Origin of the sequence: Streptomyces sp. NPDC052042 (assembly GCF_044548345.1) — a bacterium.
In the GTDB taxonomy this organism is placed as follows: Bacteria; Actinomycetota; Actinomycetes; order Streptomycetales; family Streptomycetaceae; genus Streptomyces.
Map to the genome: position 1 here is coordinate 114,091 of NZ_JBIUBU010000002.1, position 57,671 is coordinate 171,761.

Sequence of the window (57,671 nt, forward strand, 5' to 3'; positions counted from 1 at the left end):
TGAACCGGCTCGGCGGCTGGCGCAACGAGGTCGTCTTCGTGCTCACCGGGCTCGACATCGAGGCCAAGGCCCGGCTCGTGCGGGAGCAGGTCGCGGACGCGCTGGCCCGTTCCCGTACCGAACCAGGCGAGGTGCGCTGGGAGTTGGCACGCACCGACCACACCGACGCCGCCACCGAGGAGACCGCGAGCGCGCTGCTCCGGCTCGTCGTCCGCGACCGGGACCCGGAGGCCGTCGGGCGCGCGGTCTCCGGGGCCGCGGTCGAACTGGCCCTCGGCAGCTACCCCGGCTTCCATGTCACCGCACCACCCGGGAAGGGCAGCCCGTACGGCGTCTTCGAGGCGCGGTGCGTATCGGCCGACGAGGTCCCGCACATCGCCGTGCTCCCCGACGGTCGGCGCGAGCGTCAGGAACCTCCCGTACGCACCCGGCCCCTCCGGGACGCGGAACCGCCCCCGCTGCCCGAGCCGTTGCCGCCCGGCCCCACCCGCACCGCCCCGCTCGGCCGGATCGCGGGCGCCCGCAGCGGGGACAAGGGCCCGGACGCCAACGTCGGCGTCTGGGCGCGGGACGAGGGCGCCTGGCGGTGGCTGGCGCACGAGCTGACCGTCGAGCGGTTCAAGGAACTGCTCCCGGAATGCGCGGAGTCGACCGTCACACGGCATGTCCTGCCCAACCTCCGTGCGCTGAACTTCGTCGTGCGCGGGCTGCTCGGTGAGGGCGTCGCCGCGCAGCACCGGTTCGACCCGCAGGCCAAGGCGGTGGGGGAGTGGCTGCGCTCCCGGCACCTGCCCGTACCCGCGGCGCTCCTGGACGCCGCCGAAGCACCGGAGGCGAAGGCATGACCGTCCTGTCCACCGGGCTCGACACCGCGAGCCCCGCATACGCCGCCGACCGCGCGGCCATGCTCGCCAAACTCGACGAACTGGCCGCCGAGCAGGCCAGGGCGCGGGCGGGCGGTGGCGAGAAGTACGTCGAACGCCATCGCAGGCGCGGGAAGCTGACCGCCCGCGAGCGGATCGAGCTGCTGATCGACCCGGACACCCCGTTCCTGGAGCTGTCACCGCTCGCCGCCTGGGGAAGCGACTACACGGTCGGCGCCTCCCTCGTCACCGGCATCGGCGTGGTGGCGGGCGTCGAGTGCCTGATCACCGCCAACGACCCGACCGTGCGCGGCGGCGCCTCCAACCCGTGGACGCTGAAGAAGGCGCTGCGGGCCAACGAGATCGCCTTCGCCAACCAGCTGCCCTGCATCAGCCTCGTCGAGTCCGGCGGGGCGGACCTGCCGTCCCAGAAGGAGATCTTCATTCCGGGCGGGGCGCTGTTCCGCGACCTCACCCGGCTGTCGGCGGCCGGCATCCCCACCGTGGCCGTGGTCTTCGGCAACTCGACCGCGGGCGGCGCCTACGTCCCCGGCATGTCCGACCACACCGTCATGATCAAGGAACGGTCCAAGGTGTTCCTCGGCGGTCCGCCCCTGGTCAAGATGGCGACCGGCGAGGAGAGCGACGACGAATCGCTCGGCGGCGCCGAGATGCACGCCCGCGTCTCCGGCCTCGCCGACCACTTCGCCGTCGACGAGCACGACGCGCTGCGCCTGGCACGCCGTGTCGTCGCCCGCCTCAACTGGCGCAAGGCGCACGCCGATCCGGGACCGGCCGAGCCGCCGAAGTACGACGAGGACGAACTGGCAGGCGTCGTGCCCGGCGATCTGAAGGTGCCCTTCGACCCGCACGAGGTCATCGCCCGGATCGTCGACGGCTCCGACTTCGACGCGTTCAAACCGCTGTACGGGACCAGCCTGGTGACCGGATGGGCCACGCTCCACGGCTATCCGATCGGCATCCTCGCCAATGCGCGCGGCGTGCTCTTCAGTGAGGAGTCGCAGAAGGCCGCCCAGTTCATCCAGCTCGCCAACCAGCGTGACATCCCGCTGCTGTTCCTCCACAACACCACCGGCTACATGGTCGGCAAGGAGTACGAACAGGGCGGCATCATCAAGCACGGCGCGATGATGATCAACGCGGTCTCCAACTCGAAGGTCCCGCATCTGTCGGTGCTGATGGGCGCCTCGTACGGGGCCGGGCACTACGGCATGTGCGGGCGCGCGTACGACCCCCGGTTCCTGTTCTCCTGGCCCAGCAGCAAGTCCGCCGTCATGGGGCCGCAGCAGCTCGCCGGGGTGCTGTCGATCGTCGCCCGCGCCTCCGCCGCCGCGAAGGGGCAGCCGTACGACGAGGAGGCCGACGCGGGGCTGCGGGCCATGGTGGAGCAGCAGATCGAGTCCGAGTCACTGCCCCTGTTCCTGTCGGGGCGGCTGTACGACGACGGGGTCATCGACCCGCGCGACACCAGGACCGTCCTCGGGATGTGCCTGTCCGCGATCCACACCGCCCCGGTCGAAGGCGCCCGCGGTGGCTTCGGCGTCTTCCGGATGTGAGGCCAGGAATGACCACGACGCCCTCTGCGACGCCCTCCATGTCGACCTCCGTGTCGATGTCCACGAACCCCTCCGCGCCGATCTCCACGCTGCTCGTGGCCAACCGGGGCGAGATCGCCTGCCGGATCTTCCGCACCTGCCGCGCGCTCGGCATCGCCACCGTCGCCGTGTACTCCGACGCGGACGCCGGCGCGCTGCACGTACGGGAGGCGGACACCGCCGTACGGCTGCCGGGCGCGGCCCCGGCCGACACCTATCTCCGGGGCGACCTGGTCGTACGCGCCGCCCTCGCGGCGGGCGCGGACGCCGTGCACCCCGGGTACGGCTTCCTCTCCGAGAACGCCGGGTTCGCGCGGGCCGTGCGGGACGCGGGACTCGTATGGGTGGGGCCACCGGCCGAGGCCATCGAACTGATGGCGTCCAAGACCCGTGCCAAGGAGCTCATGGCCGGGGCCGGTGTGCCGCTGCTGGCCCCCGTCGACCCGGATCGCGTCACCGCGGCCGACCTGCCGTTGCTGCTGAAGGCGGCGGCGGGAGGTGGTGGTCGCGGAATGCGGATCGTCCGTGAACTCGGCGAGCTTCCCGGTGAGTTGAAGGCGGCTGCCGCCGAGGCCGAGGCCGCGTTCGGGGACGGGGAGGTCTTCGCGGAGCCGTATGTGGAGCGCGGTCGACACGTCGAGGTGCAGATCATGGCCGACGGGCGCGACGGGGTCTGGGCGCTCGGCACCCGGGACTGCTCGCTCCAACGGCGCCACCAGAAGGTCATCGAGGAGGCCCCCGCCCCCGGACTCGACGACGCGCTGCGGACCCGGTTGCACGAGGCCGCCACGGCCGTCGCACGTGCGGTCGGCTACCGGGGCGCGGGCACCGTCGAGTTCCTGCTCGCCCCCGACGGGCGCCCGTACTTCCTGGAGATGAACACCCGCCTCCAGGTCGAACACCCGGTGACCGAGGCCGTGTTCGGGGTCGACCTGGTCGCCCTGCAACTGCGTGTCGCGGAGGGCGAACCCCTGCCCGCCGCCGCGCCTTTGGACCCGCACGGCCACGCCGTCGAGGCCCGGCTCTACGCCGAGGACCCCGCCCGCGACTGGCAGCCGCAGACCGGAGCACTGCACGCGCTGGAGGTGCCGGACGAACCCGGACTCCGCCTCGACACCGGATACACGTCCGGCGACACCATCGGCGTGCACTACGACCCGATGCTCGCCAAGGTCATCGCCCACGCCCCCACCCGAGACCAGGCCGTACGCCTCCTGGCCCGCGCCCTGGAACGCGCCCGGCTGCACGGCCCGGTCACCAACCGCGAGCTGCTCGTAAGGTCCCTGCGCCATCCCGACTTCCGCGCCGCCCGCCTGGACACCGGCTTCTACGACCGCCATCTCGCCGCCCTCACCCCGCCCCCCGACCCGGCGGAGCTCCGCCTCGCCGCCCTGGCCGCTGCCCTCGCCGACGAGGCCGCCCGGCGGCGCGGCCCCGGCCCGGGGCCCGTCCGCTTCGGCGCCTGGCGCAACAACGCCTCGGCGCCCCAGACCAAGCGCTACCGGTCCGAACCCGACGGGACCGAGTACGAGGCCGCGTACCGCACCACCCGCACCGGCCCCGTACCCGAGACGGGCGAACGAGTCGTCGCCGCCCGCCACGACCACGTCACCCTCGAAACCGCCGGGACACCCGGATCCCCTGACACCGTCCTCGTCACACGTCACTTCACCGTCACCGTGCATCGCGACACGGTGTACGTGGACACCGCCACCGGCTCGTACACCCTCACCGCGCTGCCCCGTTTCACCGATCCCGTCGACCGCGCCGAACCCGGCTCCCTGCTCGCCCCCATGCCCGGCACGGTCGTCCGCATCGCGGAGGGACTGGCCGTCGGAGCGGTGGTCGAGGCCGGGCAGCCGCTGATCTGGCTGGAGGCGATGAAGATGGAGCACCGCGTGCTTGCCCCCGCATCCGGCACCCTCACCGCGCTCCACGCCACCCCCGGCCTCCAGGCCGAGGTCGGCACCCTGCTCGCCGTAGTACAGGAAGCGAACGCCGTACCGGGAGCGAACGCCGTACCGGGGGCGAACGCCGTGCCGGAAGCGAACGCCGTACAGAAGACGCCCGCCATACAGAACACCGCCGCCGTACAGGAGGAAGCAACGCCATGAGCACTGCCCTCGAAACCGACGAACACCGGGCTCTGCGCGCCGCCGTCGCCGCCCTCGGCAAGCGATACGGGCGCGACTACCTGACCTCCGTCGTGAGCGGCGGCGGCCATCCCCGCGAACTATGGTCCGAGGCAGCGAAGTTGGGCTACCTCGGCGTGAACCTGCCCGAGGAATACGGTGGCGGAGGCGGCGGCATGGCCGAACTCTCCATTGTCCTCGAAGAGCTGGGGGCGGCGGGCAGTCCGCTGCTGATGATGGTGGTCTCCCCGGCGATCTGCGGGACGGTCATCGCCCGCTTCGGCACCGACGCGCAGAAACGGCAGTGGCTGCCCGGACTCGCCGACGGCAGCCTCACGATGGCCTTCGGTATCACCGAACCCGACGCCGGTTCCAACTCCCACCGGATCACGACCACCGCCCGCAGGGACGGCGCCGGAGCGGGCGCCGACTGGCTGCTCACGGGGCGCAAGGTCTTTGTCTCCGGCGTCGACATCGCCGACGCGACCCTGATCGTCGGCCGCACCGAGGACGCCAGAACGGGCCGGCTCAAGCCCTGCCTGTTCATCGTCCCGCGCGACGCCCCCGGCTTCGGGCGCTCGCCCATCGACATGGAACTCCAGGCCGCGGAGAAGCAGTTCGAACTCGTGCTGGACGACGTGCGGTTGCCGGCCGACGCCCTGGTGGGCGACGAGGACGCCGGACTGCTCCAGCTGTTCGCCGGCCTCAACCCCGAACGCATCATGACCGCCGCGTTCGGCATCGGCATGGGCCGCTACGCGCTCGCCCGCGCCGTCGACTACGCGAAGACCCGGCAGGTGTGGAAGGAACCCATCGGCGCCCACCAGGCCATCGCCCACCCGCTCGCCCAGGCCCACATCGAACTCGAACTGGCCCGGCTGATGATGCAGAAGGCCGCCCGTCTGTACGACGACGGCGACGACACCGGCGCGGGCGAAGCCGCCAACATGGCGAAGTACGCGGCGGGCGAGGCATGCGTGAAGGCCGTCGACCAGGCCGTGCACACCCTCGGCGGCAACGGACTCACCCGCGAATACGGCATCGCGTCCCTGATCACGGCGTCCCGCGTCGCCCGGATCGCGCCCGTCAGCCGGGAGATGATCCTGAACTACGTGTCCCATCAGTCCCTGGGCCTGCCCAAGTCGTACTGACGCGGGGCATCCTGTCCCTCCACCGTTCCGCGACCACGTTCCGCGACCACCTTCCACGGCCATGTGCCGTGGCTCTCCGCACACGCGGCAGCCGAGTCACAGCCGCACTGGAAGCCGTCCTTCGCCGCTCCGGAAGGGACCCGCAGCAATGGCGCACGTGTTCCACAGTGACCTCCCGCCCGTCCAAGCACTCCACGCACCCATCCACGACGCGGTCCTGGGGCAGGCCGCCGCGTACGGCGACACACTCGCGCTGATCGACGGCACGGACGGCGGCTCCGCGCTCACCTACCGGCAACTCGACGACGCCCACCGCAAGATCGCCGCCGCGCTCGCCGGGGCCGGGCTGCGCAAGGGCGACGTGCTGGCCCTGCACAGCCCCAACACCATCGCCTACCCGGCGGTCTTCCACGGCGCCACCCGGGCGGGCGCCACCGTCACCACCGCCCATCCGCTGGCCACGGCGGAGGAGCTCGCGAAACAGTTGCGCGACTCCTCCGCCCGCTGGATCGTCACCGTCTCCCCGCTGCTCGGGACCGCCCGCCGCGCCGCCGAACTCGTCGGCGGTGTGGAGGAGATATTCGTCTGCGACCGGGCGGACGGGCACACCTCCGTCCTCGACATGCTGGCCACCACCGAACCCGAGCCCCAGGTCCAGGTCGTCATCGACCCGGCCGAGGACGTCGCCGCGCTGCCCTACTCCTCCGGCACCACCGGAACCCCCAAGGGCGTCATGCTCACCCACCGCTCCATGGCCACCAACCTGGAGCAGCTGCGCCCCTTCGTCCCCATGGGCCCCGGCGACCGCATCCTGGCGGTCCTCCCGTTCTTCCACATCTACGGCCTCACGGCTCTGATGAACGGCCCGCTGCGCCTCGGTGCCACGGTCGTCGTCCTACCGCGCTTCGACCTCGAACAGTTCCTCGCCGCGATCGAGAAGCACCGGATCAACGGCCTGTACATGGCCCCGCCGATCGTCCTCGCCCTGGCGAAGCACCCCGAGGTGGACCGCTACGACCTGTCCTCGCTGGAGTACGTCGTCAGCGCCGCCGCCCCGCTCGACGCGCAGCTCGCCGCCGCCTACCCGGCACCATCGGCGAATCCTGATCCGTGGACCGCAGGTGATGAAGGGCCACCTCGGCCGCCCCGACGCCACCGCCGAGATGATCGACACCGATGGGTGGCTGCACACCGGAGACATCGGGCACGTCGACGCCGACGGCTGGCTGTTCGTCGTCGACCGCGTGAAGGAACTGATCAAGTACAAGGGCTACCAGGTCGCCCCCGCCGAACTGGAGGCCCTGCTGCTCGGCCACCAGGCCATCGAGGACGCCGCCGTCATCGGCGTGCCGGGCGCCGACGGCAACGAGGTGCCCGGGGCGTACATGGTCGGTCCCAGGGCAACCCGCGCCCCGGGACGACTGGCCTCCGGGACAAGGAGACGAACCGTATGACGCCGCTGGCCGCACCCGTCCACGACCGGGGCATCACCACCCTCACGCTCGACTCACCGGCCAACCGCAACGCGCTCTCCGCCGCGCTGGTCGGTGGGCTGACCGCCGCGCTGGAAGCGTGCGCCGCCGACGACGACGTGCGGGCCGTGGTCCTCACCCACACCGGCAACACGTTCTGCGCCGGCGCCGACCTGACCGCGCCGCCCGACCCGGCGGCGTTCGTCGCCCTGATGCGGGGGATCGTCGCCCTGCCCAAGCCCGTCGTCGCGCGCGTCACCGGGCACGTCCGGGCGGGCGGGCTCGGGCTGCTGGGTGCCTGCGACATCTCCGTCGCCGGTCCCGGCGCCTCGTTCGCCCTCACGGAATCCCGGCTCGGGCTGGCCCCCGCCGTGATCTCGCTGCCGCTGCTGCCCCGTACCGACCCGCGCGCCGCCGCCCGCTACTACCTCACGGGCGAACGCTTCGACGCCGCCGAAGCGGCCCGCATCGGCCTCGTCACCGTCGCCGCCGAGGCGGACGCGGACCAGGCGCTCGCCCCCGTGCTCGACGGGCTGCGCAGGGCCTCCCCGCAGGGGCTGGCCGCGTCGAAGGAACTGGTCACGGCTACTGTGCTGGAGAATTTCGACCGGTACGCCGAAGACCTCATCGCCCGCTCGGCAGCGCTCTTCGCCTCCGCCGAGGCACGGGAGGGGATGACGGCCTTCCTCGAACGACGGGATCCCGCATGGGTGCTTTGACACTCCCCACCGACAGGACGCCCAAGCAGGACCGCAGCCGGGCCACCCGCAGGCGGCTCCTCGAAGCCGCGGTCGCCTGCCTCGCCGAGCACGGCTGGGCGGGCTCCACGGTCTCGGTCGTCGCCGAACGCGCCGGGGTCTCGCGCGGTGCCGCCCAGCACCACTTCCCGACCCGCGAGGATCTGTTCACCGCCGCCGTCGAGTATGTCGCGGAGGAACGCTCGGCCGCGCTGCGCGCCCTGCCCGTGCAGGGGCGTACGGAGGTCGTCGCCGCCCTCGTCGACCTGTACACGGGCCCGCTGTTCCGCGCCGCGCTCCAGCTCTGGGTCGCTGCGTCCAACGAGGAGCAGCTCCGCCCCCGCGTCACCGAACTCGAAGCCCGCGTCGGCCGCGAGACCCACCGGATCGCCGTCGAGCTGCTGGGCGCCGACGAGACCAGACCCGGTGTGCGCGAGACCGTGCAGGGCTTCCTCGACATGGCGCGCGGCCTGGGGCTGGCCAATGTCCTCACCGACGACACCGCCCGCCGCCGCAGGGTCGTGGCGCAGTGGGCGGTGCTGCTGGACGAGGCGCTGGGCTGAACCGGGTACGACCCGGCGTCCCAGTCGACTTGGGCAAGTAGGGCTGGCACCAAGGAGGTTGGGGTGGCAGCCGTAGTGAACCCCGGCTTCCGCGTCTCTAGTGTCGGGGCGTGTGAGAAACGGACAGAGAAACGGACAGAGCAGAGCGAGCGGACGCCATGCCGGAAGGCGCCGCCGGGTGCGCCGCGCCTCGGCCGCCGTCCTCGCCCTCGCCGCGTGCGTCACCATGGCCCCCGCCACCGCCTCGGCCGCCGTGCCCCCCGCGCCGGACCGCGACCGCACGGCCGCCACGGCGGGCCACGGCACCGGCGTGGGGGTCGGCACCGGACTCGACCGCTACCACCGGCAGCGCCTCGACTGGGGAAGCTGTGCCACCGGCCCCGACGACACGGTGGGCCGGGACCTGGACGAGGCCGGTGCCCAGTGCGCGGACGTGACCGTGCCGCTCGACTACGCCGACCCCGGGGGCCGCACGATCACCGTCGCCATGTCCCGGCTGAAGGCCACCGACACCCGCCGCCGCATCGGCGCGATCCTGCTCAACAACGGCGGCCCCGGCGGCACCGCGGTCGATTCCCCGCCGCACATCCGCGAGGCGATGAAGGGCGTCGGCGCGCGCTACGACATCGTCGGCTTCGACCCGCGCTTCGTCGGCCGCAGCACCCCGCTGGACTGCGGCTGGCCCACCGCCATGTTCTTCCGCTCGCCCGGCCCCGACCGGGCGGGCTTCGACCGGCAGGTCGCGTTCCAGAAGGACCTCGCCGACAAGTGCCGGGCCACCAACGCGTCCGTGCTGCCGCACGTCACCACCCGCAACACCGCTCGCGACATGGACGTCATCCGGGGCGCGCTCGGCGAGCGGAGGATCTCCTACCTGGGCTACTCGTACGGGACCTATCTGGGTACCGTCTACAGCCAGATGTTCCCCGGCCGCTACGACCGGATGGTGCTCGACGGGGCGATCGCCCCGGAGGACTACGGCCCCCGGCTGATGCGCACCGCGGTGTCCGAGAACGAGCGGGCGCTCGCGGACTGGGCCGGCTGGGCCGCCGACCACGACGCCACGTACCACCTCGGCCGCACCCGTGCCGAGGTCCTCGCCGCCGTCGACCGTGTCGCCGAGGCCGCCACCCGTCACCCGCTGACCGTCGGGACCGGAAGCGACACGTTCCGGGTCGACGAGACCCACATACCGTTGCTCCTCTTCACGATGCTCTCGGACGACACCGACGAGACGCGGGCGGACCTCGGCGAGGTGGTCTCCGTGCTGTCCGAGGCCGCGAGGGGGAACTCCACCCGGCTGTCAGCGGGGTTCGCCGAGATGCTGAGGTACGTACTGACCGACGCGGGCTCGCCGACCGGCAGCGTGCAGACCGCGATCCTCTGCGGGGACAGGGCCGCGCCCCGCGACCCCGAGCGCTACTGGCGGGACATCGAACGCAGCCGCGCCGCGCACCCGCTGTTCGGCCCCATGACCGAGAACATCCTGCCGTGCGCCTTCTGGGACCGGCCCCGGGAGGAGCCCACTCAGGTGCGCCACGACGTCCCCGCGCTGATCGTGGCCGCCACCGGCGACCCGCGCACCACCTACCGCAGCACCCTGAAGCTGCACGGCCTGCTGCCGAGTTCCAAGCTGATCACCCTTGTGGGCGCCAACCGGCACGCGCTCTACGGCGAGTACGGCAACGCCTGCGTCGACGACCAGGTCAACCGCTACCTCGCCACCGGAGAGCTGCCCGCGACGGACTGGACCTGCGTCAAGCGGACCGGCCGGGGCCGACAGGGCTGACGGGGCGTTCGGCCGGCCGACGGTCCGTCAGTGTCGCCAACCGGCCAACCGGCCAACCGGCCAACCGGCCAACCGGCCAACCGGCCAACCGGCCGACGGGCCGACGGGCTGTCGGCGCCGCCGCACGGACGGCCAATCGGGCGCCGGGACGGGACGGGTTCACCCTCTCCCGTCCCGGCGCCCAAACCTCGCCCCGGTGCCCGGCTCCCCGGACCGAAGCTCAGTTCCCCAGGTCCGAGAGCTGCTCGTACCCCTCGATCGACCGGGGGTCGCGCGGCCCCGGTCCGACGTACCGGGCCGTGGGCCGCACCAGTCGGCCCGTCCGCTTCTGCTCAAGGATGTGCGCCGACCAGCCGGCCGTGCGCGCGCAGGTGAACATCGAGGTGAACATGTGCGCCGGGACCTCCGCGAAGTCCAGCACGATCGCCGCCCAGAACTCCACGTTCGTCGCCAGCACCCGGTCCGGGCGCCGGGCGTGCAACTCCTCCAGCGCGGCCTCCTCCAGCGCCCGCGCCACCTCGAAGCGAGGCGCGCCCAACTCCTCGGCGGTGCGCCGCAGGACGCGTGCCCGCGGGTCCTCCGCCCGGTAGACCCGGTGGCCGAAGCCCATCAGCCGCTCGCCCCGGTCCAGGGCCCCCTTGACATACGCGATGGCGTCGCCGGTCCGCTCGATCTCCTCGATCATGCCGAGGACCCGGGACGGGGCGCCGCCGTGCAGCGGGCCCGACATCGCGCCCACCGCACCCGAGAGCGCGGCGGCCACGTCGGCGCCGGTCGACGCGATGACCCGGGCGGTGAACGTGGAGGCGTTCATGCCGTGCTCGGCGGCCGACGTCCAGTACGCGTCGACGGCCTTCACGTGCTTGGGGTCCGGCTCACCGCGCCAGCGGATCATGAACCGCTCGACCACGGAACCGGCCTTGTCGATCTCGCTCTGCGGGACCATCGGCCGCCCCTGCCCGCGGGCCGACTGGGCGACGTACGACAACGCCATCACCGCCGCCCGCGCCAGGTCGTCGCGCGCCGTCCGCTCGTCGATGTCGAGCAGCGGCTTCAGCCCCCACACCGGGGCGAGCATCGCCAGCGCGGCCTGCACGTCGACCCGGATGTCACCGGAGTGCACCGGGATCGGGAACGGTTCGGCAGGCGGCAGACCGGGGCTGAACGCCCCGTCGACCAGCAGACCCCAGACGTTCCCGAACGAGACGTGGCCGACCAGGTCCTCGATGTCGACCCCGCGGTAGCGCAGCGAACCGCCCGCCTTGTCCGGTTCTGCGATCTCCGTCTCGAAGGCGACGACTCCCTCTAGTCCCGGTACGAAGTCGGACATGGCGGCTCCCTCGGTCGACGGCTGTACGGAGGCCACAGTGGCCTGCCCCAAGATATTGGCCGGTTCCCACGAGGCGGGGAAGCGTGACATCCGGCACTGTTCCCCTCATCACCGGTGACTGACAGACGCCCCTGGCTGCGGGGCGGAGTCGACCGCTGCGGCAGGATGACCCCGTGCCCACCGCAGACTCACCTTCCGATTCCATCACCGATCCGGCCGCGATGCGCGAGCAGTACCGGTCCGAGCCCTTCACCGAGGACTCGCTGGCAGCCGACCCGATGCAGCAATTCGCCCACTGGTTCCGGCAGGTCGCCGTCGGCGGGCTGCTCTACGAGCCGAACGCCATGGTGGTCTCCACGGCCACCCCCGACGGCCGTCCGTCCTCGCGCACGGTGCTGCTGAAGAAGTACGACGAGCGCGGCTTCGTCTTCTTCACCAACTACGAGTCCCGCAAGGGCCGCGAGCTGGCGGCCAACCCGTACGTCTCGCTGCTCTTCCCCTGGCACCCCATGGCCCGCCAGGTCGTGGTCACCGGCACCGCGTCCCGCGTCGGCCGGGAGGAGACCGTGGCCTACTTCCGCACCCGCCCGCACGGCTCCCAGCTCGGCGCCTGGGCCAGCGCCCAGTCCACCGTGGTCGGCACCCGCACCGAGCTGATCGCGCGCTACGACGAACTGGCCGCCCGCTACCCCGAGGGCGAACAGGTCCCCGCGCCCCCGCACTGGGGCGGCTACCGGGTCGTCCCCGCCACGATCGAGTTCTGGCAGGGCCACGAGAACCGGCTGCACGACCGGCTGAGGTACGTGCGCGAGGGTGAGAGCTGGCGCGTCGAGCGCCTGTGCCCGTGAGGGACTGACGGAACGGTTCGCGACCCGTACGCATGGATGGGCGGTCCGTGCGTACGGGGCCGGATCCCGCGCGCCCGGGTGGGTGACGGGCCCGGGGACCACACGTGACGGTCCTCCCTACGCACCGGCCCTTCGCCTGCCCTCCGTACGCACGTATTCCGTACGCACCGGGCCTCCGCACGTTCCCCGTACGCACCGGGCCGCGGACCCCGTCCGGACAAGCAGAAACCCGCAGGCCCTGGTCCTCCTCGCGGAGGAGCCGGCCGGACTTACCGGCGAGCCTGCGGGTCGGTGACTGCTTGGGATTGGCCGATGACCGGCCTGCACTGCGAAGAGCGCGGCGCACGGGCGTCAGCCCGCAGCCACCTCACGAGTCCGAGAAGAAATCACTTTTCGGAACACCTCCTTTCACGTGTGGCTGCAGCCTAGGAGCGTCGGGAAGGGGGCTCAAGCCATTTATTCGAGCGGCGTCCCGTCCGCGCGGCGCGAGAGCCGCCGAGGGGCAGGGGGCGTGAGAGGGGCGGGGGCGTGAGCCCTGGGCGGCACCGACGGCGGAGGAACGGGTCGGCTCCGCCGGTATGAAGATCCTCAGCCCTGGCGGTAGAAGATCCGGTCCCGGTACTCCGTCATGACGCGCCCGTTCCATTCGTGGCCGCCGTCGACGTTGCCGGACCGCAGCAACGGCGGCTCGATGCCGCGCTCCACGAGCCGTTCCGCGGCGGCGGCCATCATGCCCTGCATGATCGCGCTGGTGACCACGGTCGACGCGGGCGCGAACGGCGCCTCGATGCCCTTGTGGGTCAGCTCCGCATCACCGACGGCGATCTTGCTGTCGAGCACGATGTCGCAGTGGTCGCGCAGAAAACCGCCCGAGGAGTGCCGGGACCGCGTGCCCTCCGTGTATGCGACGGAGGTGACGCCGATGACCTTCAGGCCGAGGGCTCGCGCGTTCATCGCCATCTCCACCGGGAGCGCGTTGCGCCCGGAGAGCGAGATGATCACGAGGAGGTCGCCCGCCCTGGTGGGGCCGGAGTCGAGTACCGCGCCCGCCAGGCCGTCGACCCGCTCCAGCGCCGAGCCTAGGGTCGCCGGCATGACGTCGACGCCGACCGTGCCCGGCACCGCCAGCAGGTTCATCAGGGCGAGCCCGCCCGCCCGGTAGACGACGTCCTGCGCGGGCAGCGAGGAATGCCCGGCTCCGAAGGCGAAGAGCCTGCCGCCCGCGGCGACGGTGTCGGCGATCGCGGTGCCCGCGGCCGCGATGTTCTCGGCCTCCTCGTCGCGTACGCGCTCCAGCAGGCCGATCGCTGCGCCGAAGAACTGACCGGCCAGCTTGCTGTCGCTCATCGAGGAGGCCCTTTCCGCCGGGAAGGAGTGTTCACGGGATGTCCATGAGGTGTCGTGTCGCGGATCACGTTGCGGTCTGGACCAGTTGCCTGTCAATACCGCTTCCACCGTTCCGGCGCGGGACGTTCGACCGGCTCGGCACGGTTGTCAGCGGTATGCGTCAGAATTGGTGGAGGGCCAGCGCACGACGTATTCCTGTCACAGCACCGAGGGGCACGAATGTCCGGACTGATCGACACCACGGAGATGTATCTCCGCACCATCCTCGAACTCGAAGAGGAAGGCGTGGTGCCCATGCGCGCCCGGATCGCGGAGCGGCTGGACCAGAGTGGTCCGACCGTCAGCCAGACCGTGGCGCGGATGGAGCGCGACGGTCTGGTCCAGGTGGCGGGCGACCGCCATCTGGAGCTGACCAGCGAGGGACGCCGCCTCGCGACCCGTGTCATGCGCAAGCACCGGCTCGCCGAATGCCTGCTCGTCGACGTCATCGGCCTGGAGTGGGAGCAGGTCCACGCGGAGGCGTGCCGATGGGAGCACGTGATGAGCGAGGCGGTGGAGCGGCGGGTCCTGGAGCTGCTGCGCCACCCCACGGAGTCCCCGTACGGGAACCCGATCCCGGGACTGGAGGAGCTGGGGGAGAAGGCCGAGGTCGATCCCTTCCTCGACGAGGGCATGGTGAGCCTGTCCGAGCTCGACCCCGGTGCCGAGGGCAAGACGGTGGTCGTGCGCCGGATCGGTGAGCCGATCCAGACGGACGCCCAGCTGATGTACACGCTGCGGCGGGCGGGCGTGCAACCCGGTTCGGTGGTCAGCGTGACCCAGTCGCCGGGCGGGGTGCTGGTCGGCAGCGGTGGCGAGGCCGCTGAGCTGGACACCGAGGTCGCCTCGCACGTGTTCGTGGGCAAGCGCTGAGTCGCCTCCGGTACGGCCGGGGGGCGCCCTCGGCCGTACCGGGCCCCGCACCTTGACGCGTCGACGCGACATCGGCGGACGTCGGTAGGACATCCACGGACGCCGGCGGGGGTGCCGAAGCGGAGAGCGGCATTCGCTGTCTGTCCGGCCTTGGTGTTTCGGCGTTCGCTTTTTTGTTTTTCTGCCCGGACCGCAGCGCTTGGACCGATCACGTGCCAGGCTGTGGCTCCAGGCGTGCCTGAGAGCGTCGGCCCGCGGCCGCGCGGTCGGGAGGGAGCAGGTGTATGCGCCCATCGAACTGGCCCATCCACCCCGCCGGCCTCATCCGCCCGCCCGGCCCATCAGGTCTGTCCGCCCCACCTGGGTTGTCCCTATCGCCGGACGCTTACGCCTCGGCCGCCCCATCAACGTCGGCCGCACCGTTGAGCCCGGCAGCCCCGTTGAGCCCGGCAGCCCCGTTGATCCCGGCAGCCCCGGCAGCCCCGGCAGCCCCGGCAGCCCCGGCAGCCCCGGCAGCCCCGGCGGGCCCCTTCACCCCATCCCGCCCGCCTGCCGCCGCGGGCTCGCCCCCCGTCCGCCCCGCCCGGCCGATTCTTCGCCGACCGGCGGGTACTCCGGTCGGCGAAAGGCCCCCGAGCAGCAGAGGGCCCCGGCGCCTGCGGGCGCCGGGGCCTGCCCTCCCCCTGTTTCGACCCGGAGCCCCGAGCTCTCAGGGTCGGTCCCCACGGGCCCTCATCCCCGAGCGGCCCGCCTCCCGGGAAAAGGTCTCCCCTCCGCCAACGCCGCCAACCCTCGGGGCCGGTCACTCATACGAGGGGTGTTGGTCGGCGGAAGCTTGATTCGAATAAAGGTTCGATAGTCTGCGTGGTGTGTGACCGTGCGTTGAACGAATGGGACCGATCGGTGATCGAGGACGAGAAGGGGGTGCCGGAATCCATGGCGCGACGCATCGATGTGACCGGGGCCGAGGGCGTACGTCTCGCGGCCTGGGAGTTCGCCGAACCGCCCAAGGGAGGCGGCCCGGAGGGCGAGCGCGCCCCCGGCGTCCTCCTGCTCCACGGCCTGATGGGCCGGGCCTCCCACTGGGCCTCGACCTGCCGTCGGCTCGCCGGACGGTATCGCGCCGTGGGCCTCGACCAGCGCGGCCACGGCCGCAGCGAGAAGCCGGCCGAGCACGCGTACACCCGGGACGCGTATGTGGCCGATGTCGAGGCGGCGATCGAGCAGCTCGGCCTCGCCCCCGTCACCCTCGTCGGACACGCGATGGGGGCTCTCACCGCGTGGCAGGTCGCCGCGAAGCGCCCGGATCTGGTCCGTGCCCTGGTCATCTGCGACATGCGGGCCTCCGCGCTCGGCGCGGCCTCGCAACGGGAGTGGGAGGAGTGGTTCGGGTCCTGGCCGGTGCCGTTCGCGACGCTCGCCGATGTACGGAAGTGGTTCGGTGAGCACGACCCCCGGGTGGAGCGGCCGAACCCGGCACGCGGCGACTTCTTCGCCGAGGTGATGGCCGAACGGGCGGACGGCTGGCGCCCCGTCTTCTCCCGCCGCCAGATGCTCCGGTCCCGTGCGACCTGGGTGTTCGACGCGCACTGGGAGGAGCTGGCCCTGGTCCGCTGCCCGGCCCTGGTGCTCCGGGGGATCGACGGGGCGCTCGGCCGGGCGGAGGCCCAGGAGATGGTTCGGGTGCTGCCACGCGGGCAGTACGCGGAGGTGGCCGAAGCGGGTCACCTCGTCCACTACGACCAGCCGGATGGCTGGCTCGCGGCGGTCAGACCGTTTCTGGAACGGTTCGCCGAGGGCCCCTGGGGCGAGGGCCGTGAGCCTGGTCCCGCCTTCCGGTGAGCAGCCCGGTGAGGACCGCGGGCCCTGCCCCCTCCCCGTGAGCGGTCCGGGGCGGCGGGCGCCGGCCGGACCGTAAGGGCCCCACGCGGTCCGCGGTGTGACGAGTGAGGTGTGCCGAGCGGGTGGCCCCGGCATGGCCGACCGGACCGTGACGGACCCGAGCGGGATCCGTCACGACCCGCCCGTGTCAGCCCTTGCTGACCGCCGCCAGGATCTCCGGCAGCCGCTTCGCCGTGCGCGGCGCGGCGATCCGCAGCCCCGCCCAGACGAGCAGCGCCCCGTACGCCAGGCCCGCGGGCAGCAGCGGCCACAGCCACTCGTGCCGGTCCGTGACGCTCAGCCAGATCGTCGTCGCGACCATGGGCGCACCGAGCACCAGCGCGGAGATCATGCCGCCGAAGATCGAGATCCAGGCGAGTCCGGCCTGTCCCGGCGCGACGTTCTTGAACGCCCCGTCCTGCGGAATCGAGTATGGGAACAGTGCGGAGGCCACCGCGCCCGTTCCCAGCATCCCGCCCAGCAGGGCGAACGACAGTCCCAGAGCCCCGGGCAGGGCCACCCAGTCGCCGACCATCGCCGCCGTCACCAGCGTCACCACGGCCGTGTACGGCAGGGTGATCAGCAACAGGGCCAGCGCCCGCGCCCGCAGTTCGACGTACGCGTCCCGAGTGGAGGAGATCGTCAGCGCCACCATCCAGAACGCGGAGGTGTCCTGGCCGAACTGGTTGTACATCTGGACACCAAGCATCCCGGCCGCCAGGCAGGCGAAGTAGACCGAACCGTGGCCCTGCAGCGCGTTGATGACCGGCACGATCAGCCCGATCGCCAGCGCGGTGACCCAGGCCGCCTTGGTCTTCGGGTCGCGCGCGACGTACCGCAGGCTGCGCTCCATCACCGTGCCCGTCCGTCCGGCGGGCAGCAGCGCGGCAAGGCCGGATCCGCTCCGGCCGGCCTTCTCACGGGTCGGTGCGGCGGCGGCCAGGGTCGAACCGTCCGGGGCCGTCATCAGCTTCACCAGACTCCGCTGCCACAGCCACAGCAGCAGCACCAACGCCGCCACGGACAGCAGCAGTTGCGCGAGAGCCTGTCCGTAGAGCCCCCGCGACGCCGCGTCCACGGAACCGATCGCCGAGGCGGGCGGCAGCCAGCGCACCACGTTCGCCGCCGGGGCCAGCGCGGACAGGCCGCCCGCCTCGCCCAGCCGCTGCATGCCGAAGTTGACGAACTGGAAGCCCACCGCGATCACCAGCCCGCTGAGCACCGCCAGGTCGCGGCCCTTGCGCGAGGTCAGCAGCCGGGTGTTGGCCGTGGCCACGGTCCGGGCCAGGGTCACGCAGACCAGCAGTGTGAGCGGCGCGGCGACCACCGCGAACACGGCACCGGCCGCCCCGTGCGCCACCGCGATCACCGAGCCCACCGTCAGACACAGGGTGAACAGCGGGCCGATCCCGACCAGCGACGCCACCAGCAGCGCCGTGATCAGCGGGCGTGGCCGCAGCGGCAGCATCACCAGCCGACTCGGGTCGAGCGTCTCGTCGCCGGCGGCGAAGAACAGCGGCATCACCGCCCAGGCGACCGCCAGCACCACGGCCGTCAGTACGACCATGGACGCGACATGGGCGTTCCCGCGCAGCAGGATCAGTCCCAGCAGCTGGCTCGCGGCGAACAGCGCGGCGAAGACGATGGAGGTGATGTACGCGGCGCGTCGGCCCGCCGACTGGCGCAGCCCGTTGCGCAGCAGGGCCAGCTTGAGCTGTACGAAGACGGGGACGAGCGCCGTTCGCCCGGACGCGGCGGGCCGGACGGAGGCGGCCCCCACGGGGGTGTCGAGCGCGCTCATCGGTCGCCGCCCAGCCAGTCCAGGGACTCGTCGGCGGCCCGGGAACCCGCACCGACCAGTTCGAGGAAGGCGTCCTGCAGCGAGGACGCGTCGCCGCGCACCTCGGCCAGGGGGCCCTGGGCCCTGATCTGTCCGGCGGCCATGACGGCCACCCAGTCGCAGAGGGACTCCACCAGCTCCATCACATGGCTGGAGAAGATGACGGTCGCGCCCGAGTGCGTGTAGCGCACCAGGACTTCGCGGATGGTCTGGGCCGACACCGGGTCGACGCCCTCGAACGGCTCGTCCAGGAAGAGCACTTCGGGGTTGTGCAGCAGCGCGGCGGCCAGCCCGATCTTCTTCCGCATACCGGTCGAGTAGTCGACGACCAGCTTGTGCTGGGAGCCCGCCAGGCCGAGGACGTCGAGGAGTTGGGTGGCCCGCTTGTCGACCTCGGCGCCCGGCAGACCGCGCAGCCTGCCGGTGTACGCGAGGAGTTCGCGCCCCGAGAGGCGCTCGAAGAGCCGCAGCCCCTCCGGAAGCACGCCGATTCTGGACTTCACGGCGACCGGGTCGCGCCACACGTCGTGGCCGCCGATCTCTATGCGTCCCTCGTCGGGGCGGAGCAGCCCGGTGATCATCGACAGCGTGGTGGTCTTGCCCGCACCGTTCGGTCCCACCAGGCCGATGAACTTGCCCGCGGGCAGCTCCAGGTCGACCCCGGCGACCGCGGTCTGCTCCCCGAACCGCTTCCAGAGCCCCTGTACGCGAACGGCGGGCGGTGTCGTTGGCACTCCACTCGCTGTTCCCGTCTCTCCGGCCCGGACTTCCCTGTCGTTCTGTGCCCGGTCCTGCATATTTTCTTGCCTTTCGTTGCCCCGTTTGTTCGGACAGCTTACGAAACACTTATCCGGGTGTCGGCCGTCAAGGAAGGGATCAGGCGTTGGCCGGGAGCGGACCGCCGGGACGCCGGCCGCCTCTCTGATGCGGGCGAGCGGGCCGATGACCTCCCCGAGTCCGGCAGTCGGCGGTTGGCGGCGGCCGGGCGGCGGGCCCATCGGACCGCGCCGCGTCCGCGGGTCCGGGGCGGCGGGCGGTCACGGAACGGCCCTCGCCGCGACCGGCGAGATCGACTCCGATGGGCTTTTCCATGAACGGCGAAACCGTCGGCGCCACGCGGGGTTACGGGTGTACCGGAGGCGTCGGCGGTGTGCCGGTCCGGCCCACGGGGCGCATGGATGCATCGGCGGGGGCGCGCGCGGGGCGGTGTCCGGCGGGGCGGGTAGCCCCATGTACGGGCGACGTCGTGGCGGTCGTCCGCGGCACGGGGAGCACCCGCCTGCGGCCATGCCGGAGGGGGCACCCGCAGCACGGTCGGAACGATCGGCCTCCGTCACATACCGACAGGAATGACAAGGAACAGCAAGGAAGAAGACGGACATGGTGAACACGGTGAATGTGCGCATTTTCCGCGCAATCTAAGGGCATTGATCCGCTCAATCGATCTCTGCGGCATCTGGGGGAAACATGGCAGCCAGGCCTCTCGTCGCCCGCCAGCCGAACGAACGGCTCCAGGCGCTCATTCAGGAAGCCGGATGTTCCAACGCCGGCCTCGCCCGCCGCGTCAACATGGTCGGCGCGGAGCGCGGGCTCGACCTGCGGTACGACAAGACCTCCGTGGCCCGGTGGCTGCGCGGGCAGCAGCCGCGAGGCCGGGCGTCGGGCGTCATCGCCGAAGCGCTCGGCCGCAAGCTCGGCCGTACGGTCACGATCGACGAGATCGGCATGGCCAACGGCAAGAACCTGGCGTCCGGCGTCGGTCTCCAGTTCGCCCCCACCGTCATGGGCGCGATCGAGCAGGTCTGCGAGCTGTGGCGGAGCGATGTCGGCCGCCGCGACTTCCTGACGGGTTCCACGGTCGCCTCGTCGGCCCTGGTCGAACCCAGCCGGGACTGGCTGATCACCGGCGCCGACCCACAGGTGGCGCGGTCGGCCGGGGCCCGGGTCGGGATGTCGGACGTGGCGGCGGTCCGGGCGATGACATCCGCGCTGGCCGACCTCGACCACCGGTTCGGCAGCGGCCATGTGCGGCCGGTACTCGTGCACTATCTGAACAGCGTGGTGTCCGGGCTGCTTTCGGGCGCGTACCGGGAGTCGGTCGGACGGCAGTTGTTCGCCGCCGTCGCCCGACTCACCGAACTCGGCGGGTACATGGCGGTCGACACGGGGCAACCGGGGCTCGCCCAGCGCTACTACATCCAGGCGCTGCGGCTGGCCCAGGCGGCGGGGGACCGGGCGTACGGCGGCTACGTGCTGGCCGCGTCGATGAGCCATCTCGCCGCGCAGCTCGGCAACCCCAGGGAGATCGCGCAGTTGGCGCGGGCCGCGCAGGAGGGCGCGCGCGGGCACATCACCCCGCGCGCGCAGTCGATGTTCCACGCGGCGGAGGCCCGTGGCCACGCCCTGCTCGGCGACGCCCGCACCTGCCAGGCGGCGGCGGGCCGCGCGTTGGCCGCCCTGGAGCACGCCGAACCGGACACGGGGGACGACCCCGACTGGATCGCCCACTTCGACCCGGCCTACCTGGCCGACGAGTTGGCGCACTGCCACCGCGACCTCGGCCAGGCGGAGGCCGGCGCGCGCCGGGCGAAGGAGGCGCTGGACGGCCACCCGGAGTCCCGGGCCCGCCGCCGGGGCATCGGCCTCGTGCTCCTGGCCACCGCCCAGGTCCAGTTGCGCGAGGTGGAGCAGGCGTGCCACACCGGCACCCGGGCCATGGAGCTGCTGGCGTCGGTGCGTTCCAGCCGGGGCGCGGAGTATCTGGACGATCTGCAGCAGCGCCTGGTCCCGTACGGGGACGAGGCGGCGGTGCGGGAGTTCGGGGCGCGTCTGGAACTCCAGGCGGCCTGAGCGGCGCCGCCGGTCCGCCCTCGCCCGGCGTTCCCCGGCGGTCCGTCGCACGCGTCTCGCGGTCATGCGAACGCCTTTCCACGGCGCCGGGTCCTGCCCGGATCTGTGAAGGGCTGGTGAGCGACCGGACACCCTTGGCGGACAGGGGCGACCACCCGATAGCGTGAGCCGACGATTCCGTAGGTTCACATGTAGGAGTCCCGGTGACGCAGAGCGGACAGGGTGACGAGCGGCAGCTGCCTGCTGCACCGCCCGCGCACGAAGGTGTCGTGCTGCCCGCGGGTGGCGGCGAGCCCTGGATACCAGGAGGGCCCGCGGATCAGGGCGCCCCGGCGGGCGGTCAGCCGTGGGGGCAGCCCTGGGGGCCGCAGGCGGCGCACCCGGATGCCTCGTCGCCGCCGCAGCAGGCCGCTCCGGGGCACGATCCGTACGGGCAGATGCCACCGGGACAGGGATACGGACAGCTGCTGCCCCCGGCCCAGCAGCACCAGCCGCATCACCAGCCGCAGACGTTCGCGCAGCCCCTGCCCCCGGAGGCGGTGCCGGGCGGCGCCGCGCCCGGCCCGGTGCCCGCCGCGGGCGGAGACGCGGACGCCACGCAGTACATCGCCCCGGTGCCCGGCGGACCGGTACCGGGCGGGCTCCCGCCGGAGAACCCCGCGGAGGCCACCCAGTTCCTCGACCACGGGACGCCGCCGCAGCAGCCGCCCGCGTACGGCGGCGACACCGAGGCGACCCAGTACATCCCGCCGGTCCCCGGAGGCGCCCCGTACGGCATCAGACCCGGCGCCCCCGGCGACCGCCAGCCGCCGGCCGAGTTCGACAACCTGTTCCGCGAGGACGGGGTGGCCGGCGCCACCCAGCAGATGCCCCGCCTCGACCCCGCGCCGCAGCACCGGGGCGGGCCCCCGGCGCCCAGGCCCCCGCAGCCGCGGTACCAATCGGCGGACGAGGGCCCGCAGCGGCGCACCGGACAGCGCAAGAAGCGCGCACACGTCACGCTCATCGCCGCGGTGGTCGCCGGCTGCGCCGCCGTGGGCCTGGGCGCGGGGGCACTGATGAGTGGTGGCGACAACAAGGGCGCCGACGACAAGCAGCCCGTGGCGGCCGCCGGTTCACCGTCGAGCGAGCCCTCCCCGCAGCCGACGGAGGACCCGGTGAAGACGCAGGCCGAGGCGTTGGACAAGCTGCTGGCGGACAGCAACAACAGCCGTTCCGCGGTCATCGGCGCCGTCGAGAAGACCAAGAACTGCCAGGACCTGGACCAGGCCGTGACGGATCTGAAGGGCGCCGCCCAGCAGCGCCGCGATCTGGTGACCCGGCTCCAGGAACTGAGCGTCGACCAACTGCCCGACCAGGAACGGCTGACCGCCGCCCTCACCAAGGCGTGGCAGGCGTCCGCCTCCGCCGACGACCACTACGCCGCATGGGCCGAGCAGGCCAAGCAGGGCAAGAAGGTCTGCAAGCACGGCAAGGCCCGCACGACCTATCAGACGCAGCAGGCCACCGTGCGCAGCGGCGAGGCCAGCAAGGCGAAGCAGGAGGCGTCGGAGCTGTGGAACGCGATCGCGTCGAAGTACGGACTGACCCGGCGGGAAGCGGTCGATCTCTGACCCATACCGTCGGCCCCTGACCCACACGGTCGGCCCCTGACCCACACGGTCGGCCCCTGACCCACACGGTCGGCCCCTGACCCACACGGTCGGCCCCTGACCCATGCGGTCGGTGCGCGTGCCGGTCGGCCCCGGACGGCGGGCGGGCCGGGGCGCCCCGGCCCCGTCGGGTACGCCACGGGATTCCCGAGTGTCGACGCGACGGGGGCCGTGCGTGACGAGGGGCACCGCGGCAGGGGCCCGGCAGGGGCCGTACCCGTGCGGACTTGTGCGGAGGTTCTGTACGCGGGCCGGGGGCCGCGTGTGCGGCAGAGGTTCCGTGCGCGCGGTGAGGGCGAGGGCGAGGAAGGACCGCCCCCGCCGCACTCACCCCAGGGCGCTCGCGTCGGACAGCGTCTCGGCGACGTCCACGAAGCCCTTCTGGTCCGCGACGAGCCGCCCGTCGCGCACTACCTGGAACGTCACCTTGCTGTTGACGATGCGCGGATACGCGGATGACCCGAGCGTGTCCGAGAAGCGCCAGCGCAGTGCCGGTGTGAGCCCGCCGGTGTCGAACCGCGGACCGTGGTTGAGCGCGCTGACGACCTTTCCGGCGGTGATCCGGGAGGTGTGGAGCGACTTCACGAGCTCGTGCAGCACCGTATAGGCGATCCATGTGGTCTGGACGCCGGGGTCGTCCGGGTCGATCCGGTTGTCGCCGAAGGCGTGTTTGCGGACCACCGCCCGCATCCCGTCCCAGCGGGCATCGCCCGGCGCCGGGTACCAGCCGGTGACGTACGCCCCCTCGAACGGGGACTTCCGGCCACCGGTGCTGTCGATCATCTGCTGCCCGACACTGCCGAGGACGGACGAGACCCGGACCTGCCCGTACGACGGTTCCAGCCGTCGGAAGGAGTCGAAGAAGGTCTCCGTACGGCTGCCGAGCACGGCCGTCACGCAGCCCTCGCCGCGGCCCGCCGCCTGGAGCGCGTGCCCGGCGGCCTCGTCGTACGACGTCGCCGCCTCCGCCGCCCGGATGTCGGCGGGGGCGGGCCGCCCGGTGCGGGTGAGACCGGTCTTCAGGAGCCACGCCTGGCCGTCGCCGCCCAGGGTGTCGGGCCGCACCACGGACACCCGGTCGCAGCGGTGGGCCAGCTGCTGGGCGTTGCCCGCCAGGAGTGCCGACTGCCCGCCGTTGACGGGGTAGGAGGCGTAGCTGCTGAACTCCTCCTCGGAGGCCCCGTAGCCGCCGATGTAGGGGATGCCGGAGGTCTCCAGCGGTGCCATGAACGACGAGCCGTGCCGGCTGTAGGAGCCGACGACCGCCACCGCCTTGTTCTCGACGGCCAGCCGGGCGCAGTTGGCCGCGCCGGTGGTGGTGTCCGCCTCGTCACAGGTGACGACGCGCAGCTCGTGACCGTCGAGCCCGCCGTTCTCGTTGGCCCAGCGGCCGTACGCGACCGCCATGGCGGTCATGCCGGACATGTTCAGCGCGTCGGGCCCGGTGGTGCCGCTGGGGGCCCAGGTCACGACGGTGATGGGCTCCCTGGAACCCCCCGTGGTTCCAGGGAGCGCCCCGCAGCCCGTGACCAGCAACGCCCCGGCCGCCACCGTGCTCATGAGGAGCTTGAGGGGGCGGGGGGAGGTGAGGCGTCGCCGTCCGGTCATGGGCAAGGAGGATGCCGCCCCCGGGGTAACGGCGCTGTGTGCTTCGCGCAACGCTCGGTGACGTCCAGGTGAATTACGGGGGCCCGTCGGGTTGGCGAAAAAAGGAACGTACGATCGACTACCGTGCAGCAAGGTTCGCAGAACACTTCCCGTCGCGGCCGTCGCTCCTCCACCATGGGCGGCATGCCGCTGAACGACATGCCGTGGTGGCGCTGGCGCAGCAACGTGCGCTCGGCGCTGCACATGCTCTCCGACCCCGTCTTCCACCAGGAGTGCTGGGTGGCCGGGCGGGAAGGGTACGGCGACGTCACCGACGCCGTGTACCGCCTGGTCGAGGACACGTGGCTGGACAACTGGTCCGGCGACAAGTACGTCGGCACGATCTTCCGCGACGCCGACGAGGCCGCCCTCGTCGACGCCGCCGTGCTGCGGGTGCTGCGCATCATGCACCAGATCGGCGCAGACGCCCCCGTGTCGGCTTATCTGGAGCACCCGGGCTGGCCGGAGGCCGTGGTGGCCGCCCGGGAGGCCCATGTGCTGCTCGCCTCCAACGACGGCGAGGACCCGGACACCCCGCCACGTTCCCTGGACGTGCTCCGCGTCATGATAGGGGCCGCGTCATGACCGGATCCGTGGCCTGAACGGGCATGTTCCGGCCGGGGCCGTGGCCTGACCGGCCTCCGTCCCGACCGGTCCGCATCCTGATCGGACCGGCCTGAGCCCGGCCCGATGTGGCACCCTACGGGAATGACCGTGCCACATCCCGCCGAACCGGCCGATACCGCCCCCGATCAGTACGTCCTCACGCTCTCCTGCCCCGACAAGCAGGGGATCGTGCACGCCGTGTCGAGCTATCTCTTCATGACGGGCTGCAACATCGAGGACAGTCAGCAGTTCGGCGACCACGACACGGGTCTGTTCTTCATGCGGGTCCACTTCTCGGCGGACCACCCGGTGACCGTGGAGAAGCTGCGGGCCAGTTTCGCCGCCATCGGCGACTCCTTCCGGATGGACTGGCAGATCCACCGCACCTCGGAGCGGATGCGGGTCGTGCTGATGGTCAGCAAGTTCGGCCACTGCCTCAACGATCTGCTGTTCCGTTCCCGGATCGGGGCGCTGCCGGTCGAGATCGCCGCCGTCGTCTCCAACCACACCGACTTCGCGGAGCTCGTCGCCTCGTACGACATCCCGTTCCGGCACATCCCGGTGACGAAGGACACGAAGGTGGCGGCGGAGGCGGAGCTGCTGGAACTGGTCGAGACGGAGAATGTCGAGCTGGTCGTCCTCGCCCGCTATATGCAGGTCCTCTCGGACGACCTGTGCAAGCGGCTGAGCGGCCGGATCATCAACATCCACCACTCCTTCCTGCCGAGCTTCAAGGGCGCGAAGCCGTACCACCAAGCGCACGCACGCGGTGTGAAGCTGATCGGTGCGACGGCGCACTACGTGACGGCCGATCTCGACGAGGGCCCGATCATCGAGCAGGAGGTCGAGCGGGTGGGCCACGACCTCACCCCGGACCAGTTGGTCGCCGTCGGCCGCGATGTGGAGTGCCAGGCGCTCGCGCGGGCGGTGAAGTGGCATGCCGAGCGCCGCATCCTGCTCAACGGCCACCGCACGGTGATCTTCGCCTGAGGGCTGTCCCGTAATCCGTGGTGGACCAGCGCGCGCGGCGTCGGGTGTGGTGCATCGCAAGGCGGAAGGGCGTCCGCATGCTGGATGTATGCGGACGCTCCGACAGTGCAGCGAGGTGCCGCAGCTGTCGTCGCGCGCCCGCCAGGGATTACGGGACAGCCCTCGGCCTCGATCCACCGATGTGAGATCGGTGGGTAACTTTCGGGAAAACGAGGAAGTGCCTTGTGACCTGGCGATGATGGGAGTTCTTCAGACTTCCAGTACGCACGATCAGCAAGGCACTTCGGAGATGCAAGTTTCCCTTACGCCGGCACCGGTCTCTGCCGCGTTCGACGACCCGAATCCGATCGCACATGCCGGGCTGGTCCCGGTCATGCGGCCGGCCGAGCGGTGCGGCCTTCCGGATCCGGTGGCGCAGAAGGTCGAGCTGAGTGCGTCAAACGGCGCGGGTGCGGCGGCGGGCGCCAAGTCACCAGCATTGTGGCTGGACGCTTCGTTTCTACTTTCTGCGGGCTCTGGCCGCCTTTTGCGTCTTTGAGTTTTTTGCGGCTTTGCCGGCCTGGCTGGAACTCGCTTTGCGGGACCGTGAGGATGGCTGCGGGATAGTGGCGGCGTACTGGGCTGCGAATTGCCGAGTGGCCTCGGTCTGCCAGCGGATGGAATCGGGTAGGTCGGGGATTTTCAGGAGCGTGTCGCATGCCTGGAGCGAGGCGGAATGGTCGCCCACCGAGTATGCGGTGATCGCGTACTCGAAGAGCAGGCCCCACCGGTACACCCAGGACTTGGTGAAGAGCAAGTCGTCCGGTTCCTTTCGGCCGACGACTGCCCTGAGGACAGCGTGCGCGGTGTGGTGGCGGCCTTGGAGGCGCAGGCGTGAGGCGAGTTCGTAGACGGCTTCCAGCCGCTGGGGGCGGGTCTCCCAGGCGCGGGAGAAGGTGTCCATCGCCCCGGCCCAGTCGTCGGTCTTGTCGGCTTTGAGGATGCCGGCCTCCAGCAGTGAGCAGTAGACCTCTTCCGCCCAGCCGCCGATCGCGGCACGCCGCTCGTACAACGAGATCGCTTCTTCCGCGTGGCCCAGGTCGCGTTCGGTGTTGGCCAGGTAGAAGACCGTCCGCGGATTGGAGGGATCGCGTTCGAGTTCACGCCGCAACAGACGCGCGTCACGCTCGAACTTCTCGCTGCGGCAGCCGCCGTCGGCGTGGTCCTCGATGACCAGTGCGTCCAGGTTCTCCTGGATGTCGGGCTCATCCGTGCACGGGTATTCGTGGGTGACGCCTTCGTAGCGCCATGTCACGTCGCCGCGCATCAGGTGTTTGAAGCGGTGCTGGGTTCCTGGGGTGTCGTACCGCAGCATGTACGAGGTCGCGGTCAGGTGCGGCAGTGGGCGGTCCTGGCGCAGGACGTGGTCGGCGTCGATGGTGAGCAGGTAGTCGGCCTTACCGCGGGCCCGTTGGATGTTCTGCGTGCGGTTGTGGCCGAAGTCGGTCCACGGCTCCTCACACAGTTCGCCGGGGATTCCGTCGAGCGTTTTGCGGATCAGGTCCTGGGTACCGTCGCTCGAGCCGGTGTCGGAGATCATCCAAGTGTCGATCAGCGGGCGTACGGAGGAAAGGCACCGTTCGATCACGCGTGATTCATTCTTGACAATCATGCACAGGCAGATGGTTTGCTTCGTCACCCTTCACCGGTCCTGGATGCTGGCTGGCCTTTTCGTACAGGAGCGGGCACTACTGTGGCACATTCTGGTTCCGGGACACGGCATCCACACAGAGGCATGGGCTATCCGTAATTAATCGCAGCAATGCTTCCTTCTCCAGGGAATTGCTCTGTTAGGACATTCCGTATGGGCCAATGTGATGAGTATGAGTGCGCCACGGTCGGATACGCCGCTGGCTCAGGTGATCACAGGTCAAGCTCCCAGTCGGGGACGCCGAACCCTTTCTCGCACCATTGACACAAGGGAGTACTTGGATGAGACCTGAGAGCACGAGACGACTGGGGCTCGGACCGCTGGCGCGCGACGGCTTCAGGAAGGCGGGCATGCTGGCCTCGCTCGCGCTGGTTCTGACGGCTGGTGTGGCCAGCCCGGCCGCCGCAGCGGTGCAGAGCATCACGGATCACTCTGCCGTGGCGTACGGCGGTGACAAGGACAAGTGCACGGACCGTAAGGGCAAGCCAGATCACCGCGCGAGCTCATTCGGCGGTGGCGACGGCAAGGACAAGGATCATTGCCGCGGAGCAACGGGCCCCACAGGACCAACCGGTCCGAAGGGCGCGACCGGAGCCACCGGGGCGACCGGTTCCCAAGGACCTGCCGGGGTGACCGGAGCCACCGGGGCCACTGGCCCGCGGGGACCGCAGGGACTGACGGGAGCCACCGGGGCGACCGGTTCCCAAGGACCTGCCGGGGTGACCGGGGCCACTGGCCCGCGGGGACCGCAGGGACTGACGGGAGCCACCGGGGCCACCGGTTCCCAAGGGCCCGCCGGGGTGACCGGAGCCACCGGAGCCACCGGGGCCACCGGAGCCACCGGAGCCACCGGCGCGACGGGGGCCTCCGGCCCGGACATCGTCGCAATCAGAAATGGAAACGAAGCCTTCCGGACTGCCACTGGTTCACCCCAGGGCAACGCCGGGGCCACAAGCGACGCCTACTTCCAGAGCTGTGCAAGCGTTACCAGCACACCCCCGTCGTGCAACAACTGGATCGACATGAACCCGACGTCGCCGGGTGGAGGCGTCGCGGGATACCCCGCGGGCAAGACAGCTGCGGACACCGAGTTGTCGCAGGTGGGCGGAGGTCGAAACTTCGACATCTACGTTCGGTTCACCGACGGCACAACTTACATTGCGAACTGCCTTGCCAGCGGCGCCCCCGGGAGTATCGTCACCGCGGCAGACCTGCAGTCGGCGTGTTCTCCTGGGTTCTCCCAGATCAGCCCCAACGTTCCCTAGTCCGTCCGGCCCGGCCCACGGCGGCGGGGCGACGTGCGTCAGTGGGCATCGGCTCGGTCTGCACAGAGCGTCCCCGGGCTCTCAATGGCTGGGGATAGCGTTCAAAGGAGACCTCGTCCCCAGCCCCGGTGCTCTGGAGTGGCCCTGGCACGGCTGGTAACCCACGCGCCGCCGATCTCGCGGCCAAGCGGCGCCCTGAACCAGGGGAGACAGCACAGAGCGAGACGGCCGAGACGGCCGTCTCGCTCTGTACTGTCGGCCAGGCGCATCGGCGGTCATGCAATTCGGTGACCGCCGGCACGACAGCACGGCCGGAGCCTTCGCCCACCTGCGCTCCGGCCACTTTCCACGCCAACGCGGCCTGGCTCACCCCGTGGGCCGTGACCTACAACCTGCTGCGGGCCACCGGCGCCCTTAGAGCCGGCTCAGTGAGGCCGCGGTGAACAGGACGTCGCGGATCGCCTCGCGGTCGCCCTGCTGGCCGGCCGCCGCGTCCGCCGGTGGCACGCGCCCGGCGATCAGCTGGCAGAACTCGACGGTGTCCAGTGCGATCTGCGCCACCGTGTGCACGGGCGATCCGGCCGCAGCGGGCGAGTCCAGCGGGATGTACCAGTCGCCGCCGCCCGAGCCCTCGATCTCCAGATGCAGCGAACGGCCCGGTGAACCGGCGGTCACCAGATGGCGGACGGGCCCGGCCAGCCCCGTCCTGCGACGCTCGGCGAGGGCCGCGGGCAGGACCCGGGCCGCCAGGTCGACCATCCGGTTCAGATGCGGGGCGGACGGCGCATCGTACGGGTAGTCCACCGCGTCCGCGATGTCACCGCCGTGCACCCAGCATTCGAAGGCGCGCTCCAGCAGCGCGTCATGCATCGGCATCGCGAAGTCGCCGTACGAGACGGAGAGCTCGGAGACCCGGCGTCCGGCGAACGACACCGTGCGGATGAGGGTGTGGCTCTGGGCGCGCCACGGCTCGTGGATCGAGCGGGTGGGCGGTAGACGGGCCGCGGACCAGTACCGCTCCGTGCGGGCGGTGGGCGACAGCGGCCAGTCGTCGACCCGGCCGGTGGTGCCGTCGCCCAGAGGCACGTCCAGGCCGAGAGCCGTGGCGATCAGCCCGTCAACGGTCATGAGGTGGCTGACGACACCCGCGACCGTCGTCTTGCGGCGGACCTGCTCCTCGTTTTCGAACCACTTCAGCCGCACCGGGGCGTGCCACTCGGAGCCGCCGATGTCATGCAGCAGCGCGTCGAGTCGGGCGGTCTCCGCCTCGTACGGAGCGGCCCAGTCCGGTACCGGGACGGTGGCCGGACGACGGCTCAGGCAGGATTCGATCACCCGGGAACGCAGCGTCGGATCGAGGTCCAGGCTGCGGTCGGTCTGCAGCAGTCCGACGGCGTCGCGCAGCCGCAACGCCTCGTCCGCGCAGGCGGCGCACCCGGTCAGATGCGCCTCCACGGCCTCCATCTCCTCCGCCGAACACGCGGCAAGCGCCCAGGCGCCGAGCAGCGCCTTGAGCACGCTGTGGGGCAGCCGCGGGGCCGATGGGGCCGGCGGGCCCACCGGCTTCCGAGGGAACAGCGGGGCCAGCGGGTTCTGTGGCCTCGGTGGCGTCAGCGGGCCGGATGGTGCCACGGCGGATTCCCGTTCCGTTGTCGTCGTCAGCGGCTCGTCGGGTGGCCATGGCCCTTCGTCGGGCGCGCACGGTGGTTCCTCGGGCGCCCATCGCCGTTCGCCGGATGTCCGTCCCCGCTCCTCGGGTGGTGACGGGCGTACGAGTGGTGAGGGCGGCAGTGGCAGGGCACCGAGGTCGTAGTCGTCGGCGGCTGCCCGCGGCCCGGGGATGCGCGGTGCTCCCCGTACCTCGTCGTCGCGTCCCTCGCTCTCGTCGTCATGCCCGTGCGCGCTGCCGCCGGTGGTCACAGCGTCCGTCCGTATCCGGGCGGCGACGCCCCCTCCAGGGGGTGGGTGTGGGCGGTGGACAGCAGTTGCAGCCCGAGCCGCAGCCGGCGACGAGCCTCGTCCTCGGTGACCCCGAGGTCGGCGGCGGCCTGCCGGTAGTCCCTGCGCTGGACGTAGGCGAGCTCCAGCGCGGCTCGCAACGGGGCGGGCATGGACGTCACGATGTAGTCGGCGCGGGCCGAGGCCGTGGCCCGGCGTACCCGCTCCTCCAACTCGGCACCGGTCCGCCCGTCCGCGTCCTCGGCGGGGCGGTACGACTGGCGCAGCCGCCGCACGGAATGCCGGTGCGAGAGCCGCGCCACCCAGGAACGCATGGAGCCCTGCAGCGGGTCGTAGGCGTCCGGGTTCTCCCACACGTAGCCGAAGACCTCGCGGGTCACCTGGTTCGCGGCGGCCTCGTCGTCGAGCATCCGGAGGGCCTGGCTGTGCACCAGCGAGGCGAACCGGTCGTAGAGTTCGCCGAGGGCGGCCGCCTCACCGCGTGCCAGCCGCTGCTGCATCTTGCGGTCCCAGCGGGGTGGTGCGTTTCTCGCCATGCGACCCCCAGCCCTCTGTTCCCCTCGTCACACCGAATGTAGTCGGCGATGCCGACCACGGACGACCCTTTGTGGCAAGTGCGCCCCTGAAGGGGCCGAGCATGATAAGGAAAGCGCCGCCCTTCTGCGGTGGCGAAATCGTACCTGAAGCAATCATTTCGATTCGAAAACGACTATGGCCTTTCGCAGGGGCCGGTGTTTCATGGGTCTGCGGTGGGGCAGCCGGGAAAGGAGCGGAGACTTCCGGGACCTCGCAGGATCGGGGCGGACCTGATCAGGCCCGTTCGAGTCGGTCGGACCCGGTGAGGAACGATCGGACCCGGTCGGACCCGGATGGAAGTCGAAATCACGGAACAACGTCGGAAGACACGGAACGAGAGGCCCAGTCGCGTGACACTGAAAGTGGCCGAGACCGTGCACGGCGACTGGACCGTGCTGCGTATGTGCGGCGAACTGGATCTGGTGTCGTCGCCCGCGGTACGCCGGTCCGTCCACGAGGCGGTCGCCGAAGGACGCCACGACGTGGTGCTCGACCTCTCCGAGGTCCAGTTCTGCGATTCCAGCGGAGTCGGCGTGCTGATCGCCGCCCGTCGCCTGATGCGTTCGTGCGGGGGCCGGCTGCGGCTGATCCTCCCGGCGCGCGGCGCGGAGGACGGCTCGCACGTCAACCGGGTCATCGGCGCCCTCGGCGTGCGCCGGCTCTTCGACGTCTACCCCGATCCGTGCGCGGCCGTCGACGACGTGGCCCGCCCGCTTCCGGCCTGAGGGCCGGGAAGGCCGGGCGGACCAGTCGGGCTGGGAGGCCGGGAGGCCCGGGAAGGCCGTGGCAGCCGGGGGAGCGGAAAGCTGTGGCGGTCGCGAGTGCCGGGAACGGGACACCGGCCGCCGCCGTCAGGAGAACCGCTCCCGCAGCCGGTATTTCAGCACCTTCCGCAGGGTCTCGTTGCGCGGCAGCTCCGCGACCACCTCCAACTGTTCCGGAAGCTTGTGCACGGACAGCCCCCGTTCCCGCAGATAGCCGGTGACATCGGGCAGGGTCAGCGGAGCCGCCCCCGAGGGCTGCTCGACGACCGCGCAGACCCGTTCGCCGCGCTCCGCGTCCGGGAGCCCGATCACCGCCACCTCCCCGACGTCCGGATGCCCGTGCAGCAGGTCCTCTATCTCCTTGGCGGAGACGTTCTCGCCCTTGCGGATGATGATGTCCTTCAGCCGCCCCGTGAGGACCAGATGGCCGCTCGGCTCGACGCGACCGACGTCCCCGGTGATCAGGAAGCCGTCGGCGTCGAAGGCGGCGGCCGTCGCCGCGGGGTCCAGATAGCCCGTGCAGACGGCCTCCCCGCGCAACCGCACCTCGCCCTCCGCGCCGTACGGCAACGGCCCGCCGTCCTCGTCGGTGATCCGGATCTCCATGCCCGCGGGCGGGCGCCCCTCCGTTCCGGCGAGGCGCTCCGCCGTGTCGTCGGGGGCGCCCATCGTGATCATGGGGACCTCGGTCATGCCGTACCCGTGGGTGAGCTGGACCCCCATCTCCCGCACCACCGCGTGGTACAGCTCCGGCGGCTTCGGCGCCCCGCCGCCCGCCAGCAGTCGCAGCGTGGGGACCGGTCTGCGGTCCGGGCTCCGGCGCTGCTCGGCCAGGAACATCGAGTAGAACGCCGTGGAGCCGCCCGCGACGGTCACCCCGTGGCGCCGGTACTCCACCAGCGCGTCCGGCATCGCGAAGTGCTCGAAGAGCACCGCCGGCACTCCGTACAACAGCAGCATCACCGCGTAGTCCGGCCCGCCGACATGGGCGAACGGGAACGCGATCGAGCCGATGTCGTCGTCCGACAGGCGCAGTGCGTGGGCCAGGCACGAGCCGCCCGCGATCAGGCTGCGGTCGGTGTGCAGCACGCCCTTGGGATCGGAGGTGGTGCCGGAGGTCCAGTAGATCCAGCGCACCGCGGTCCCGTCGGCGGGCGGCGGCGGCAGCACGGCCGGGTCGCCGTCCGGCAGCGACGCGTACGCCTCGAAGACCTGCGGCCCGCGCTCGGCCGCCGCGGCCGGTGTCGCGGCGACCGGCTCCGGGCCCGGTGGTGAGGCCGGCCCCGGCGGTGCGACCGGCTCCGGGGCCGAGGCCAGTCGGTGTGCCATCGCCGTGTGGTCGAAGCCGCGCCAGGTGCCCGGTACGGCGAAGAAGGCGGCCTTCGACTCGCGCAGCGCGAACCCCGTCTCGCGGTCCCGGTGGAACGGGATCACGGGCGACTGCACGGCCCCGATCCGGGTCAGCGCGAACGACAGCAGCACCGTCTCGATCCGGGTCGGCAGCTGCCAGAGGACCACGCCGCCGGGGCGCACCCCCATCGCCCAGAGCCCTGCCGCCACCCTTTCGCCGCGGTCCCGCAGTTCCCCGAAGGTCAGGGTGCGGTCCCCCTGGAACAGGAACGGCCGGTGCGGTGTCAGGGCGGCCCGTCGTTCGACCAGCTCCCAGAAGGTGCCCGACGTGCCCAGCGCGTGTGCGGTCTCGTCCACGACGAACCCCCCAAAACTGACGGTTAGTCAGATCGTGCCGAGAGCGTAGGGCGCCGCGCCTTGTCGGTCCAGGGGTGCGGGGCTAGCCTGAGTGCCGGCATCGAATCTGACGGGTCATCAGAAATGAATATCGGGAAAGCGCCACCGGGTGCGGACAGGGGACACCGTGAAGGAGAAGGGGACACGATGACGGAACTGCCTCGGATCGTCAGCGTCGACGACCATGTGATCGAGCCGCCGCACCTCTTCTCCACCTGGCTGCCCGCCAAGTACCGCGAGCGCGGCCCGCAGCCGCTCACCGCGGGCATCGGGGAACTGGCGTACGTCGGCGGCAAGTACGTGATCACCATGGACCCGGACGGGCCGCCCACCGACTGGTGGATCTACGAGGACCTGAAGTTCCCGTACAAGCGGAACATCGCCGCTGTCGGCTTCGACCGCGACGACATGACGCTGGAGGGCATCACCCGCGCCGAGATGCGGCCCGGCTGCTGGGACCCCGCCGAGCGCCTCAAGGACATGGACCTCAACCACGTCGAGGCGAGCCTGTGCTTCCCCACCTTCCCGCGCTTCTGCGGTCAGACCTTCGCCGAGGCGCACGACAAGGAGGTCGCCCTCGCCTGCGTCCGCGCCTACAACGACTGGATGGTCGAGGAGTGGTGCGGCGACAGCGGCGGACGGCTCGTCCCGCTCTGCATCATCCCGCTCTGGGACATCGACCTGGCGGTCGCGGAGATCCACCGCAACGCGGCGCGCGGGGTGCGCGCCGTCACGTTCTCCGAGATCCCCACCCACCTCGGCCTGCCGTCGATCCACACCGGCTACTGGGACCCGTTCTTCGCCGCCTGCCAGGAGACCGGCACGGTCGTCAACATGCACATCGGGTCCAGTTCGCAGATGCCCGCCGCCTCCCCGGACGCCCCGCCCGCCGTCCAGGCCAGCCTCTCCTTCAACAACGCCATGGCCTCGATGATGGACTTCCTGTTCAGCGGGGTCCTGGTGCGCTTCCCCCGGCTGAAACTCGCCTACAGCGAAGGCCAGATGGGCTGGATCCCGTACGCCCTGGAACGCGCCGACGACGTCTGGGAGGAGCACCGGGCCTGGGGCGGGGTGCGCGACCTCGTTCCCGAGCCGCCGTCCACGTACTACTACCGGCAGATCTTCTGCTGCTTCTTCCGCGACAAGCACGGCGTCGCCTCGCTCGACGTCGTCGGCCGGGACAACGCCACCTTCGAGACCGACTACCCGCACGTCGACTCGACCTTCCCGCACACCAAGGAGGTCGCGCTCGCCCACGTCGAGGGACTGGACGACGAGACCGTCTACAAACTGATGCGCGGAAACGCCATCCGGATGCTCGGCCTCGACCTCGACCGCGACCGCCGCCCGGGGACGGCCGGACACCTGGACCGGGCGGCCGGGTAGGGGCCCGCGATGGATCTCGCGTACACCGAGGCCGAGGAGGAGTTCCGGGCGCGGCTGCGCGCGTGGCTGACCGCCGTACTCCCCAAGCTGCCCCCGAAGCCCGCCCCCGCCGACTGGCCGGGGCGGCGCGCGTACGACACCGCCTGGCAGCGGATGCTGTACGAGGCCGGCTACGCGGGCCTGCACTGGCCCGTCGACGCGGGCGGACAGGGCGCCACCCCGACCCAGCACCTGATCTTTCTGGAGGAGACGGAACGGGCGGGCGCCCCCTACGTCGGTGCCAACTTCGTCGGACTGCTGCACGCCGGGCCGACCGTCGCCGCCGAGGGCACCGCCGAACAACGGGCGCGCTGGCTGCCCCCCGTCCTGCGCGGCGACGAGATCTGGTGCCAGGGCTTCAGCGAGCCCGACGCCGGATCGGACCTCGCCGCGCTGCGCACCCGGGCCGTGCGCGACGGCGACCACTACGTGGTCAGCGGGCAGAAGATCTGGACCTCGCACGCCGAGGTCGCCGACTGGTGCGAACTGCTGGTGCGCACCGACCCGGCGGCCCCCCGGCACCGCGGCATCACCTGGCTCGCCATGGCGATGGACAGCCCCGGTGTCACCGTCCGCCCGCTGCGCACCCTCGCCGGGTCCACCGAGTTCGCGGAGGTGTTCCTCGACGAGGTGCGGGTGCCGGTTTCGCACCGGGTCGGCGCGGAGAACGACGGCTGGCGGGTCACCATGGTCACGCTCTCCTTCGAGCGCGGCACGGCCTTCGTCGGCGAGGTCGTCGCCTGCCGCCGCACCCTGGCCGCGCTGGCCACCGAGGCGCGGGCCAACGGCCGCTGGGACGACCCGGTGCTGCGCCGGCGGCTGGGCAGGCTGAACGCCGAGTTCCGGGCGCTGTGGCGGCTCACCCAGTGGAACGTGAGCGAGGCGTCGAGGACGGGCCCCGCCAGGCGCGGCGAGGGTGTGTCCCGCACGGGCGGCGTGCCCGGCACCGGGGGATCGGTCTTCAAGCTGCGCTACTCGCACGCCCGCCAGGAGCTGTACGAGACGGCCGCCGAGGTGCTCGGCGCGGACGCCGCCGATCTGGACCGGGAATGGGTCCTGGACCGGCTCTCCTCGCTCTCGTACACGATCGCCGCGGGCACCTCGCAGATTCAGCGGAACATCGTCGCCGAGCGGATACTCGGCCTGCCGAAGGGGCGCTGAACCGGCCATGGACTTCCAACTCTCGGACGACCAGCGGGCACTGCGCGCGGGGATACGGGACATCCTCGCCGGGCGCTTCGACAGGGACCGGATGCGGGCCGCCCTCGACGCGGGCGCGGCGGTGGACCGGGGGCTGTGGCGGGAACTCGGCGAGGCCGGGTTCTTCGCGCTGCGACAGCCGGAGAAGGAGGGCGGCGCCGGGCTCGGGCTGCCCGAGGCGGTCCTGCTCTTCGAGGAGGCGGGGCGGTCGCTGCTGCCCGGACCGCTGATCGCCACCCACCTCGCCGCGGGGGTCGTGAAGGGCGCGGCGGAGGGGACGGCGGTGGTCACCGTGCTGGAGCCGGGCCGGCCGGTGGAACACCTGGCGGACGCGGACGCCCTGCTGGTGCCGGGGACGGCGGACGCGGACGGACCACCGGTGCCGGGCCCGGGGGGCGGGAGGGCGCCGAAGGGGGCGTACGCCCTGACGGGCGGGGAACTTCGGGACCTCGTACGCGAGGCCGCCGAGCCCGTACGGTCGCTCGACCCGTTCACCCCGCTGTGGCGGGTCACCGATCCCACCGGGACGCCCGGTGAGCGGCTGCCCGGCGAGACGGCCCGGTGGCGTGACGAGGGCGCCCTGCTCGCCGCGGCCGAACAGCTCGGCAGCTCCGCCCGCACGACCGGAATGGCCGTCCAACACGCCCGAGCGCGCGAACAGTTCGGCGCCCCGATCGGATCCTTCCAGGCGGTCAAGCACCTGTGCGCCGACATGCTGGTCCGTACCGAGCTGGCACGCTGCGCGGTCTACGCGGCGGCCGTGACCGCGGACCCCGTGGAGATCGCCGGGGCCAAGCTGCTCGCCGACGAAGCGGCGGTCCGCAACGCCCGCGACTGCCTCCAGGTGCACGGGGGCATGGGCTTCACCTGGGAGGCGGATGTCCATCTGCACCTCAAGCGGGCCTGGTCGCGGTCCGGGCGATGGATCAGGGCGGCGGTGGCCGAGGAACGGCTCGCATCGGATCTGTGGTGAGACCGGTCCGGATCTGTGCGCGGTCCGGCCGGGACTCGTGTCGGGCGGTTCGGATCCGTGTTCGGGCCGGTCGGGTTCCGTGAAGACTTCCGCTCGCGGGAATGTGCGAACGCGGGCCGCGGGCAGATGACGGACGGCCCTCAGGGCCTCACAGAGCGGAGTCACACGGTGCGTACGGCCGCCTCGGGGCGGGGGGTGTGCCCCAGGAGTGATTCGTCACGGGGTGGAGTCGGCCGCTACCTCGGGTACGCTCCGTGGGGTGCGAGAGGTTCTGGAACCGGGTGTGCCGGATGATCCGGATGTTGCCCACGTGGCGGCTCCGGACCGGAAGGGACGCCGGGCTCGGGTTCCGTGCGGTGACGCCGGACCTGCCCGGGAGACGGGTTCCGAGGCCTCCGCGCGATTCTGTTCGACTCTCCGCAATGCGCGTCGCACAGTATGTACCACGCGTACTCCTTCGCGCTGGAATATGCCCGAAGTGCTTGTTGCGGTGACTGTACGTCAACCATGCTGTCGCGTAGGGGGATCACGTTCCGTGACCCCGAGGAGGCGCGAGGCGATGTGTCCGCCGGTTCGGATGGTGTGAGCGGTGCAGGTGCTTCAGGTTCAGCTGAAGGTCGGTCCGGATCCCGCAGAGGTCGGGCGGGCACGCAGATGGGCGCGGTCGAGACTGATCGGGTCGGGGATGAGGAGTGACGAGCCGCTGGCCGAGACCCTCATCCTGCTGATCTCGGAACTGGTCACGAACGCGGTGGTCCACACCGGCTGCCCGGCCGTGCTGCGCATGTTGTTCGGCTCGGCGGGCGGGTCCGGGGTCGGGACGGTGCGGGTCGAGGTGGCCGACGCAAGCTGTCGCCCGCCGCTGCAGCGTCACGCCGAGGGCGAGGACACCGGCGGCCGGGGGCTGGGACTCGTCGACGGCCTCGCCGACCGCTGGGGCTGGCAGCCGGAGGGCGCGGGCAAGCGGATCTGGTGCGAGGTCGACCGGAAGCCCCCGCTGGTCCAGGTCGTCCCCCTGCGTCCGGGTGGCCAGGGCCTGCGGACCCTGCCGGGGGCGACGGACACCCACGCCGCGCCGGGCGCGGTAGGTGCGCGGGGCGTGCACAACAGCGCGCCAGGCGTCCGTAGTGCGCCGCGTGCGGGTGGGGTGAGCGGCGTGAACCATGAGGTGTACGAGCCCTCGCGCGCCACCACGCGCCGCGCATAAAGGTTCGTGCATCTTCGTGCATAAAGGTTAAAGCAGTGACCCCAAGGGGCAGTTGCGGAAGGTCGGGCCTTCGGGAGCCGGGGGCGGGGCGTTCCAGCGGTGCCCCGGCAGGTCCGGGTACGGACGGCGACACCGCGTCGAACGCGTCGAGCCGCCTGGGCAGCGCCTCCATGGCGGGCTCGTCCGCCCGGTCCGGGCTCTCACAGCACGGCGACCGGGGCGACCGGGGTGCCGGTGGCGCCGACGAACGGTTCGGGCATGGCCGACAGTAGGAAGGCGTAACGTTTCTCCTCGGCGCACGCCGTGGACAGCGCCTCCAGGTTCCAGTTCTGGCCCTGGAGCATGCCCATCTCGACCAGGTCCAGCGCGTGCACACCGAGCCACAGGTCCTCGATCTCGGGCGGGAAGATCTCGAAGGTCAGGGTGTCGTTGGCGACCGCCGCCACATCGCGCGCGCGGAACCACTCGGGTGTGCGTATCGAGAGGCCGGGCGAGGGGTGGGCGTACGCGGGCCTGTCGCCCGACAGATAGACCCGCATCTGCCCCGTCCGTACGAGGACGATGTCGCCGGAGCGGACCCGGACCCCGGCCAGGTCCTCCGCCGCGTCCAGGTCCTCGGGGGTGACGGCGTGGTCGCCGGGCAGCCGGTCCGCGCCGTGCGCGCGCGCCACGTCGAGGAGGATCCCGCGCGAGACGAGGTGCGGCACCTTGTCGATGCCGCTGAACCGCGCGCCCTCGTGCGCGGTGATGGTGTCGGCGGGGCGGCCGTTGTAGATCCTCCCCGAGTGCGAGGCGTGGGTGAGGGCGTCCCAGTGGGTGGCCGTCTGCAGGCTCAGCACCGCCGCATCGTCACTGGTGGCGACCGTGCCGGGGCCGAAGAGCTCCTGGTTGATCTGGACCATGGTGTGCAGCGGGTTGATCCTTCCGGGGATCAGCCCGCTCTGCACGCCGTCCTGCTGGAGGGGGAGCGCGAGCGGGACGCGAAGCCCGGAGCGGACCGTGGCGACGGCGTCCCGTACCACGGCGTCGGTGATCAGGTTGAGGGTGCCGATCTCGTCTTCGGCTCCCCAACGGCCCCAGTTGTTCACGCGTGTGGCGATGTCATGGAACTCGGCCGGCAGTGACACGGCGCCTCCCGGGGGCTTGTGTTCGTGGACCTGATGGCCCATAAAATCTAACGGTCCGTCAGAAACTGCGGAAAGGGGCCGGGCATGGGGAACTTCTTGGCAGGCAAGGTGGTGGCCGTGACCGGTGCCGGACGCGGGATCGGACGGGCGGTCGCGATCGCGGCGGCGGCCGAGGGCGCCCGGGTCGTCGTCAACGACTACGGCGTCTCCATCGAGGGAGGCGAACCGAGCAGCGAGGTGGCCGAGTCCGTCGTCGAGGAGATCGAGGCGGCGGGCGGGCAGGCGGTGGCCGTCGCCGACGACATCTCCACGATGGCGGGCGGGCAGCGGATCGTGGACACGGCGCTCGCGCGCTACGGGCGGATCGACGGGGTCGTGTGCGTGGCCGGCATCCTGCGCGAGCGCATGCTGTTCAACATGGCCGAGGAGGAGTGGGACCCGGTCGTCGCCACCCACCTGAAGGGCACTTTCACCGTCTTCAGGGCCGCGTCGGCGGTCATGCGCAAGCAGGACGGCGGCGGCACGCTCATCGGCTTCACCAGCGGAAACCACCAGGGAAGCGTCGCCCAGGCCAACTACAGCGCCGCGAAGGGCGGGATCATCTCGCTGGTGCGGAGCGCCGCGCTCGGGCTGCACAAGTACGGCGTCACGGCGAACGCCGTCGCCCCGGTCGCCCGCACCCGGATGTCCGCCAACGTGCCCATGGAGCTCAAGGAGATCGGCGAGCCGGAGGACGTGGCGGCGCTCGTCGTCTACCTGCTCAGCGACCGGGCCCGCAAGGAGCGGATCACCGGCCAGGTGTACACGGTCGCCGGGCCGAAGATCGCGGTCTGGGCCCAGCCGAGGGAACTGCGCGCGGGGTACGCGGAGGGGCCGTGGACTCCGGAGCGGATCGCCGACTTCCTGCCGGGGACGGTCGGCACCGACCCCATGCCGATGTTGGAGCGGCTGGAGGAGATGGCCGCGGCGGCGGCCGCCAAGGCCCGGCCGAACACCTGACGCGAACGTCCTGATGCGAACACCTGACGTGAACGTTCTGACATGGACGTCCTGACACGGGCGTCCCCACGCGAACGCCCCCCGCTGACATCCCCGACGCTGACGTCTCCGGCACGGACATCTGCGACGGGGACCTCTCCGAGTCCGGTCCGGCCCCGGTGCGCGGGCGTCTGGTGGGCTCCCCGCTCCGTTCCCGTACGCAGGAGGCAAAGTGGACTTCACCTTCGGCCCGAACGACACCGCCTTCCGCGCAACGGCCCGTGCCTGGCTGGAAGAACACCTCGTCGGCGCGTACGCGGCGGCGGCCGGCGCCGGCGGCCCGGGCAGCGAGCACGAGAGCGTCGCGGTCCGCCGCGCCTGGGAACGCGAACTGGGGAGGGGCGGTTGGATCGGCCTCGGCTGGCCGGACCCCGATGGCGAACACGACGATGGATGTGGATGTGGTGCTGCGTACGGTGCTGGACGCGGCGACGGGAACGGTGGCGGCGGCGGGTACGGCAACCGGCGGGCGAGCCTCACACAGCAGGTCGTCTGGGCCGAGGAGTACGCCCGCGCCGCCGCCCCCGCCCGGGTCGGCCACATCGGCGAGAACCTCCTGGCCCCGACGCTGATCGCGCACGGCACCCCGGAGCAGCGGCGGCGCTTCCTGCCCGCCATCGCGCGCGGTGAGGAGCTGTGGTGCCAGGGCTACAGCGAGCCCGGCGCCGGATCCGACCTCGCCGCCGTACGGACCGGCGCCGTCCCCGACACCTCACACGGCGGCCACCGCGTGACCGGCCAGAAGATCTGGACGTCGCTCGCCCGGGAGGCCGACTGGTGCTTCGTCCTGGCCCGTACCGAGCCAGGCTCCCGGCGCCACCGCGGGCTGTCGTTCCTGTTGGTGCCGATGGACCAGCCGGGCAGGATCGAGGTGCGGCCGATCCGCCAGATGTCGGGCACCAGCGAGTTCAACGAGGTCTTCTTCGACGGGGCGCACGCCGAGGAGTGTGTGGGCGGCGAGGGCAACGGCTGGGCGGTCGCCATGGGGCTGCTGGCGCTGGAGCGCGGCGTCTCCACCCTGGTCCAGCAGATCGGGTTCGCCGCCGAACTCGACCGGGTGATCCGGGCCGCCGTCGTCGGCGGCGCCGTCACCGACCCGGTGCTGCGCGAACGCCTCGTCCGGCAGTGGGCGGAGCTCAAGGTCATGCGCTGGAACGCCCTGTGCACGCTCGGTTCCGCCGGAGCCCCCGCCCCGTCGTCCGGCCGCCCCGGTGCGCACGGTGACCCCGGCGCCCCCAGCGTGGCGAAGCTGCTCTGGGGCGGCTGGCACCAGCGCCTGGGCGAACTGGCCGTGCGGATCAGGGGAGCGGCCGGTGCCGTCGGCCCGGACGACTGGGCGCCGGGCGCCCCGTACACGCTCGACGAGACGCAACGGCTGTTCCTGTTCACCCGGTCCGACACCCTCTACGGCGGCTCGGACGAGATCCAGCGGAACATCATCGCCGAGCGGGTGCTCGGCCTGCCGAGGGAGGCGGGATGAGAGGCGTCGTTTTCGACGGCGGTCGGACCGAGGTCGTCGACGACCTGGAGATACGCGACCCCGGGCCCGGCGAGGTGCTGGTGGCGGTGGCCGCGGCCGGACTCTGCCACAGCGATCTGTCGGTGATCGACGGGACGATCCCGTTCCCGTCGCCGGTGGTGCTGGGGCACGAGGGCGCGGGCGTGGTCGAGGCGGTCGGCGCGGGTGTCGGCCATGTGGCACCCGGCGACCACGTGGCGCTGTCGACCCTGGCCAACTGCGGGGCGTGCGCCCAGTGCGACCGGGGGCGGCCGACGATGTGCCGCAAGGCGATCGGCATGCCGGGACGGCCGTTCTCCTGGCGGGGGAAGCCGCTGTACCAGTTCGCCTCCAACTCCGCCTTCGCGGAACACACCTTGGTCAAGGCCGTGCAGGCGGTGAAGATCCCGACCGATCTGCCGCTCCCCTCGGCCGCGCTGATCGGCTGCGGGGTGCTGACCGGCGTCGGGGCCGTGCTCAACCGGGCGAAGGTCGACCACGGCGACACGGTGGTGGTGATCGGCACCGGAGGCATCGGCCTCAACGTGATCCAGGGGGCCAGGGTCGCGGGCGCCCTGACGATCGTCGCGATCGACACCAACCCGGCGAAGGAGGCGGTGGCCCGGCGATTCGGCGCCACCCACTTCCTGACCTCGGCCTCGGTCCAGGCCGTACGGGAGATCCTGCCGCACGGCGCCGACCACGCCTTCGAATGCGTGGGCCGCACGGAACTGATCCGTACCGCGATCGACCTGCTGGACCGGCACGGGCAGGCCGTTCTGCTGGGCGTCCCCGCGGCGACGGCGGAGGCGTCGTTCCTCGTCTCGTCGATGTACCTGGACAAGTCGATCCTGGGCTGCCGCTACGGCTCCTCGCGCCCGCAGCGGGACATCGCGCTGTATGCGCGGCTGTACAGGGAGGGCAGGCTGCTGCTGGACGAACTCGTCAGCGAGACCTACCCGGTGGAGGACTTCGCCAAGGCGGTGGAGGACGCACACCACAGCAGGGTGGCCCGGGGAGTGCTGCTCTTCTGACCAGGGCCGGGACCAGGGCCGGGGCCGATCCGGAGGTTGGGACTTGGGGCGGGGCCGGGGCCTGGGGCGGCACCGCGGGCCGCGTGCCTACGAGCCCTGCCGGTCACGGACGGTCCGGACACCTCAGCCGCGTGTGGCACGGGCCCGGAACGTGCGACGGTACGCGCTGGGGGTCACCCCCAGCGTCGCCTGGAGGTGCTGTCGCAGCGAGGTGGCCGTCCCGAAGCCCGCGTCGCGCGCCACCTGGTCGATCGACAGATCCGTCGACTCCAGCAACTGCCGTGCCCGTTCGACCCGTTGCCGGGTCAGCCACTGCACCGGGCTGACCCCGACCTCCTCCCGGAACCGGCGGGTGAACGTCCGTACGCTCATCGACTCCTGCCGTGCCATGTCGCGGAGCTGTATCGGGTGCTCCAGCCGGCCGAGCGCCCAGGCGCGGGCGGTGGTGGTGGTCGCCAACCGGGCCTCCGGAACGGGCCGTGGGATGTACTGCGCCTGCCCGCCGTCCCGGTGCGGGGGTACGACGGTGCGGCGGGCGACGTCGTTGGCGACCTCGGCACCGTGGTCGCGGCGCACGATGTGCAGGCAGAGGTCGATTCCGGCGGCGACCCCGGCGGAGGTCAGGACGTCCCCGTCGTCGATGAACAGGACGTCCGGATCGACCCGGACGTCCGGAAAGAGCTGCTGGAAGTGGTCGGCCGACGACCAGTGGGTGGTGGCCGGCCGCCCGTCCAGGTAACCGGCCGCCGCCAGTACGTAGCTGCCCGTGCAGATCGAGACCATCCGCGTACCCGGCCTGATGTGCGCGAACGCGGCGGTCAGCTCGTCGGTGAGCCTGCCCTGCGTGTACACGGGGCCCAGCTCGTAACTGGCCGGAACCACTACCGTGTCGGCGGTGGCCAGGGCCTCCGGGCCGTGCTCGACGGTGATCGTGAAGTCCGCGTCCGTCCGGACCGGGCCCGGCGGGCGGATGGAGCAGGTCACGACTTCATAGAGTTTGCGGCCCCTGTTGAGTGGCTCGGAACCGATCGAACGGCCGAAAATCCGCTGGGGGATGCCCAGTTCGAAGGGGAGCAGCCCGTCGAGGGCCAGGACGACGACTCGGTGCGGCATGGACTGACTCCCTTCGACCCTAGCTGGTATAGACCACAAGCTGATACATGTCACTCCCGTGAAGGAAAAGTCAGCGGAGCACCCGCACATTCCCGCCGCGCAGGGCGCAGGCGCGGACGGTCTCGTGGACGGCGATCGGCCGGTCGGTCCCCAGCACGGTGCGCGGGGCGGTTCCCGGCACGGCACCTCGGATGGTCCCCGGTCCGGTGCCCCGGGTGGTTCCGGGCGCGGTGCGGCGGACGGGACCGAGCCTGATGCGGCGAGCGGCTCCCGGCCCGGTGCGGCGAGCGGTTCCGGGCCCGGTGTTCCGGACGGCGGACGGCCGGCCGGGCTCTGGAACCGCAACTTCCGGATGTTCTTCGTCGCCCGTACCGCCGCGCTCTTCGGCGACGGCATGATCCCGGTGGCACTCGCCGCCGGTCTGCTGGGCGGAGGTCGGCCGCCCGCGTCGGTCGGGTACGCGCTGGCCGCCTGGATGGGCCCGCTGGCGCTCTTCGTGCTCTTCGGGGGTGTACTGGCGGACCGGTTCACCCCGCGCCGGATGATGATCGTCGCGGACGTGCTGCGTCTGGTCGGGGCCTCGGTACTGGCGGTCTCCTTCGCCACCGGCGACCCGCCGCTGTGGGTGGTGTACGGGCTCAGCGCGGTGGCCGGTTTGGGCGCCGCGCTGTTCCAGCCGGGCGTCGCGTCGACGGTGCCCCGGGTCGCCGACGACGTGCAGCGCGCCAACGCGGTGCTGCGGGTCTCCGAGGCGCTGATGACCATGGCGGGTCCGGCCTTCGCGGGCGTGCTCGTCGGACTCGCCGACGCCGGTGCGGTCTACATGGCGAACGCGGCCACCTTCCTGGTCTCGGGGGTCTGCCTCTTCCTGATGCGCCTGGCCCCGGCCCCCGCCGACGACGTGCGGCGCGGCACCATGGTCTCCGAACTCGCCGACGGGTGGCGGGAGTTCCGGGCCCGTAGCTGGCTGTGGGGGGTGATCGCGATCTGGACGCTGTACGGCTTCACGGTGCTCGGCCCGATGCTGCCGCTCACCGCCGTCCAGGTCACCGAGGCGCACGGCTCGGGGACGTACGGCGTGTTGATGGCGGTGAACGGGGCGGGCAGCGTCGTCGGAGGGCTGCTCGCTCTTCGGCTGAGACCGCGACGCCCGCTGGCCGCGGGAGCCGTCGCGCTGATCGCGGTCTGCGTGAACCTGGTGGTGCTGGGCCTGGGCGCGCCGGTCGGCGCACTCGCCGCGGGGCAGCTCGTGGCGGGGGCGGCGTTCGCGTTCTGGCTGGTCATGTGGTCGACGACGGTCCAGACCCATGTGCCGCCGGAGGCCCTGAACCGCCTGCACGCATACGACGTGGCGGGCTCGTTGCTGATGGTGGCGGCGGGCCGGGCCCTGGCGGGACCGGTCGCCGAACGCGTGGGCGCCCCGGAGGTGCTGCTGGCCGGGGCGGTGATCAACATGGTGGTGGTGGCGGTCCTGTTGCTGGCCCGGCCGATCCGGCGGCTGGAACGGATCGGGTGAGGAGATGCCTGGTGAGGAGATGCGGGGTGAGGTGATGCCTGGTGAGGAGATGCCTGGTGAGGAGATGCGGGGTGAGGTGATGCGGGGTGAGGTGATGCCCGGTGAGGAGATGAGAAGGACCGGGGCGATGGCGTCGCGGTTGGTGGCCGGGGGCGCGGCAGTGCTGACCGTCGCCGCCGGGCTCGGGGTCAGGGCGGTGTCCGAAGGCGACATCGCCAAGTACGCCGGGGACGCGCTCTACACCGTGCTGATCTGCGCCCTGGTGCTCGTGGCCGCACCCCGTACCCGGCCGCTCGCCGTGGCCGGGACCGGGCTGGTGCTGAGCTGGGCGGTCGAGTTCCTGCAACTGACCGGTCTGCCGGCCGACCTCTCCCGGCACAGCACGATGGCGCGGCTGGTGCTCGGCTCGACCTTCAACGCGCCGGATCTGCTCTGGTACGCGGTCGGGGCAGGGGCCGTCTGGGCTGTTCTGGTACGGGGTCGAGGTGGGGGCCGCCTGGGCCGTTCTGGTACGTAGCCGGGGTGGGGGCCGCGTGGGCCATGACGGCTCCGGCGGCCGCTCTGCTTGCTCGGCTGGCCCGCGCTGCTCGTGCCGTGACCGGCACTAGTGGCTCATGTGAACGCTCCTCGGCCCCGCGCCGTACGGACCCCCGTCCGGTGGCGCGGGGCCGCTTGCTCCCATGCCTCGGCCGGACGGCGGCGGCGTGTGGCCGTGCGGTGTCACCGGGCGCGCGGAATTCCCGCGAAAAGTTTCCGGTGCCCCGTGACATCCCTCCGGCCGGTCCGCTCCGTCGGTGTGGTCAGAGGCGAAAGGAGGGCATGTGTTGCGTACCGGGGACCTGGAGGAATTCCGCGGTTTCGCCGAGGAGCGGTTGCCGTATCTGCGGCGCACCGCATACCTGATGTGCGGGGACTGGCACCACGCCGAGGACATCACGCAGACGGCATTGATGAAGCTCTATTCCGTGTGGGGACGTCGGCGACGGATACGGAACCTGGAGGCGTACGCCCACCGCGTGCTGACCCGGGCCTGCATCGACCACTCACGGCGGCGCTGGCGGCGGGAGCACCCCGCCCGGGACCTTCCCGACCACGTCGAGCCCACCGCGGACCTGGCACTTGAGCTCCAGGTACGCGCGGCACTGAACGGCCTGCCGACGCGTCAGCGTGCCGTGGTGGTCCTGCGCTACTGGGCCGACCTGGACATCGCCGCGACGGCCGCGGCCATGGGTTGCTCCATCGGCACCGTGAAGAGTCACACCGCGCGGGCACTGGCCCGTCTGCGGGCCCTCCTGGGCGACGACCACAGTCCCGACGCACTCGGGACGCTCGCCCAGTCCACCCACCACACCCGAGAGAAGGCCACTCTGTCATGAGCAACCAGGACGTCAGGAATCTGCTGGAGGCCGGGATCGGCGAGGAGCCACCGGTGCGGACCACCGTGGACGCCGTGGTCACAGCCGGACGGCGCAGCCGGACCCGGCGACGTCTCGCGTTCACCGGCGCGGGCGTCACCTCCGCGGCGGCGGTAGCCGTACTGGCCCTGGTCGCACCCGGTGCCGGTCCGGCCCCGAGCGCGTCCGCCGCCGACCTGCTGGTCGGCCCGCTGGTGCCAGCCGGTGTCGGCATCGACGAGGCTCGCCCGCTGCGGCCCGACAGCTTCGGTCCCGGGATCGAGCACACGACGGGCTGGAGCAGCAAGCGGCTTGCCGACACCCTCGTCACTCTGCTCCCCGAGGGTCGGACGGCCACCAAGGACGGTGAGTTCAAGGGCCGGACCTTCCACGTGGACTGGGCCAACGGTGGCGAAGAAGTCACGTTCATCGGCAGCGCGGGGTACACGGCCAAGGAGCCCCGCGTGCCGTTCTGCGCGAAGAGCGCGCTGCCGAAGATCACGCCCAGGGCCGGGGCGCCGAAGCCGCAGGACGTCAGGGAGCGGGAGGTCTGCGAGACGGTCGAACTCGCCGACGGCGCCCGGGCGGAATCGGTGACACTGTGGTTCCCCGAAGACGGCCGTGAGTCCCAGTACGTAAGGGTGGAGCGCAAGGACGGCCGGAGCGTGGCCCTTCAGCAGTGGACGGATCGGCCGACGAAGCGGGTGCCGCTGGACGCCGCCGCGCTGCTGGACATCGCGAACAGCCCGTCCTGGCGGTTCTGACCAGCATCGCCACATCCGCCGCCCGGTGAGACCGGTTTTGGCGCGATGAGTGCAACATGCCGTCGTACGAGGTCCGGCCGGGGGCCGAGCGTTGAAGCACTCCGCTGACACGGAGTCGTTCACGCCGCGGCCCCTGGCCGACCTGGACCGCACGGCAGAAGGTTCCCGAGGCCAAGACCCTGGCCCGGACCGCCCTGCCCGCCCGCTGGCGCCGGGACCGGCACCAGCTCGCACCAGCTCGGATTAGCTCGCACCAGCTCGGGCTAGCTCGGATTAGCTCGGGCTAGCTCGGGCTACCCTGCCCATTCTGCTTGTTCTGTTTGTTCTGCTCGTCCTGCTTCTTCTGGCGGCGCTCCTCGACCTTCTGCATCTCGATGATCGAGAAGACGTGCGCGCTGACCTGTCTGCGGGTGCTGCCGGTGACACAGAGCGCCGTACCGGCGACGGCCGGAGGCACGGACGACGCGAGAATGAGCATCAGCCCGGGCCAGTCGCGCTCGGGACCGCACGGCGACCGGTCCTTCTGGAAGTAGGGGTCCGCGATCGGGGACTCGCAGTCCATGGTGCCCGAGGAGTAGGGGGAGTCCACGGTGTAGGGGGCCAGCAGCAGGTAGCCCAGCCAGATCAGCAGCCCGGACGCGACCGCCAGCAGCGCCAGGCCCCAGCCGATGAGGCCTCCCGAGCGGTTGTTGAACTCCTGGCGGGCGGGCCACTGCATGGAGGTCCTCTTTCTCTGCTTTCTCTGCGCACATGGCGGATCCGTGGACACGACGGACGAGCCGATGATCCTATGCCCCGACCGCATCTGTCCGGCAGATGTCCACAGGGGAGCGGGAGAGGGCGGAATAAGGCCGTGATGTGACCCGGTCCTTACGAACCGCTTGGCCCGATCCTTGCGAACCACTTCTCTCCAGCCAGTGGTCCGGGCGCGGACCTGCCCCGATGCTGGCCGACGTGACCCAGACAACCGACAGCAGGGCCGAGGCCGAAGACGACGGCCGGAAGGCCGGGCCCTCAGCCCCCGACCGACCCGCTCGCCGCGTCCACCACGCCTGGATCGTCGCCGCCGTCACCTTTGTGACGATCACCGGCGGCGCCGCCTTCAACTCCCTCCCGGGGCTCCTCATCGACCCGCTGCACACGGAGTTCGCATGGTGACGCTTTGGGGCACTTGAAATCGGGTCTTGCGCTCTCTGCCGGTTTCCAACCGGTCGGCGCGGATTCGGCGGCAAGGCGCCCGTACGGGGCGGTCCCACAGGGGAGTGCCCCGATCCCTCACTCCGGTGTAGTCGAGTACCGCTCGATGCTCGCGCGGCCTGTCGATCGGTCGAGTAGGCGCAGCTCCCACGGGCCAGTGTTCACATCGAAGTCCTTGCCGAACCCGACCCACTTGCCCGCCATACGTCGGCCCGTCGGCTCGATGAGTAGCTGAATCGAACCGTGGTACCGGGCGCCCTGGTAGTACCCGTCAGCCGCCGTCTGCTCGGTCCACGTACCAGTGACGACGTTCCGATCAACGGTGAGATCCAGAGACAGCGGGCTGTCCGGGTTGGTGGACGCTCCGGGCAGGCTCTGGGCTGTCAGCCGGTTGCCGTGCTGGACGATCACGACGTGGTGCTTACAGCCGAACGTCTCGTCACGGCTGGACGAGTAGAACTCGTACTGGGACAGCCAGACGCCCGCGTACTCGCTCTGCGGCTCTGCCTCCGGGCTTGTGACAGCGTCAGCCGTGCCGACTTCCCCAGCCTCCATGTCGTGGCCTCCTGCCCCGTCCGAGTGGACGCGTGCCATCGGGATCGCGAACCCCAGCGACTCTGGGGTACGGCCGGTGAACCGCTTCAGTGCCCGCGCATACAGCGGGCGGCATGTCCTGGTCTCCCCGGACTCCCAGCGTTGCACGAGTCGCTTGGAGGCGTCGTTCGGTTCCCCCAGCTCCTCGCCTGCGTCACGTAAGCCCCGGGCGAACTCGTCTTGGCTGAGGTTCATCGACTTGCGTACGGAGGTCAGCACGTTGTTGGGGATTCGCTCACGCTCTGCCGTAGTCGTCATGATCCGAGAGTAGCCACGCCACGCCTCCAATGACACCGGTTTGACGCCCTCGGGGTGACGCCGACATGACGCCCGAGGGACGCCTTGAACGTCGCCGCAATGGTCACGACCTGTCCGGAACATGGACGTCATGTCCATCCGCATCAGCGCTTACACGGTGAGAGCCGACGGCACTCAGACCAAGCCACGAACCCTGTACGACGGTGAGGGCGGGGAACCCCTCGCTACTGGCCTGATGCCGCCGTGCCTGTGCCCCAAGTGCAGGGGTGGGCGACATGACCGGAGCACCACGGACCCTCAATTACGTGGAGGCAAGCCAGCATGAGCACGGCAGTAGTGATCCGCGACCCGAAGGCGTACGTCACCCCGGACGTCTGGGAGCGGGAGGTAGCCCTTCTCCTCCGCAACCCGGAGAACACGCGCGAACTGGCAGAGACCAAGTTCGGGCAGGCCATCGCCTACCTGGTCACATGCGGTGAGAACCCGGACCTTCTCATGGGTCCGTCTGAGCAGGTGGACGAGCCATGGCACTCGTTCATGCTCGACTCGATCCCGTACCACCACTTCACCAGCCGGCACTTCGGCCGGTACATCCACCACGTCCCGGAGCTTCCGGGGACGGCGGCCGGAGTCCTGTGCGTCACCGACGACGAGGTGACGCGGGACGGGCACGACCCCCAGACCGGCGGCCCGCTCGTACTGGAACAGACGATCAAGGCCATCAAGGCGGCCGGGTTCGAGATCGACCCCGACCTGTGGGGCATGGAGGACGCGGCCGACTGCAACCAGTGCCACGCCGGGTGCCACGACTCGCCCAAGTAGTAGTGAGCAGCAGATGAGTTGGGGCCTACCGCCGTACGTTGGGGGTGGGCCCCTCATGCCGGAAAGGATCACCGCATGTCATTGGCTGAGTCCTGGAACAGGTACGCGGTCGGAAGCGAGCCACGCAGGACCGTGAACGCCAAGGGAGAGACGACCTGGCTGAACTGGACCCAGTACGCCGATCATGGGCCGGACGAGAGCGTTCTGGGTCCCGTGGTCGGACGTCGGGTGCTGGAACTCGGCTCGGGGAGCGGTAGCAACCTCGCGCACCTCGTGACACTTGGCGCGACCGGTCAAGGGGTGGACGTCGCCCCTGCCCGCGAGACGGCAGCGCGGAAGCGCTGGGGGAATCTGCCGGGCCTTGAGTTCCGTACGGCGGAGGCGATGGCGTTCCTGAACCAGACGGACGAGACATTCGATGTCGTGCTCTCGATCTTTGGTGCCGTGTGGTTCGTCGATCCGGACACCCTGCTCCCGCTGATCCGCTCGCGTATGGCGCCGGACGGAATCCTGGCCTTCTCGCATCTACCTCCGGGCAGTCAGGGACCCAAGCCCGCCAAAGCAGGACTGCGGCACGACCGCACCCCGGATGAGTGGGGGCGCATCCTGACTGGACACGGCTTCTCTGACGTGCGCGTGTCTCTGATCGATCCGCCGGAAGGCAGGGCCGTGGGCACGATGCTTGTCCGTGCCTTGGCGACCTGACCACGCGGCTGTGCGCCTGTCTCAGCAGATCCCGGCCTTCTGGCAGACAGAGCGAACCGTCAGGGCGCTCCACTTCGCGGCTCTGCGCGGCGTCAGGCCCTCAGTGTCGAGCTGCGCGCCGATGGCCCGGTAACTCATCCCCTCCGCCCTCAATTCGAGTATGCGGGCCTGCGCGGTCTGCTCCGCGGGGTTGGGCGCCGCGTCGCGCTCTCGCCCCTCCCCGTCCCCGTGGAAGCCATAGGCGTACGCCCCGACGGTCTTTCGTCCGGATGCCGCCTTGGCCGCACGTCCGTTCCGGAGACGCTTGACCACCATGCGCCGATCGAGTTCGGCGAACACGCCGATGACCTGCCGCATGGCCGTGCGCATCGGGTCGTCAGGGTCGTCCTGGTGGAGCTCTCCGCCATCGGCGGTGAAGACCTTCCCCCGTCACGCCAGACCACGGCAAGCGTGGCTTCCTGCACCGTGAGCGCACGGGCCAACCGGTCAAGAGCGACGGCGGTAGGAGTGAGGAGCCAGCGGCGGAGAGCAAGCCGGTAGGCGAAGAGCGGCCCCCGGTAGGGGGCCGACAGGGTGAAGACGAAGAGCGCAAGCAGCTGGCGAAGGTGGGCCGCGTAAGCGGCCCTCAGCAGGAAGACGAAGGGGCTGGCTCCCTTGGGGGGCCTTCGGCCCCCTCCTTGTCCTTCGTAGACCTGAAGACGGTCAAGCAAGAGGAGCGTCGTCGACGCCCGGCGGACGGGGAGCGGAGTGTTCGGCCAGTCCTGGATCAGGCCAGCGATGCCCGACACAGGGTCGATCGGGGGCAGGCCGGTGATACCGGACAGCTTCTCGTCGATCTCGTCGAGCCTGGCTCGGATCGCCTCGGCACCGGCCGACATCTGCGACAGGGTGATGGTCCCGGAGGCGTAGGACATTAGCCAACCCGTCGAGCCGTTCCCGCAGGGTCTGCGCTTCCTGGTGAAGGTGGGCCGAGTCGTCTCCCTGCTCCTGCCGAGAGGCGAGGACCCAGGGCAGGAAGTCGGGGAAGACGATCCGCGCCAGGACGGCGTTACCGGCTCGCTTGTCGGCCAACTCTCGGGGTACGCGTACGTGCGTCTGTCCGCAGCGGTGGACCGGGGTCCCTCGGTACATGCCGCCTCGCACGGTCTCCCCGCAACGTTCACACGTAGCCAGTCCGGCGAGCAAGGTCTGAGGGGCCGAGCCGGTGCGCGCACCGCCCGTGAAGCGCTTCGGGTTCGTCAGTGCCCACACGAGAGCGTAGTGCGTCGCCTCATCCAGGATCGCGGGCCACTGGCCCGCTCCCATCACCTCACCCCGGTAGGTGGCCTGAGCGATGTACCGAGGGGAGATGAGCACCTTCTTCACGCCGCCTACGCCCCACCCCTTCGCCTCGCCATCTGCCTCACCCTTCGCCTTGCCGGACGACGAGCGGGGAGCGAGCAGACCGAGGCCGGACCAGTAGCGAGCGACAGCCGCCAGGGTCTCGCCTTGAAGGACCATCTCGGCACCCTTGCGGATCGCTTCAGCCTCGGCTTCGACCACGGTCACGTAGTCATCGGCGTATCCGAATGTTCGCAAGCCCGCCTTGTGCGGCTTGCCGTTCTTCGCCGACTGAAGGTTCGACGCCTTCGGCCGCAGCGCCTTCTGCTCGCCCTCGTACTCCGCCCACGCCGTGACCGTCTTGGCCGTGGCCCGACCGGCCGGAAGCCGACGCCGGCCTCGCCCCGTACGGCGGTGACTACGCACCCAAGCCCGCGCCCGCGCGGGGCGGCACGGCGAACCGTGCGCGTGCTGTTCGACGCGGCACGCACCGGACCGTTCTGGCTGCTCGCCGGTACGTTCGCGATCTGCGGGGCCTCGACCAACGGCCTGATCCGCACACACTTCGTGCCCTCGGCCCACGACCACGGCATGCCCATCACCGCCGCCGCCTCGCTGCTCGCCGTCATCGGGGTCTTCGACATCATCGGCACGGTCTTCTCCGGCTGGCTCACCGACCGCTTCGATGCCCGCCGCCTCCTCGCCGTCTCCTACGCGCTGCGCGGCATCTCACTGCTCTTCCTGCCGATGCTGATGGCGCCGACGGTGCACCCGCCCATGATCTTCTTCATCGTCTTCTACGGCCTGGACTGGGTCGCCACCGTGCCTCCGACGCTCGCCCTGTGCCGCGAGCAGTACGGGGAGGACAGCGCCATCGTCTTCGGCTGGGTCCTCGCCTCCCACCAGGTGGGCGCGGCGCTGGTGGCGTTCCTGGGCGGCGTGGCGCGCGATGTGTTCGGCTCCTACGACGTGGTCTGGTACGCGTCGGGAGCGCTGTGCGCGACGGCCGCCCTGATGGCCCTGGTCATCCGGCGCCGCCAGGGCGAGCAGGCGGCCGGAGAACCCGTCATCGGCTGAATCGCCCGAACCGCCCGAACCGCCCCCGGTGGAACAGCAGTGGACCGTCCCTGTCTGCCCCGTCCGTGTCCGTGTCCGCCGTGTCCGTCGTCCCCAGCGCCTCCACCCGGCCGACCACGATCAGATGATCGCCCCCGGTGTGGACGGCGTGGATGCGGCAGTCGATCCAGGCCGGTACGCCGTCCAGCAGCGGTGAACCGGTCGCCGGGGCCCCCTCGTAGGCCACCCCCGCGAACTTGTCGGCCCCGCTCACCGCGAAGCCCCGGCACAACGCCTCCTGGCTTGCCCCGAGCACGTTGACGCAGAAGGCCCCGGCGCGGGCGATGCGCGGCCAGGTCGTTGACGTACGGGCGACCATGAACGCGACCAGGGGCGGATCGAGGGAGAGCGACGCGAACGACTGGCAGGCGAAGCCGGCCGGCCCCTCCTGCCCTGCCGTGCCCTGCTGCCCCGTGGGCCCCACCGAGATGCCGTCGCCCGGGTCGTGTGCGGTGACGATGGTGACCCCGCTCGCGAAGTGTCCCAGCACGCGGCGGAATTCCGCCGGATCGACGGGGGCCCGTTCGCCGTCGGCGACGGCCCGCAGAGACGGGCGCGGCAGCGGATCGACCGGTGTCGGCCCAGCACTGGTGGCGGCGCCGACGGACCTGAGGTACCGGACGGCGGTGGCGGCCATTCCTGCGTGTCCCATCACACCCCCATTAGAGCTGACGGTATGTCAGGTGGGAAGAGTCCGGGCAGGCAACGGGCAGCTACCGCGCACCTTCGCTTTCGTGCCGTGATGGGGGGTCGGTCTCGGCGAACGGGATCTTCCGGATCGGCCGTCCGACCGTCGAAGAGTGCATGGGCGAATGTTCGTGCGGTCGCACCCTTGCTGTCCCCTCACTCACATGGCTGACATAAGCCAACTGAGCTGGAAATAGGCTCGGTTGTCGGGCATATGCTCGCCAGGTGCACAGCTTCGGGGACGCGACTTCTCCGACAGAACGCAACACCGTTTTCCCGTTCCAGGCATATGCGGCCCGGGGCTGTTCGCGACATACCGCCGGACAGGTCGTCATTCGCCGTTTTCTGCCCTCGATGCATGGACCAGTACGTCCGTCGGCGGACCGTGCTCTGCCCCTCACTAGGCCAAACCCTCCGATCGTTTCAAGCAACTCCAAGGAACCCGAATGGTCAGCTCGTCCCACGAGGCGATGCACCGCATCTTTCAGGAGTACCCCGGGCTCTTCTCCCGTGTCTCCGAGGTGCTGGGGATCTCCATCGGCTCCCCGGCCTCGGCCACTGTCATGCCCACGGACCTCACCGAGAACCGGCCACTCGAACGCCGGGTGGACACCCTGCTGCGGATCGACATGGAGGACGACGGCCAGTCGTACCTCCTGGCGATCGAGGCCCAGGGGAAGAAGGATCCGGAGAAGCCGGTGAGCTGGATGTACTACCTGTCCTACTTGCAGGCCAAGTACAAACTGCCACCCATGCTGCTGGTCGTCTGCCAGGACCGGGCCACCGCCGAATGGGCCGCTCAGCCGTACTCCGTCGGGCACCCGCAGGCGCCTGTACTCACCCTGAGGCCCCTTGTCGCGGGCCCGCACAACATGCCGGTGATCAAGGACGTGGCCGAGGCGCGAAAGGACCTCGCGCTGGCCACTCTGGCGGCGATCACACATGCAGGTGATCCGGACATCGATGCCATACTGAAAACGCTGTCGACCGCTCTGCGGGATGTGCCGGAAACCGTTGCCGACCCGATTGTCGAACTCACCGCACAGGGCCTGGGCAATCGTCCGGCCGCACAACAGTGGAGGAACCTGGTGGCTGTGGATCTTTCGTTCTACAAGTCGGCCCTTTCGGAGGAGATCCGGGACGAGGGCCGCGCCGAAGGCCGAGACGAGGGCCGTGCCGAGGGCATCGCGCGGAGTGTGCTGCTTCTGCTGGGGCAGGCCGGTGTGGAGGTCTCGGACGAGGCCCGTGCCCGGATCCTGGGCTGTGGCGATGTCGAGACGCTGAGCCGTTGGTTGCTGCGTGCACCCACCGCCTCCTCCGTCGAGGACGTCTTCGCCGGGAAGTAGTCGGACGCAGGGGCTCTTCCGGGGGCCTTACCGCCCCCGGAACTGCGGTGCTCTCCGTTCCACGAAGCCGGCCACGCCCTGGTTGGCGTCGTGGGTGGTCATGTTGATCTCCTGTGCCATGGCTTCCGCCGCGAAGGCCGTTGCCCGGTCGGACTCCTGCGAGGCGTTCACCAGCTGTTTCATGAGGGCGATGGACCGGGTCGGGCCCTCGGCCAGCCGTTCGGCCCAGGCACGGGCCGTCGCCGCCAGCTCGCCGTCGGGCACGACCCGGTTGACCAGACCCAGGCGTTCGGCGTCCGTCGCCGGGAGCGAATCGCCGAAGAACATCAGCTCCTTTGCTCGTTGCGGTCCGATCAGGCGCGGCAGCAGATAGGCGCCACCGCCGTCCGGTACGAGCCCGCGGCGCACGAACACCTCGATGAACTTCGCCGACTCGGTGGCCAGCACCAGATCGCAGGCGAACGCGAGGTGGGCGCCGATGCCCGCCGCCGTGCCGTTGACCGCCGCGATCACCGGTTTCTCGCAGTCCAGGACCGCGGCGATCAGGCGTTGCGCACCGAGCCGGATCGTCCGGGCCACGTCCCCCGGAATCCGGTCACCGGGAGCGCGGGTGCCCGGGGTGGAGGAGCCCGTCGCCGGGGAGCCGCGCAGGTCGGCGCCCGCGCAGAAGCCGCGGCCGGTGGCCGTGAGGACGACCGCCCGGACCGCCGGGTCGGCGGAGGCGTCGGTGAGCAGGGCGATGACGCGTTCCCGCTGGTCCCAGGTGACGGCGTTCATCGCCTCGGGGCGGTTGAGCGTGATCCACGAGACGCCGTTGTCAGTGGTGTGGAGTACCAATGAATCGAGAGGGTCGGCCGACGGGGGCGGCCCGGTTCGTTCGGCGTGCTCGGTGGCTTCGGTGCGCCGGGCGGTGTCTTCGGTGTCTTCGGGGGAGGACGGCATGAGGCAGCTCCTTGGCAGGTGGTGGGGTCGTGCGCGGCGGCCTGGGTCGGACCGGTGGGCCGGGCGGTTGCGACGGGCGGGGGCGGCCCGGTCGGTCGAGGGCGACCGGTGGGCAGGGCGGGTTCGGCGGACCGGCCGGGGCCGGTGGGTTCGTCGGTCCCGTGCCCCC

Annotated in this window: 44 protein-coding genes and 5 pseudogenes (1 of these 49 running past the window's edge); 32 read left to right on the forward strand and 17 right to left on the reverse strand. The window is 71.2% G+C overall.

Annotated features, from left to right (window positions below; all coding sequences use genetic code 11):
• The 8 genes and pseudogenes from ACIHCL_RS05775 to ACIHCL_RS05810 all read left to right on the forward strand — a co-directional run.
• Positions 1-845 carry the 3' end of an acyclic terpene utilization AtuA family protein gene (locus ACIHCL_RS05775; RefSeq protein WP_399857329.1) on the forward strand. Its footprint begins 868 nt before the window's first position, so the window shows 845 of its 1,713 coding nt (coding positions 869-1,713); the start codon falls outside the window, past its left edge; the stop codon is at positions 843-845.
• Positions 842-2,440, forward strand: a complete 1,599-nt coding sequence (locus ACIHCL_RS05780) for an acyl-CoA carboxylase subunit beta (protein WP_399857331.1) — start codon at positions 842-844, stop codon at positions 2,438-2,440. The genes ACIHCL_RS05775 and ACIHCL_RS05780 overlap by 4 nt, the downstream gene beginning before the upstream one ends.
• Before the next feature lie 56 nt (positions 2,441-2,496).
• Positions 2,497-4,593 carry a biotin carboxylase N-terminal domain-containing protein gene (locus ACIHCL_RS05785; RefSeq protein ID WP_399857333.1) on the forward strand — a complete coding sequence of 699 codons (2,097 nt, stop codon included), beginning with the start codon at positions 2,497-2,499 and terminating at the stop codon, positions 4,591-4,593.
• Positions 4,590-5,762: an acyl-CoA dehydrogenase family protein gene (locus tag ACIHCL_RS05790; protein WP_399857335.1), complete on the forward strand. Its 1,173-nt coding sequence runs from the start codon at positions 4,590-4,592 to the stop codon at positions 5,760-5,762. Before ACIHCL_RS05785 ends, ACIHCL_RS05790 begins: the two co-directional genes overlap by 4 nt.
• A 148-nt stretch (positions 5,763-5,910) precedes the next feature.
• A pseudogene (locus tag ACIHCL_RS05795) lies at positions 5,911-7,165 on the forward strand (AMP-binding protein); the annotation flags it as partial.
• Between the two features lie 47 nt (positions 7,166-7,212).
• The gene (locus tag ACIHCL_RS05800; protein WP_399857337.1) at positions 7,213-7,953 is read left to right on the forward strand and encodes an enoyl-CoA hydratase family protein; all 741 of its coding nucleotides are present in this window, start codon (positions 7,213-7,215) and stop codon (positions 7,951-7,953) included.
• Positions 7,941-8,534 (forward strand): TetR/AcrR family transcriptional regulator, encoded by a 594-nt coding sequence (locus ACIHCL_RS05805; protein WP_399857338.1) that lies wholly within the window; start codon positions 7,941-7,943, stop codon positions 8,532-8,534. The genes ACIHCL_RS05800 and ACIHCL_RS05805 overlap by 13 nt, the downstream gene beginning before the upstream one ends.
• A 226-nt stretch (positions 8,535-8,760) precedes the next feature.
• A complete protein-coding gene (locus ACIHCL_RS05810; protein ID WP_399858019.1) occupies positions 8,761-10,323 on the forward strand; it encodes an alpha/beta hydrolase in 1,563 nt (520 codons plus the stop codon).
• 220 nt (positions 10,324-10,543) lie between these two features.
• Here ACIHCL_RS05810 and ACIHCL_RS05815 read toward each other — a convergent pair whose 3' ends face one another.
• Positions 10,544-11,653, reverse strand: a complete 1,110-nt coding sequence (locus tag ACIHCL_RS05815) for a citrate synthase 2 (protein ID WP_399857339.1) — start codon at positions 11,651-11,653, stop codon at positions 10,544-10,546.
• A gap of 221 nt (positions 11,654-11,874) precedes the next feature.
• Between ACIHCL_RS05815 and pdxH the strand changes: the two genes are divergently transcribed.
• Positions 11,875-12,501 carry a pyridoxamine 5'-phosphate oxidase gene (gene pdxH / locus ACIHCL_RS05820; RefSeq protein ID WP_399858021.1) on the forward strand — a complete coding sequence of 209 codons (627 nt, stop codon included), beginning with the start codon at positions 11,875-11,877 and terminating at the stop codon, positions 12,499-12,501.
• Between the two features lie 588 nt (positions 12,502-13,089).
• On the opposite strand, the gene ACIHCL_RS05825 is transcribed toward pdxH, so the two are convergent.
• Positions 13,090-13,848 (reverse strand): SIS domain-containing protein, encoded by a 759-nt coding sequence (locus ACIHCL_RS05825; protein WP_399857341.1) that lies wholly within the window; start codon positions 13,846-13,848, stop codon positions 13,090-13,092.
• A gap of 219 nt (positions 13,849-14,067) precedes the next feature.
• Between ACIHCL_RS05825 and ACIHCL_RS05830 the strand changes: the two genes are divergently transcribed.
• Positions 14,068-14,760, forward strand: coding sequence for a metal-dependent transcriptional regulator (locus tag ACIHCL_RS05830; protein WP_399857343.1), 693 nt, complete (start codon positions 14,068-14,070; stop codon positions 14,758-14,760).
• Positions 14,761-15,696: 936 nt separating this feature from the next.
• Entirely contained in the window at positions 15,697-16,602 is a 906-nt protein-coding gene (locus ACIHCL_RS05835; RefSeq protein WP_399858024.1) for an alpha/beta fold hydrolase, read from the forward strand.
• Positions 16,603-16,789: 187 nt separating this feature from the next.
• Here the strand turns inward: ACIHCL_RS05835 and ACIHCL_RS05840 are convergent, their stop codons facing one another.
• Positions 16,790-18,442 (reverse strand): transporter, encoded by a 1,653-nt coding sequence (locus ACIHCL_RS05840; protein ID WP_399857344.1) that lies wholly within the window; start codon positions 18,440-18,442, stop codon positions 16,790-16,792.
• Complete coding sequence (locus ACIHCL_RS05845; RefSeq protein WP_399857345.1) at positions 18,439-19,278, reverse strand: ABC transporter ATP-binding protein; 840 nt, start codon at positions 19,276-19,278, stop codon at positions 18,439-18,441. The genes ACIHCL_RS05840 and ACIHCL_RS05845 overlap by 4 nt, the downstream gene beginning before the upstream one ends.
• Before the next feature lie 670 nt (positions 19,279-19,948).
• On the opposite strand from ACIHCL_RS05845, the gene ACIHCL_RS05850 reads away from it, so the two are divergent.
• Entirely contained in the window at positions 19,949-21,331 is a 1,383-nt protein-coding gene (locus tag ACIHCL_RS05850; protein ID WP_399857347.1) for a transcriptional regulator, read from the forward strand.
• Between the two features lie 203 nt (positions 21,332-21,534).
• The gene (locus tag ACIHCL_RS05855; RefSeq protein WP_399857349.1) at positions 21,535-22,944 is read left to right on the forward strand and encodes a hypothetical protein; all 1,410 of its coding nucleotides are present in this window, start codon (positions 21,535-21,537) and stop codon (positions 22,942-22,944) included.
• Positions 22,945-23,310: 366 nt separating this feature from the next.
• Here ACIHCL_RS05855 and ACIHCL_RS05860 read toward each other — a convergent pair whose 3' ends face one another.
• Positions 23,311-24,591: an ABC transporter substrate-binding protein gene (locus ACIHCL_RS05860; protein ID WP_399857351.1), complete on the reverse strand. Its 1,281-nt coding sequence runs from the start codon at positions 24,589-24,591 to the stop codon at positions 23,311-23,313.
• A 183-nt stretch (positions 24,592-24,774) separates the two neighbouring features.
• Between ACIHCL_RS05860 and ACIHCL_RS05865 the strand changes: the two genes are divergently transcribed.
• Entirely contained in the window at positions 24,775-25,215 is a 441-nt protein-coding gene (locus ACIHCL_RS05865) for a hypothetical protein (protein WP_399857353.1), read from the forward strand.
• 123 nt (positions 25,216-25,338) lie between these two features.
• Positions 25,339-26,226 carry a formyltetrahydrofolate deformylase gene (gene purU / locus ACIHCL_RS05870; RefSeq protein ID WP_399857355.1) on the forward strand — a complete coding sequence of 296 codons (888 nt, stop codon included), beginning with the start codon at positions 25,339-25,341 and terminating at the stop codon, positions 26,224-26,226.
• 499 nt (positions 26,227-26,725) lie between these two features.
• On the opposite strand, the gene ACIHCL_RS05875 is transcribed toward purU, so the two are convergent.
• From ACIHCL_RS05875 to ACIHCL_RS05885, 3 genes are all read right to left on the reverse strand, one after another.
• The gene (locus ACIHCL_RS05875) at positions 26,726-27,853 is read right to left on the reverse strand and encodes a glycosyltransferase (RefSeq protein ID WP_399857357.1); all 1,128 of its coding nucleotides are present in this window, start codon (positions 27,851-27,853) and stop codon (positions 26,726-26,728) included.
• A 1,742-nt stretch (positions 27,854-29,595) separates the two neighbouring features.
• Positions 29,596-31,101 (reverse strand): zf-HC2 domain-containing protein, encoded by a 1,506-nt coding sequence (locus ACIHCL_RS05880; RefSeq protein WP_399857358.1) that lies wholly within the window; start codon positions 31,099-31,101, stop codon positions 29,596-29,598.
• Positions 31,098-31,676 (reverse strand): RNA polymerase sigma factor, encoded by a 579-nt coding sequence (locus tag ACIHCL_RS05885; protein WP_399857360.1) that lies wholly within the window; start codon positions 31,674-31,676, stop codon positions 31,098-31,100. Before ACIHCL_RS05885 ends, ACIHCL_RS05880 begins: the two co-directional genes overlap by 4 nt.
• A gap of 390 nt (positions 31,677-32,066) precedes the next feature.
• Here ACIHCL_RS05885 and ACIHCL_RS05890 point away from each other — a divergent pair, with 390 nt between their 5' ends.
• Positions 32,067-32,441, forward strand: a complete 375-nt coding sequence (locus ACIHCL_RS05890; protein ID WP_399857363.1) for an STAS domain-containing protein — start codon at positions 32,067-32,069, stop codon at positions 32,439-32,441.
• A 126-nt stretch (positions 32,442-32,567) separates the two neighbouring features.
• Here ACIHCL_RS05890 and ACIHCL_RS05895 read toward each other — a convergent pair whose 3' ends face one another.
• The gene (locus ACIHCL_RS05895) at positions 32,568-34,187 is read right to left on the reverse strand and encodes a class I adenylate-forming enzyme family protein (protein ID WP_399857365.1); all 1,620 of its coding nucleotides are present in this window, start codon (positions 34,185-34,187) and stop codon (positions 32,568-32,570) included.
• A 186-nt stretch (positions 34,188-34,373) separates the two neighbouring features.
• Between ACIHCL_RS05895 and ACIHCL_RS05900 the strand changes: the two genes are divergently transcribed.
• The 4 genes and pseudogenes from ACIHCL_RS05900 to ACIHCL_RS05915 all read left to right on the forward strand — a co-directional run.
• Entirely contained in the window at positions 34,374-35,612 is a 1,239-nt protein-coding gene (locus ACIHCL_RS05900) for an amidohydrolase family protein (protein WP_399857366.1), read from the forward strand.
• Positions 35,613-35,621: 9 nt separating this feature from the next.
• On the forward strand, positions 35,622-36,812 hold the full coding sequence (locus tag ACIHCL_RS05905) for an acyl-CoA dehydrogenase (RefSeq protein WP_399857368.1): 1,191 nt from the start codon (positions 35,622-35,624) through the stop codon (positions 36,810-36,812).
• A gap of 7 nt (positions 36,813-36,819) precedes the next feature.
• Positions 36,820-37,824: an acyl-CoA dehydrogenase family protein gene (locus tag ACIHCL_RS05910; RefSeq protein ID WP_399857370.1), complete on the forward strand. Its 1,005-nt coding sequence runs from the start codon at positions 36,820-36,822 to the stop codon at positions 37,822-37,824.
• Positions 37,825-38,413: 589 nt separating this feature from the next.
• Positions 38,414-38,827 (forward strand): annotated as a pseudogene (locus ACIHCL_RS05915) (ATP-binding protein); the annotation flags it as partial.
• 404 nt (positions 38,828-39,231) lie between these two features.
• On the opposite strand, the gene ACIHCL_RS05920 reads toward ACIHCL_RS05915, so the two are convergent.
• Positions 39,232-40,158, reverse strand: coding sequence for a cyclase family protein (locus ACIHCL_RS05920; protein ID WP_399857372.1), 927 nt, complete (start codon positions 40,156-40,158; stop codon positions 39,232-39,234).
• 84 nt (positions 40,159-40,242) lie between these two features.
• Between ACIHCL_RS05920 and ACIHCL_RS05925 the strand changes: the two genes are divergently transcribed.
• From ACIHCL_RS05925 to ACIHCL_RS05935, 3 genes are all read left to right on the forward strand, one after another.
• A complete protein-coding gene (locus tag ACIHCL_RS05925; protein WP_399857373.1) occupies positions 40,243-41,157 on the forward strand; it encodes an SDR family oxidoreductase in 915 nt (304 codons plus the stop codon).
• A 211-nt stretch (positions 41,158-41,368) separates the two neighbouring features.
• Positions 41,369-42,676, forward strand: coding sequence for an acyl-CoA dehydrogenase family protein (locus tag ACIHCL_RS05930; protein ID WP_399857375.1), 1,308 nt, complete (start codon positions 41,369-41,371; stop codon positions 42,674-42,676).
• The gene (locus ACIHCL_RS05935; protein ID WP_399857377.1) at positions 42,673-43,728 is read left to right on the forward strand and encodes a Zn-dependent alcohol dehydrogenase; all 1,056 of its coding nucleotides are present in this window, start codon (positions 42,673-42,675) and stop codon (positions 43,726-43,728) included. Before ACIHCL_RS05930 ends, ACIHCL_RS05935 begins: the two co-directional genes overlap by 4 nt.
• Positions 43,729-43,851: 123 nt before the next feature.
• On the opposite strand, the gene ACIHCL_RS05940 is transcribed toward ACIHCL_RS05935, so the two are convergent.
• A complete protein-coding gene (locus ACIHCL_RS05940) occupies positions 43,852-44,841 on the reverse strand; it encodes a GlxA family transcriptional regulator (protein ID WP_399857379.1) in 990 nt (329 codons plus the stop codon).
• A 58-nt stretch (positions 44,842-44,899) separates the two neighbouring features.
• Here ACIHCL_RS05940 and ACIHCL_RS05945 point away from each other — a divergent pair, with 58 nt between their 5' ends.
• The 4 genes from ACIHCL_RS05945 to ACIHCL_RS05960 all read left to right on the forward strand — a co-directional run bounded on the left by ACIHCL_RS05945 (position 44,900) and on the right by ACIHCL_RS05960 (position 48,515).
• Positions 44,900-46,357 (forward strand): MFS transporter, encoded by a 1,458-nt coding sequence (locus tag ACIHCL_RS05945; protein ID WP_399857381.1) that lies wholly within the window; start codon positions 44,900-44,902, stop codon positions 46,355-46,357.
• 94 nt (positions 46,358-46,451) lie between these two features.
• The gene (locus ACIHCL_RS05950; RefSeq protein WP_399858026.1) at positions 46,452-46,874 is read left to right on the forward strand and encodes a DUF2809 domain-containing protein; all 423 of its coding nucleotides are present in this window, start codon (positions 46,452-46,454) and stop codon (positions 46,872-46,874) included.
• A gap of 304 nt (positions 46,875-47,178) precedes the next feature.
• Positions 47,179-47,733 carry a SigE family RNA polymerase sigma factor gene (locus ACIHCL_RS05955; protein WP_399857382.1) on the forward strand — a complete coding sequence of 185 codons (555 nt, stop codon included), beginning with the start codon at positions 47,179-47,181 and terminating at the stop codon, positions 47,731-47,733.
• Positions 47,730-48,515: a hypothetical protein gene (locus ACIHCL_RS05960; RefSeq protein WP_399857384.1), complete on the forward strand. Its 786-nt coding sequence runs from the start codon at positions 47,730-47,732 to the stop codon at positions 48,513-48,515. The genes ACIHCL_RS05955 and ACIHCL_RS05960 overlap by 4 nt, the downstream gene beginning before the upstream one ends.
• 283 nt (positions 48,516-48,798) lie before the next feature.
• Here the strand turns inward: ACIHCL_RS05960 and ACIHCL_RS05965 are convergent, their stop codons facing one another.
• Entirely contained in the window at positions 48,799-49,233 is a 435-nt protein-coding gene (locus tag ACIHCL_RS05965) for a hypothetical protein (RefSeq protein WP_399857386.1), read from the reverse strand.
• Positions 49,234-49,457: 224 nt separating this feature from the next.
• On the opposite strand from ACIHCL_RS05965, the pseudogene ACIHCL_RS05970 reads away from it, so the two are divergent.
• A pseudogene (locus tag ACIHCL_RS05970) lies at positions 49,458-49,670 on the forward strand (MFS transporter); the annotation flags it as partial.
• A gap of 120 nt (positions 49,671-49,790) precedes the next feature.
• On the opposite strand, the gene ACIHCL_RS05975 reads toward ACIHCL_RS05970, so the two are convergent.
• Positions 49,791-50,564 carry a helix-turn-helix domain-containing protein gene (locus ACIHCL_RS05975; protein ID WP_399857388.1) on the reverse strand — a complete coding sequence of 258 codons (774 nt, stop codon included), beginning with the start codon at positions 50,562-50,564 and terminating at the stop codon, positions 49,791-49,793.
• A gap of 321 nt (positions 50,565-50,885) precedes the next feature.
• Between ACIHCL_RS05975 and ACIHCL_RS05980 the strand changes: the two genes are divergently transcribed.
• Entirely contained in the window at positions 50,886-51,386 is a 501-nt protein-coding gene (locus ACIHCL_RS05980; protein WP_399857389.1) for a glycine-rich domain-containing protein, read from the forward strand.
• A 132-nt stretch (positions 51,387-51,518) separates the two neighbouring features.
• Positions 51,519-52,091: a class I SAM-dependent methyltransferase gene (locus tag ACIHCL_RS05985; protein ID WP_399857391.1), complete on the forward strand. Its 573-nt coding sequence runs from the start codon at positions 51,519-51,521 to the stop codon at positions 52,089-52,091.
• Between the two features lie 21 nt (positions 52,092-52,112).
• Here the strand turns inward: ACIHCL_RS05985 and ACIHCL_RS05990 are convergent.
• Positions 52,113-52,466, reverse strand: a pseudogene (locus ACIHCL_RS05990) (recombinase family protein); the annotation flags it as partial.
• Between the two features lie 327 nt (positions 52,467-52,793).
• Complete coding sequence (locus ACIHCL_RS05995) at positions 52,794-53,837, reverse strand: recombinase family protein (protein WP_399857392.1); 1,044 nt, start codon at positions 53,835-53,837, stop codon at positions 52,794-52,796.
• Here ACIHCL_RS05995 and ACIHCL_RS06000 point away from each other — a divergent pair.
• A pseudogene (locus tag ACIHCL_RS06000) lies at positions 53,786-54,488 on the forward strand (MFS transporter); the annotation flags it as partial. The gene ACIHCL_RS05995 and the pseudogene ACIHCL_RS06000 sit on opposite strands and share 52 nt — an antisense overlap.
• Here ACIHCL_RS06000 and ACIHCL_RS06005 read toward each other — a convergent pair.
• A complete protein-coding gene (locus ACIHCL_RS06005) occupies positions 54,478-55,164 on the reverse strand; it encodes a flavin reductase family protein (protein WP_399858029.1) in 687 nt (228 codons plus the stop codon). The pseudogene ACIHCL_RS06000 and the gene ACIHCL_RS06005 overlap by 11 nt on opposite strands.
• Before the next feature lie 496 nt (positions 55,165-55,660).
• Here ACIHCL_RS06005 and ACIHCL_RS06010 point away from each other — a divergent pair, with 496 nt between their 5' ends.
• Complete coding sequence (locus ACIHCL_RS06010) at positions 55,661-56,560, forward strand: hypothetical protein (protein WP_399857394.1); 900 nt, start codon at positions 55,661-55,663, stop codon at positions 56,558-56,560.
• 27 nt (positions 56,561-56,587) lie between these two features.
• On the opposite strand, the gene ACIHCL_RS06015 is transcribed toward ACIHCL_RS06010, so the two are convergent.
• The gene (locus tag ACIHCL_RS06015; protein WP_399857396.1) at positions 56,588-57,502 is read right to left on the reverse strand and encodes an enoyl-CoA hydratase/isomerase family protein; all 915 of its coding nucleotides are present in this window, start codon (positions 57,500-57,502) and stop codon (positions 56,588-56,590) included.
• Between the last annotated feature and the right edge of the window lie 169 nt (positions 57,503-57,671).

Excerpts from the sequence above, each read along its gene's own strand:
- ACIHCL_RS06005 (WP_399858029.1), bottom strand. The coding sequence starts at position 55,164 with ATGGCCGCCACCGCCGTCCGGTACCTCAGGTCCGTCGGCGCCGCCACC.
- ACIHCL_RS05815 (WP_399857339.1), bottom strand. The coding sequence starts at position 11,653 with ATGTCCGACTTCGTACCGGGACTAGAGGGAGTCGTCGCCTTCGAGACG.
- ACIHCL_RS05800 (WP_399857337.1), top strand. The coding sequence starts at position 7,213 with ATGACGCCGCTGGCCGCACCCGTCCACGACCGGGGCATCACCACCCTC.
- ACIHCL_RS05805 (WP_399857338.1), top strand. The coding sequence starts at position 7,941 with ATGGGTGCTTTGACACTCCCCACCGACAGGACGCCCAAGCAGGACCGC.
- ACIHCL_RS05850 (WP_399857347.1), top strand. The coding sequence starts at position 19,949 with ATGGCAGCCAGGCCTCTCGTCGCCCGCCAGCCGAACGAACGGCTCCAG.
- ACIHCL_RS05780 (WP_399857331.1), top strand. The coding sequence starts at position 842 with ATGACCGTCCTGTCCACCGGGCTCGACACCGCGAGCCCCGCATACGCC.
- ACIHCL_RS05835 (WP_399858024.1), top strand. The coding sequence starts at position 15,697 with ATGGCGCGACGCATCGATGTGACCGGGGCCGAGGGCGTACGTCTCGCG.
- ACIHCL_RS05910 (WP_399857370.1), top strand. The coding sequence starts at position 36,820 with ATGGACTTCCAACTCTCGGACGACCAGCGGGCACTGCGCGCGGGGATA.
- ACIHCL_RS05825 (WP_399857341.1), bottom strand. The coding sequence starts at position 13,848 with ATGAGCGACAGCAAGCTGGCCGGTCAGTTCTTCGGCGCAGCGATCGGC.
- ACIHCL_RS05905 (WP_399857368.1), top strand. The coding sequence starts at position 35,622 with ATGGATCTCGCGTACACCGAGGCCGAGGAGGAGTTCCGGGCGCGGCTG.
- purU (WP_399857355.1), top strand. The coding sequence starts at position 25,339 with ATGACCGTGCCACATCCCGCCGAACCGGCCGATACCGCCCCCGATCAG.
- ACIHCL_RS05925 (WP_399857373.1), top strand. The coding sequence starts at position 40,243 with ATGGGGAACTTCTTGGCAGGCAAGGTGGTGGCCGTGACCGGTGCCGGA.
- ACIHCL_RS05845 (WP_399857345.1), bottom strand. The coding sequence starts at position 19,278 with ATGCAGGACCGGGCACAGAACGACAGGGAAGTCCGGGCCGGAGAGACG.
- ACIHCL_RS05885 (WP_399857360.1), bottom strand. The coding sequence starts at position 31,676 with ATGGCGAGAAACGCACCACCCCGCTGGGACCGCAAGATGCAGCAGCGG.
- ACIHCL_RS05935 (WP_399857377.1), top strand. The coding sequence starts at position 42,673 with ATGAGAGGCGTCGTTTTCGACGGCGGTCGGACCGAGGTCGTCGACGAC.
- ACIHCL_RS05810 (WP_399858019.1), top strand. The coding sequence starts at position 8,761 with ATGGCCCCCGCCACCGCCTCGGCCGCCGTGCCCCCCGCGCCGGACCGC.
- ACIHCL_RS06010 (WP_399857394.1), top strand. The coding sequence starts at position 55,661 with ATGGTCAGCTCGTCCCACGAGGCGATGCACCGCATCTTTCAGGAGTAC.
- ACIHCL_RS05900 (WP_399857366.1), top strand. The coding sequence starts at position 34,374 with ATGACGGAACTGCCTCGGATCGTCAGCGTCGACGACCATGTGATCGAG.
- pdxH (WP_399858021.1), top strand. The coding sequence starts at position 11,875 with ATGCGCGAGCAGTACCGGTCCGAGCCCTTCACCGAGGACTCGCTGGCA.
- ACIHCL_RS05960 (WP_399857384.1), top strand. The coding sequence starts at position 47,730 with ATGAGCAACCAGGACGTCAGGAATCTGCTGGAGGCCGGGATCGGCGAG.
- ACIHCL_RS05865 (WP_399857353.1), top strand. The coding sequence starts at position 24,775 with ATGCCGCTGAACGACATGCCGTGGTGGCGCTGGCGCAGCAACGTGCGC.
- ACIHCL_RS05980 (WP_399857389.1), top strand. The coding sequence starts at position 50,886 with ATGAGCACGGCAGTAGTGATCCGCGACCCGAAGGCGTACGTCACCCCG.
- ACIHCL_RS05840 (WP_399857344.1), bottom strand. The coding sequence starts at position 18,442 with ATGAGCGCGCTCGACACCCCCGTGGGGGCCGCCTCCGTCCGGCCCGCC.
- ACIHCL_RS05830 (WP_399857343.1), top strand. The coding sequence starts at position 14,068 with ATGTCCGGACTGATCGACACCACGGAGATGTATCTCCGCACCATCCTC.
- ACIHCL_RS05950 (WP_399858026.1), top strand. The coding sequence starts at position 46,452 with ATGCCCGGTGAGGAGATGAGAAGGACCGGGGCGATGGCGTCGCGGTTG.
- ACIHCL_RS05860 (WP_399857351.1), bottom strand. The coding sequence starts at position 24,591 with ATGACCGGACGGCGACGCCTCACCTCCCCCCGCCCCCTCAAGCTCCTC.
- ACIHCL_RS05940 (WP_399857379.1), bottom strand. The coding sequence starts at position 44,841 with ATGCCGCACCGAGTCGTCGTCCTGGCCCTCGACGGGCTGCTCCCCTTC.
- ACIHCL_RS05965 (WP_399857386.1), bottom strand. The coding sequence starts at position 49,233 with ATGCAGTGGCCCGCCCGCCAGGAGTTCAACAACCGCTCGGGAGGCCTC.
- ACIHCL_RS05790 (WP_399857335.1), top strand. The coding sequence starts at position 4,590 with ATGAGCACTGCCCTCGAAACCGACGAACACCGGGCTCTGCGCGCCGCC.
- ACIHCL_RS05975 (WP_399857388.1), bottom strand. The coding sequence starts at position 50,564 with ATGACGACTACGGCAGAGCGTGAGCGAATCCCCAACAACGTGCTGACC.
- ACIHCL_RS06015 (WP_399857396.1), bottom strand. The coding sequence starts at position 57,502 with ATGCCGTCCTCCCCCGAAGACACCGAAGACACCGCCCGGCGCACCGAA.
- ACIHCL_RS05785 (WP_399857333.1), top strand. The coding sequence starts at position 2,497 with ATGTCCACGAACCCCTCCGCGCCGATCTCCACGCTGCTCGTGGCCAAC.